The following is a 57,671-nucleotide window of genomic DNA, read 5'->3' as shown; positions in this document are numbered from 1 at the left end:
GCCTTTTGTTTGCAGTATGTTGTCTTGTTGATCGATGACTAGAACCTGCTTGATTCCCATTTTTTTCGCCACCTCTTTCCAGTGCTTCGGGCCGGCGATCAGAATGGCTGTGGCCGCCGAATCCGCGGTGGTCGCATCGGGGTGGATGACCGTTACCGAGGCGAATCCGGAAGCGGGTTTGCCGGTATTCGGGTTGAGGATGTGGCTGAATCGCTGGCCTTTCCATTCGAAAAAGCGTTGATAGGTTCCCGAGGTGACGATGCTTTCGTCACCGGAGAGATGGACGGCTGCGATGGCTTTTGAAGGGTTTTTAGGATCTTGGATGCCGATTGACCAGGCCTGCCCGTTTTTATTGCCGATGACTCGCATGTCACCACCGATGTTGACCACGGCGTTTTCTATCCCGGCTTCCCGAAGTTTGTGAATCGCGATGTCCAGCGCCAAGCCTTTGGCATTGCCGCCAAAATCGAGGCTGACATCCGGATTGCGGCTGAAAAGCCGGTTTTCTTTGAAATAAAGGTCGGCAATGGACGGACGAACCTTGAGCCAATGTTGTATTTTTGCTTCCGTTGGCGGCGGCCCTGCCCAATGTTCGCTATGGAATCCCCATAAGGCAACGAGTTCCCCGATGCCCGGATCGAACAGGTAATCACTCTGTTTTGAGAGTTCTTGGGATTTTAGGATGAAGTCTTTGACCGAGTCGGCGACTTCAATCGATTGTCCGGCGGCAATCGATTGGTTGATTTTGCTGACAATTCCGCCTTTTTCCCATGCGTGCCATTCGTGGTGGAATGTTTGAAAGCGTTGCTCTACGGCTTGAATGGCCTGTTCCGCCTGTTGCTTGTCAGTGGTGTAAGTGGCGATTTGCACGACGGTTCCGAAGACGATCAGTTCTGCTTTGGTCTCGATTTCCTGGGACTTGCAACCGTTTAGAAGAAGAAACGAAGAAATGAGAATCAGATGGAAGATTACTTGTGATTTCGTAAGGAATGCATGGGGGCGGAGAAAAGAGGGCATAGATGGCTTACTTAGTGCTTCAAAAAAATTTAGTATAACTTAAATCAGTTTGGTTATTATAGGCGCCAAACCTTAAATAAACCTGACTTCAGATGTGGATAGTGATTTGACGGCGATAGAAAAATTACCAAGTAACTCAAACGGCACGGGAAAGGAAAGAGACGTTGCTGAAGATGTAATTATTGTTTCTAAAACGGATTTGAACGGAACGATAACCTACGTAAATGACCCTTTTGTGGAAATCAGCGGTTTCAGTCGTGAGGAGTTGATTGGACAGCCGCACAACATTGTCCGTCATTCAGATGTTCCCAAGGCTGTTTTTGCCGACTTATGGGCGACCTTAAAACAAGGAAAAACTTGGGTTCAATTAGTTAAAAACCGTTGTAAGAACGGCGATTATTACTGGGTTGAAGCCAACGTTAGTCCAATCGTGGAGAAGGGAAAGGTCGTTGGGTATATGTCTGTTCGCCGGAAGATTTCCGATGCTCAGAAAAAAGCGGCTCAGGCTTTGTATCAGCAGATCGGGCAGGGCAAGAAGCAAATCAAAAATGGTTATGTTCAGGAATGGGCCAAGCGTTTTAATCTGGTTCGTCGCGTTAATCCTCTATTTATTTTGATGTTCATGATTGTTCAGATGAGCGTGTTCGGAATTCTGGAAGCGTTAGCGGTTATTTCGATTCACTGGGTGGTGCAGTCTGTGGTGTTGACCGTTGTTCTATTGTTGGCATTGTATGTGAACCGGTATGTTAAATCCCAGGTCGGGACTTTCGATCGACTTCTTGCCGCCGCATCCGAAGGGGATTTTACAACTCATGTCGATACCTACGGCAATACTTGGCTGGCTAAACTTGCTGATGATTTGAAGAAAATGCAGATTCAAATGGGAGCCAGTTATGAGCACAATCGAGTTCAGCTGTTACAGAATACCCGTCTTAAAACCGCTTTGGATAATGCATCGACTTCCGTCATGGTGGCGGATAACAGCGGTCATATTATCTACTTGAACAATGCGTTGGTTGACTTGTTTGGCAAGCATCAGGCTGCTATCCGACAGGAAGTTGGCGATTTTGATGTGAATCACTTGATTGACCAACCGCTGGATGTTTTCTATCAGGATCCTCAGCGCCAGTCTAAGATTCCTACCGATTTGACATCGATTTGGGAAGCGGATATCCAGTTGGGTGACTTATTGTTCCATCTTGTGGCACAGCCTGTACTGGATACGAAAGGGATGCGAATCGGATCAGTGGTCGAATGGCAGGATATGACCCAGCAGCGTAGTATCGAGGCGCGTTTGGATACGGTATTGAGATTGGCGGCCAAAGGGCATACCGATCTGATGCTAGACAATAAAGGTCTGGACGGTTTTTACCTGTATACAGCCAATAATATCAACGACTTGCTGAAGAGTTTGAACGGTGCCGTAGAAGATGTGGTTAAGGTGATGACCGGGCTGGCACAGGGAGATATCCAGAACCGGGTTGAGAAAGAATTGAGTGGTTCTTTGGCGGCCATGAAAGGGGCAGCGAATGTTTCCTTGGATAATTTGAGCGCAATCATTCAGCATATTCGTCAGGTGGCTGCTTCGGTCTCGTTGACGGCGGAAGAATCTGCAAAAGCGTCTAACGATCTATCCGAGCGCTCACAGCAGGCGGCGTCGACCTTGGGTGAAGTGAATGAGGCGATGCAGAATATCGATGCGCTCCAGACCCAGAATACCGAATCCTTGACGGGGATTGCCAATCTGGCTCAGGCGGCGATTGATCTTAACCGTGAAGCGCGGGAGTCGATGGATGCTTCGATGGATGCGATGGAGGGTATCAAGCAGACTTCAGAGAAAATCGGGGACATTATCGGTCTGATCGACGGCATCGCTTTCCAGACAAACTTGTTGGCGCTCAATGCGGCGGTGGAAGCGGCCCGAGCAGGTGAGCATGGTCGAGGGTTTGCCGTGGTGGCCGGAGAGGTTAGAAATCTGGCGCAGAAATCGGCTGAAGCGGCCCGTGACATTAAGGGATTGATCGAAGAGTCGACCAGTAATGTTAATCAAGGTTCCGAAAAGGTACAGGCGACGCATAAAGTTTTTGGTGAAGTGGATACGGGTGTTTCCAAAATCAGTGAAACCATGGAAGAAGTTATGCGTTCGATTCAGCAACAGCAAGAGAGCGTGCACGAAATAAGCGGTGCGATCGGCCACTTGGATCAGAACATTCAGCAGAACGCCAGTCTGGTTGAAGAGACATCCTCTTCGGCTCGTAATCTGAGCGATCAGGCCCGTTTACTGGATGAAGAGGTGAGCAAGTTCAAATTGGATGAGTCAGCCGCCAACAGACACAAGGCTTCGCCGGTGATTAATGGTATTAAGTTATCCGAGGTTCGTCAGAACATGAATGTCTGGCGGATTACCGCACAGTCCTATATTAATGGAATCGGCGTTGAGTTGGATGAGTCGGCCGCCGTGGATGCCACAGCCTGTGCGGTGGGCCATGCTCTGAGTGCGATTGCTCAGGCGCACCCTCAAGTGCGCAACTCTTCTCTATGGGAGCGTATCGATGTCGATCACCAGCGTCAGCATGATTTATTGAAACAGGCTTTGGTCATCCGTGAGCAGATGGATGGTATGACCGACATTCCGCAGCGTGAGAAGTTGGGTAGTTTGTTGGATGAGTTTGTCGTGGTGACGGAAAGACTGGATCAAAGTCTGTTCGAATTGGAAAACCAGGTCGTAACCTTGGTGTGAATCACCGTTTCGAACAGGATTTGAAAACGATGGAAAAACGGACAGGCCTGTCCGTTTTTTTGTTTCTGGTTCACGATTTTGAAATAAAGCTAACAGCTTTCTGGGGGCTTTTTAAGGATCCAGCTGCGCTTCCAGACAGTCGAACAACGTGCCCGCAATGTTCAGTTTAAACTGGGCGTCCAGTTCGCGGATGCAGGTCGGGCTGGTGACGTTGATTTCGGTGATGTAGTCGCCAATCACATCCAGTCCGACGAAGTATAGGCCCTTTGCTTTCAAAGTAGGAGCGATCTGCTCGCACAACCACTGCTCGCGTTCGGTAATCGGCATGCCGACACCGGTTCCGCCGGCTGCAATGTTGCCGCGGGTTTCGCCTTCGGCAGGAATGCGTGCCAGTGTATATGGAATCGGTTCGCCATTGATGAGCAGGATGCGTTTGTCGCCCGCTTTGATTTCGGGTAGATAGACCTGCGCCATGATGTGATGTTTTCCGAAACCGGTCATGGTTTCCAGAATCACGTTGATGTTCGGATCGTCGTGACGGACTCTGAAAATCGAACTTCCGCCCATGGCATCCAGTGGTTTCAAGATGGTGTCTTTATGTTCTTTTACAAACGCTTTGAGTTGGTCCATTCTCGCCGAGACCAGTGTGTTTGGAATGCACTGCGGGAACCAGCTCGCAAACAGCTTTTCATTGGCGTCACGCAGGCTTTGCGGTTTGTTGACGACCAACACGCCTTCCGCTTCCGCTTGTTCAAGGATGTGGGTGCTGTAGAGGTAATCGTTGTTGAATGGCGGATCCTGACGAATCAGGATGATATCGAGCGTATTCAGGGCGATTTCCACGGTTTTACCGAATCCGTAATATTGTTCTTCGGCTTTTCGATCCCAGACTTTCAATTCGCTGCTGATGGCCCAGGCCTGCCCGTTTTTCAGGTAAAGATCTTCCGGTTGCATGTAGACCAGATTGTGCCCGCGGCGCTGCGCCTCCAGCAACATGGCAAACGAACTGTCCTTATAGGGTTTGATCCGGTCGATGGGGTCCATCACAATGCCGACATTTAAGGCCATAACGTTATCCTTGTCTCTATTTGTCTTTTTTTGCTTCGGCCATCTCGCGAGCCGCCGCCAATAAAGCTAAACGCGCGATAACGCCGTACGCATAGAATCGGTTCGGAGACGCATCCGGTGACTGGTGGGCGTCGGGCACGACACACGAACCTTCAAACGACAGAGGTTCAAAGTGCATGCCGGGAGAATTGAGGTTGTCTGTCGCAGTCTTGCCAGTATGTACGCGGTAGAAGCCGCCGATGACATGACTGCCGATCATATAAACCACCGGTTCTGCCACGGCGTTGTTGATGGTTTCAAAGGTGTAAACCCCTTCTTGAACCAACATGTGCTCGACCTGTAATCCCTCTTTGACCGAAGCCATTTTATTGCGTTGCTTGCGGTTTAGATTCAGGATGTCTTCCGGTGTGTTAACCGACATTATGGCCATACCGTAGGTGCCGCTGTCTGATTTGACTATGACGAACGGTTTGCAGTCGATGTTATGGGTGTCGTAGTACTTCTGTGTACTTTCCAGAACCTGATTGACCGAGCAGGCCAGGTTTTCCAATCCGGTACGTTCCTTGAAGTTGACTGGTCCGCACTGTAAGGAGGTCGGAGCAACCAGCCAAGGATCAATGCCGATTAGTTCGGCAAAGCTATTGGCGACATCGGAATAGTGTTTAAAGTGTTCGGTTTTGTATCGATTGGCCCATCCTAAATCCAAGGGCGGCAACAACGTCTGATCCAAGTTTTCCAAAATCTCCGGACGTCCGCCGGAAAGGTCGTTGTTCAGCAACACGGCACAAGGGAAGAAGTCGTCTACACCGACTTTGTCCTCCTGGCGGCGGATCGGTTTTAGAGTCAGGGCATTACCGGACGGTAGTTCAATTTCCATTGGCTCTTCAAGATCGGGAAGAAGGGAGCCGATCTGGACTTCGTAACCGGCGTTTTCCAAAATGGTTTTTAATGAGAAAACGTTTTCCAAATAAAAGAAGTTACGGGTATGGTTTTCCGGAATGATCAGGATGCCGTCCGCAATCGGACAAATCTGAGTGACTGCCGTTTGGGCGGCGTGAACCGCTAAAGAACGCAAGTCCGGGTGCAAATTGTTGAACCCAGCCGGGAAGAGGTTGGTGTCGACTGGAGCCAGTTTGTATCCTGCATTTCTCAAATCGACCGAAGCGTAAAACGGAGCCGGGGTCACCATGAACTGCTTACGGAACCAGGATTCGATTTCCGTTCGGTGGTCGAGAAGGTGCTTTTCCAATTGTAAAAGCGGACCGGTTAGCGCGGTTTGTAGGTGAGGAACTTGATTCGTCGACAGCATTGAATTTCTCTTCAGTGAGTGTGAATTTCTTTTTGGCTCGGTATGGCCAATATTTCGGCCTGTCTGTATGGCCGAATGGTAGTTGGATATTATACCTTGCTGTTATCGGCAGGGGGAAAACTTATTATTGAAGAGTTATGTCTGCTAGCCCTGTTTACAAGCTATTCCGGTAATAGTTGAAGACAGCTTACCACTTGGTTTTTACCTTGGTGTTTTGCTTTGTACAGAGCTTCATCCGTACGGCTGATCCATTTATTGATCGGCTCATAGGATTTGTATTGTGAAACTCCGATGCTGAGGGTTTGCTTGATGTTTTCCGTAAACAGTTGTTCGGCGATCCCTTGTCGGATTTTTTCTGCAAGGACGGTGGCTTGGTCAAGCGTGGTATCCGGGCAGATGATCAGGAACTCTTCACCGCCCCATCGACCGAACGTATCGGTTTCTCGGATGGATGACTGAATCCATTCGGAACTCTGAATCAAAATGTCGTCCCCGGTTAGGTGGCCGTAGGTGTCATTGATTTTCTTGAAGTCATCCAAGTCGATCAGAATCATGCTTAGCGGGTATCTATGACGGTTTGAACGCTGTGATTCATTGGTCAGTACCTGATCAAGATGGCTACGGTTGAAAATACCGGTCAAGTGGTCGGTTGTCGAGAGCGTTTCCAGTTTTTGGTTGGATTCGGTCAAGTCATGCTGTGTGCACACTAAGTCTCTGTTCAGTTGGCTCAGCCGGCGCGTGTATAGGCTGATGATGATAAGTATTAATATGATTGGACCAAGAATGGAAGCGAAGGCTTTCCATTCAATCTCCTTTTTATAGGCAACTTGTAGCCAAGGATCGGTAAGGTGGTTGCGTGTTTCTTCATCCATAGAATTGAGCGTTTTTTGGAGAATGCTTTGGAGTTCCGGCCAATCTTTACGTACCGCCATCGCTAAGTCGGCGCGAAACGGGGTTTCACCTGAAATCTGGATGTTGGTGAAGTGCTGCGTTTTTATAATGTGACTGATGGCGGCGACATTATCCACGTAGGCGTAAGCCTTACCTTTGGAAACGGCTTCTATGCCATCCTGAGCCGTGTCGACAAGAAGCAGTGGAATTTCCGGATACAGGCGGTTCAGCTTTTCGTGAGAGGCGTAATCTTTAACAGCCGCGACGGTTTTGCCTTTGAGTTTTGCCATGTCGGCAATGAAAGGCTCTCCCCTTTGGGTTGCGATGACCATCGGGAATTTCAGGTAGGGCTCTGTGTAGTTGGTGTATTGGGTGCGGTCGGCGGTTTTGACGACGGCGGAGTACATGTCCAGTTCCCCTGTTTTCATCTTATGTACAGCCTCCGACCAACTCAAGTTCTTGGCTGGCTGAAAGGTGATACCGGTCGACTGGCTCAGGTAATTCAGGTAACCGGCAGAAATGCCGCTGAAATGTCCCTTTTTGTCCACGAATTCAATCGGTTCCCAGGCGGAATCGATGGCGACTTTCACGACAGGGTGGTGCAGAATCCATTCCATCTCTTTGCGGCTGAAAGTCGTGCTGGTTTTTTGTGGGCGGTAGACCCCTTCGCTCAAAGGGAACGTTTTATCGATCAGACCGTGTTTTTTAAAAAGGTTCTGAATGAACTGCAAACGCCCTTCGTCCATAGTTCCGATTGGAATTGATTTGAAGACCATCATCTCTTCGATGACATCGGCTTCATACAATAAGTGATCGAGCGTTTTATTGCTGTTGAGTTCTTTTTGAATGTATTTGGCGATCTCTTTTTTGTGGGTCATGGCGTATTGCCAACCACGGATAGTAGCTCGTCTGAATCGTTCAACTCTGTCTGGGTGTTCGGTCACTTCACGTTGGCTGGTGAAAAGCATGTCGCCGTAGAGGTCGATGCCGTAATTCATCGGTCTTATGAGGTTGATTTCATACCCATGCCGTTTCAGGTAGTAGGGTTCATTTGAAAGATAGCCCGGGTAGGCGACAACCTCTCCACGAGAAAGCATTTCCGGATCCGCGGTGATCATGACGCGTTTGTATTTTGGTTTGACTCCGATTTCTGCCAACATGGATTCGAGCGCGAACCCGTCAGCATCATTCTTGTAAAATGCCACGTTCTTGCCGTCCAGTTTGTACGGACTGTCGATCCCGCTCGACTTAAGGCTGATGAAAACCTGCGGAGAGTGTTGAAAAATCGGGGCGACAATGACCACAGGCTGCTTTCTTGCCTGATAAAGCAGCAGTATGCTGTCGGCAATGCTGTAATCGGCCTCGCCGCTTATAACTTGTTCGATGTTGTTGCGATGGATGTCACGTTGTCGAATTTCGACGTCCAGCCCTTCATCTGCGTAAAAACCTTTGATTTTCGCGGCATAGTAACCTGCAAATTGGAATTGATGAAGCCACTTTAGCTGTAGGCTAACCTTTTCTAGATTAGAAGATTTTTCTGGAGTAGGGTTTTTCGCATCGGTCTGTACGGCAAAACTGACAGACCAGTTAAGACACAATAGAGACAGAACCAGAAACTTTGAAAAATTGGAAAGTGGACGCAACGTAATACACTTATTTTAAGGATGAAGAGGTATTTCTTTATTATAGCGGTTTTGAACCGTGTTTTCGACCTAAGTGATTGATTATAAGGGATTGGTTATGGGTCGTGATAAGGAGGGTTATAGGTCGCCCCACAACATTTGTAGGCCGGCTAGAATGGTTGGTCCTGCGGTTTCAGTACGTAGGATTCTAGGACCGAGTCGGATAGGTGTCAGGCCTTTTTGAGTGGCTTGTTCAACTTCTTGCTCGGTCAGGCCGCCTTCAGGACCGATCAATAGGTGAATCGGCATGGATGCTTCAGGCTGACTGACGGTGTTTAGATTGTGCTGGGCGTAAGGATCGAGCGTGAGGCCGAAAACCGCTTCGTTCCCTAAGGATTCTAGCCAGGCCTGATAGGTCAGGATCGGCAGTATTTCCGGTACCAGGCAACGACCGCTCTGTTCGCAGGCGCTGATAACGATCGATTGCCATTGATCGCGACGCTTCTCGAGTTTATCGCTGCTGAGTTTGACTTCACAGCGATCGGAAAAGATCGGCTGGATTCGGGTAACACCCAATTCCACGGCCTTTTGCAGTGTGTAGTCCATGCGGTCTCCACGGGAGATGCTTTGTACCAGAACGGTATTGAGCGGGGACTCCACTTGCGGTTCCGACAGGCTTTCGATGCACAGGTCGGCACTGCGTCGTCCTGTGACAATCAGTGTTCCCATGGCTTGCAGTCCGTTGCCGTTGAACACCTCGACAGGATGTTGGTTTTTCAAACGCAATACCGTCAATACATAGTGAGTCTGCTCTTTGGTTAGAGCAATGACCTGTTTTGGAGCGTACTCGCCCGGTAGGTAGAGTCGAGGTATGCGCATGGTCCGAGAGCCTCTTACTGGCCTTTAAAACTCAACGCCTTGGCGATGTCCAAGGTCGGCTCAAGCTGGTTCATGCTGTAGAAATGAATCCCCGGAGCACCGGCATCTAGTAGGCGTTGCGACAGTTCGGTGACCACGTCTTGACCAAAGGCCATCAGGCTTTCCTTGTCGTCTTCGAAGCTTTCAAGGCGGCATTTCAACCAGCGAGGCACTTCCGCACCGCAGCCTTCCGAGAAACGGATCAGGTTTTCATAGTTGGTGATTGGCATGACGCCAGGTACGATTGGCAGATCAATGCCATGTTTTTCACAGTTGTCGATGAAGTATAAATAGCTGTCGACATTGTAGAAATATTGGGTGATGGCGGAATCGGCACCTTGATCAACTTTATGCTTAAACCACTTAATACCGATTTCGCAGTTACGCGCTTGTGGGTGGGTTTCCGGATAAGCAGCCACTTCCAAGTGGAAGGTGTCGCCTTTTTCGGCTTTGATGAACGCGATCAGATCACTGGCGTATTTGAATTCGCCCGGATCCATCATGCCTGAAGGTAGGTCTCCGCGCAGGGCGACAATGCGTTTAACGCCCATGGCTTCATAGGTGTTTAGCAGTTCCATCACGCTTTCTTCGGTTGCGCCGATGCAGGTGAGGTGCGGCGCCGCATCATAAGAAGTTTGTTCTTGAATGTAGCGCACCGTTTCCACGGTTTTCTCTTGAGTCGTTCCGCCTGCACCGTATGTCACAGACATGTATTCCGGATTTAATTGGCCATAGCCTTCAATCACGGCTTTCAGCTTTTCCGTACCTTGCTCTGTGCGCGGTGGGAAGAACTCTAAACTCAATTTTTGTGCATATTTTTGCTGAGACTTCATGCTCTAAACCTTGGTTTGGTGAAGTTGGAAAGCCACCAGGCCTGGTGGCTTTAATTTTAGCGATTTTATCAACCTCGAACAGGGGACTGTTCAGTGGTCTTTATTACAGACCGGCTGCTGCTCTTAGTGCATCCGCTTTGTCGGTTTTTTCCCAAGTGAATTCAGGAAGTTCGCGTCCAAAGTGGCCGTAAGAGGCGGTTTTCTGATAAATCGGACGATATAAGTCTAACATGCTAATCAGCCCTTTTGGTCGAAGATCGAAATGCTCTTGAACCAATTGGGTGATTAGTTCGATGGCGACTTTTTCCGTGCCGAAGGTTTCGATGCTGATCGACGTCGGTTCAGCAACACCGATTGCATAGGAAACCTGGATTTCACACTTGTCCGCCAAGCCGGCTGCAACGATGTTTTTTGCCACATAACGTCCAGCGTAAGCCGCAGAACGGTCAACCTTGGATGGATCTTTTCCGGAGAAAGCTCCGCCGCCGTGGCGGGCCATGCCGCCGTAGGTGTCGACGATAATCTTACGACCAGTCAAGCCGGCATCGCCCACCGGTCCGCCGATAACAAAACGTCCTGTTGGGTTGATGTGGTAAAGGGTGTCTTTGTGCAACCACTCTTCAGGCAGTACCGGTTTGATGATTTCGTCCATGACCGCTTCACGCAGAGTGTCGGTGTCGATTTCAGGGTTGTGCTGGGTAGACAATACCACTGCGTCGATAGCGACCGGCTTACCGTCTTCGTAGCGCAGAGTAACCTGGCTCTTCGCATCAGGGCGTAACCATGAAAGCAGACCGGATTTTCTGACGTGTGCTTGGCGCTCCATCAAGCGGTGTGCGTAGTGGATTGGAGCCGGCATCAGCTCTTCGGTTTCGTTTGATGCGTAACCGAACATCAAACCTTGGTCGCCGGCGCCTTGTTCGTGGTTGTCGTATTCGTCGACACCCATGGCGATTTCAGGCGACTGTTTCCCGATAGAGGAAAGTACTGCACAGGTTTCACCGTCGAATCCAAGGTCGCCGTGGTCGTAACCGATGTCTTTAACGACTTTTCGGACAAGCTCTTCCTGGTCTACCCAAGCTTCGGTGGTGATTTCGCCGCCGATTAGAACCATCCCGGTTTTGACGAAGGTTTCGCAAGCTACGCGCGCTCTAGGATCCTGTTCCAGAATGGCGTCAAGCATTGCGTCGGAAATCTGGTCGGCGATTTTGTCTGGGTGACCTTCTGAAACGGATTCAGAGGTAAATACGGTAGTTTTTGTCATGATTGTTCCTCGAAAGAAGTATTAAATTATTACGAGGTACGGAAAAATCGGCGGGAATAACGGTTTCCTCGCTTTAGCCGTACTTTTAATGCGCCCGCAAGCTGAAAGTCAAATCGGCGCTAACCTATTATTATCTCACTTGATTATATTTAGTCAATAATGGCCGTGAATTTTTTGGTGGCCCAGACGTATTTTCATGAAAATGTCATCTGGATGTCAGCCATTTGAAACATCAGGTGGATAAAATCTCTATTTCTTAGAATAAGTCGAATTTATCAAGGTGTTGAATTATGGTGGAGTGTAGTCAGTTTGAGGTGTTGCCTGTCAATGAGCAGCTAAAACACAGGCTATCGGATTCTTCGTTAGGTCGGGAGTTGTTGTCGATTTTTACGTTGAAGAATTTGACTCCCGTGTATCAACCGATCGTAGATATTCAAAATCGAAAAGTATTCGGTTTTGAAGCTCTGTCTCGAGGGCCTGAAAATTCGCCTTTGTATTGGCCTCTTCACTTGTTTCATGTGGCTGAAGAGCATGGCTGTTTGTTTGAAATGGATCTTCTGGCCCGTCAGATTGCCATTGAAAGTTATCATCAGTTCGACAAGAATGAATACCTGTTTGTTAATGTGACGGTTAATGCGTTGATGCAGAGTTCACATCGCCGCAGTCAAACGTTGGATTGTCTGCAAAGTCTCGGTATTGATGTTTCTCAGGTCGTAATCGAAATCACTGAGCTTCAGCCGGTTGAGGATTTTGATCTGTTCATCCAATCGATCAATCATTATCGTCATATGGGATTCAAGGTGGCGATCGATGATTTGGGTGGCGGTTACAACGGTCTGCGCATTTGGTCTGAAGTGAAGCCGGATTTCGTTAAGATCGACAAGCATTTCATTTTTGATCTGGCTGAAAATAAGGATAAACAGCGTTTCATCGAAACGATTTGTGCCTTGGCCAAAGGGCTGCATACCAAAGTCATTGCTGAAGGGGTGGAAGATGAAAAAACCTTAAAGGCTTTGGAAAAAATCGGCGTGGATTATGTTCAGGGGTATCTGTTTAAAAAGCCGCAACCTGAACCGACACTGAATTTGGATTATGTCTGGTCAAATGTTGTTGAGACAGACTTGCGTGAAAATGAAACGGCGGCCTGCCTGGTGCGGGAGACGCCAAGCATTCTTCCTGAGCTTCCGGTGAGTGAGATCACTGAGCTGTTTTTACAAAAGAGCGAACTGGATTATGTTCCGGTGGTTGAAGACGGTTTGGTGCTGGGAATGGTATGGCGTCGTGAGGTGATGGATCTGTTCGCCAGTCGTTTCGGTCGTGATCTTCATCAGCGTAAACCGGTAAAGAAAATCATGGATAAATCGCCCGTAACGATTGATGTGCAGATGCCTTTGGTTGAGCTCAGTCGTATCGTTACCGAATATGAAGGTAGCCACCGAGGGGATGTGTTTATTATCACCAAGAACAAACAATATCAGGGATGCGGTTGTTTCATTGATTTGCTGCGAGCCATGACCGATTTAAAAGTACAGAGCGCGCAGTACGCTAACCCATTATCCGGTTTGCCCGGCAATGTTCCGATTCAGAATACGATTCGCTCTTTCTTGAGCCGTCAAATCGATTTTATGGTGATCTATATCGATATGGATCATTTCAAACCATTTAACGACTTCTATAGTTTTGAGAGAGGTGATGACATCATTCGAAGTATGACCAAGATACTGCATCATCACACGAAAGAGAGTACCGACTTTATAGGGCATATCGGTGGTGACGACTTCATCATTATCTCTCCGAGAGTGAAGAAGTATCAGTCGATCTGCGAAGGAGTCTTGCATGAGTTCAGACAAGTGGTTCCAAGTTATTATGACGACGAGGACCGCAAGCGGGGAGCGATTAAGGCGGTGGATCGTGATGGCAAGGAGCGTCATTTTCCGATGATCAGCCTGTCACTTGGCGTGTTGCTTGTGGCCCCGGGTATGTTTAGTCACCAGCAGATGTTGACTTCTTATGCCACCCAGGCCAAAAAGAAAGCCAAATCCGAAGGCGGCAACACTTACTCGGTCATCGATTCAAAGAAATTGAATCTGGTACAGGGTTAAGTTACTAACTAGAAGATCTCTTCGATAGGAGTCGGTTTGTGGAAGTGGTAACCTTGCGCGTAGCCGATTCCGATTTCCTTTAACCAATCTGCAACTTGCGCTGTTTCAACAAACTCCGCTATCGACTGGATATGCATCTCTTGGCTGATCTGGTGGATCGCTTTCACCATCGCCGCATCCACTTTATCGTTCAGGACATCCAAAACAAAGCTACCGTCGATTTTGACATAGTCGACCGGAAGGGTTTTAAGCCAGCCGAATGAAGAGAAGCCGGATCCGAAATCATCCAAAGCGAGTCGGCAGCCGAAGTTCTTGATGCTATTCAAGAACGTAATACTCGCCGACATGTGAGTGATTGCCGTTGTTTCGGTGATTTCAAAGCAGATCTTCGAGTTAAAGTCGGGATTGGCGCTCAATAGTTCAAGAAGCTTATCGTTGAATTGGGTATTATCCAGTGACTGCCCTGAAATGTTAATGTTCAGATAGTTAATGTGTTCGGCATTGTCTTTAAGCCATTGCATGGCGTGTTCTACGATGTAAGTATCCAGTGTCGCCATCAGATTGAAACGCTCAGCGGCAGGCAAGAACTGGTCTGGAGTGATCAGACTGCCATCGTTAGACTTCAGGCGCACCAGGATTTCATAAGCCTTCTTGTCGGGAAGGCTCTGTAGAGGAATGATCTCCTGAGCGAACAGTACAAACTGTTCTTTCTCGACCGCTTGTTTGATTTTGTTGACCCAGTCAAGCTGAGAAAATTCCTTGGCTAACGTCTGGTCGTCTTCACGGAAGACGTGGATGCGGTTACGCCCATGGTCTTTGGCCAGGTAGCAGGCCATGTCCGCTTGACTCATCACCGTCGCCTTGCTGATAGAGCCTTGGATGTTTGCAATACCGATACTGGTGCCGATATCGAAAATTCGGTCTTCCCAGGTGAAGCGGTATTGTTCGACGCTGCTACGGACTTTTTCGGCAATTACTTCGGCGTTATCGGTCGGACATTTTTCAAGCAGGATCGCGAACTCGTCGCCGCCAAGGCGGGCGAGCAAATCGGTGTCACGAATCTGTTCGCTCAGGATTCTGGCAACCTGCTTAAGCAGTTCGTCACCGGCGGAGTGGCCGGCCGTATCGTTGACGATTTTGAACTGATCCAGGTCGATATAGATCAGGCTGTGCTGAACTTCCGGAGCTTGAAGTCCGGATTCAATCAATTCATCCAGTTTGTTTTCAAATGCTTGACGGTTGTACAGGCCGGTTAGGCTGTCGTGTAGGGCTTGCCAGGTCAGACGGTCTTTTAGTTTGCGTGCCTCTGTGGCATCGTGGAAAACCAGTACGGAACCGATGATGTCGCCGTTCTTGTCGATGATTGGAGCACCGGAATCTTCGATGGAAATTTTTTCGCCACCTCGGTTGATGAGAACCGTGTGGTTGGCTAAACCGATGATCTTACGCGTTTCCATACTTTTCAATGCCGGGTTAACCGCCGGTTCCATGGTGTACTCGTTGTAGATTCTGAATACGTTTTCCATAGGCTGGCCTTTGGCCGCGAAGTTGCCCCAACCAGTCAAGTGTTCCGATACCGGATTAAGGTAGGTGATCTTGCCTTCGCAGTCGGTGGTGATGACGCCGTCACCGATGGATTTAAGTGTGATTTCGGCGCGTTCTTTTTCAGCGTGTAGATCTCGCTCTTTCTCTTCCAGATTGGTCAGCATAGCTTGGAAATTTTCAGACAGGTTTTGCAACTCATCTCTTCGATTTAGTGAAATGCGGATGTTGCGTTCTCCGGCACGAACCCGTTGCGTGGCGTTAACAAGTTGATAAATGCCTTTGGTCAGACTGTTTCCCAGCAACCAAGCCATCAAGGTGCCGACAAGAATTGCAAATAGGGTGTAGAACAACCCTTCTTCCGTAATGTATCCGATGCTGTTTGCGATGTTTTGGCGGCTGATTTGTACACGGGCCCATCCGATAAGGGTAGAGTCGACAAAGATTGGTGCAGCTAAGTCTATTACCAGGTCGTCGTCAAAGAACGTGACCAGGTCAGTTGGATTGGGGTTTTTGATGAAGTCTGCATCAGAGATGTATTCCCCGGCTCTTTTCTCTTTGGGTTTTTCGTGGTTGTAATAACTGAGGATTTTGCCTTTCTCGTCGGTGATCATCGCGAACTTGAAATTGGCCTGCTGGGATTGCGAGGTAATAATTTCATCTAAGCCTGCCAAGTCGTTGGATAGAACCCAGGGGATACTGTTCGTGGCAAGGGTGCGGGCCATACCCGCTGTCGCCGCTTTAGATTCCGTGACCAGAAAGGCGTGTTGACGGCTGACCAGGTCGACAATGAATATGCTCATCAGAACCGCATGCACGGCAGCAATAGCATAAATTAATTTATGTTTGATTGAGCGGCTGTATAGATACTTTAACATGTGGTGTGAGAGGTCCTAATCATACATTGGTTTTAAAATTCAATCTCTTGGCCATCCGGGGTTTATAGGGGCCTTACCGTACGAGAGAAGTCGTTGATGAAATCCCTAACACTCTGGTACGTTCGATCGTTCGCTTTTTCGAAACAGGATAGATGCATTCTTTTCAAGGCAATGATTCCTTCCGGAGTTTTATGGAAGTCAGTCAGCGCGTTTTGCACTTTGCGGGCTAATTCTTCCGGAATGTCTTTGCGCACGACGATGCTGTTATTAGGGAGGGATTGGGTTTCCCAGATCACCTTGAGTTTATCTTTTATTTCAGGCCGTTCGTGTGTCAGGGCTTCCCATGGCGGCGGCCAGGTTGATCCGGCAGCGGTGTCGCCTCGATAGACATTCATGATTGAAGATTCTTGAGACCCTACGTAGTGGTTTTCAATGTCTTTACTGATGTTTAAGCCATGTTTTTGCAGGTAGTATTGTGGCAGCATGGTAGCCGCTAGGGCCGTTGGTGCAGGATAGCTGATGGATTTGCCTTTGAGATCGATCGGGGTTTTGATACCACTGTTTTTTTGTACCAGAATGATGCCTTTAAAATTCTGGTCGTCTCCCATTTTGGCGATGACTTTATAGTCGTGGTCGATTGCAATTAATGTCTGGTAAGGATTGGGTAGGGCAAAAGCAACTTTTTCTTGTTTGAGTTTGTTGTCGAAAGCTTTGTAGTTGCGAGAGGCTTCGAGTTTGAAATGCGCTTCCGGGATTCGTGCATTGAGGTATTCCATTAATGGTTGAAATACTTCGAAGAGTCGAGTGGGGTTATGTAATGGGTGAACGGCAAAAGTGTAATCGGGAATAGCGTTTTCAGGTGGTGGAACGAAAACCGGTGTATGATTGGCTTGAGATTCTTCAGAACACCCTGACAGTTGCGAAAGTAAACTTATAAAAAACACAATGATCAGGTGTTTCATATTTCAGGTTTCCGATTGATTTAAGTATATGCTAGATGCCGACTGTATTTGGTTTACGCTATATTTGCTTAACGGAATACCATTCTAGCAGACTGGTTTTATCATGTGCTAAAGTTTTTGTTAAAAGAAAGAATTTTGACTTCTATGAAAATAGTGTGGTTAAGTTATTGAAACATATAAAAAATGCGTGTATAGTTTACCGCTTTTCTAAAATTTAGAGTGCAAATATGACGCAAGCAATTCAGCCTCTAGTGGGCGTAATTATGGGTTCCAAGTCCGATTGGCCGACTATGAAGAATGCGGTCGACATGTTGGAACAGTTCAACGTGCCTTACGAAGTTAAGGTGGTCTCGGCACACCGTACGCCGGATCTGATGTTCGAGTATGCCGAGCAGGCCGAAGAGCGCGGATTGCAGGTGATCATTGCCGGTGCTGGTGGCGCGGCGCATCTTCCTGGCATGGTTGCGGCCAAAACCGTCGTGCCGGTTTTGGGTGTTCCAGTCCAGTCGCGTGCTTTGAGCGGTCAGGACTCTTTGTTGTCGATCGTTCAGATGCCGGGCGGCATTCCGGTTGGTACTTTGGCAATCGGTGATGCCGGAGCCAAAAACGCCGGAATCCTGGCGGCGCAGATGGTTGGTAACCAGGATGCGGCGATTCGTGAAGCGGTGAAAGCGTTCCGTGCGGAGCAGACACAGACCGTCCTGGAAAATCCGGATCCGCGCGTCGAATAAACCGTCGTACATAAAGTCGAATTCAAAACCGTAGTGTGCTATTTTTGCTAAAATAAGCCGCTACGGTTTTTTTGTTTGGAGAAAGTGGGATATGACCCCGTTTACAAAACGAATTGGTGTTTTAGGTGCCGGCCAGCTTGGCCGTATGTTGGCGATTGCGGGTTACCCGCTAGGCCAGAAATTCGGTTTCTATGGTATGAGCGACGACGAACCTTCCGCGTTGCTTGGCCACATGTATAAACAGGCTGACGATGTCGACAGTTTGCAGAAGCTGGTGGCGTTTGCCGATGTCATTACCTATGAAAGCGAAAACACCAGTGTGGAGCAGGTTCGTGAAATCGCCAAGACGACACCTGTCTATCCGGCTGAAAAATCGTTGTTTGTCTCTCAGCATCGTGGCCGTGAAAAGGGCATGTTCGATCAGTTGGAGATTCCGTGCGCGCCGTATCAAATCGTCGACTCCTTAGACAGTTTGAGAGTGGCGGTTGAAGAGATCGGTTTACCGGCGGTGCTTAAGACCACGACCGAAGGCTACGACGGCAAAGGTCAGTTCGTTCTGAAGGACAAGGATCAAATTGAACAGGCCTGGTCGGAAATCGGCGGTCGTGAATTGATTCTGGAAGGCTTTGTCGATTTCATCCGTGAGCTGTCGATCGTGGCGGTGCGCAATGCCGATAACGAGCATGTGTATTATCCGTTGGTGCAGAATGTGCACCATGAGGGGATTTTGCGTTATACCATCGCGCCAGCCCGAGATATTACGGAAGAAGTTCAGCAGCAGGCGGAAGCATACATGCAGCGCCTGTTGGATGAGTTGGATCATGTTGGCGTGTTGACGCTGGAGTTGTTTGAAACAACCGACGGCCTGGTGGCGAACGAGATGGCGCCGCGTGTGCATAACTCAGGGCACTGGACGATTGAAGGCGCTTTGACCAGCCAGTTTGAAAACCATGTGCGAGCAATCACCGGATTGCCGTTGGGGTCGACGGAGCCACGCCAGACGATTGCGGCGATGATCAATATCATCGGTGAAACCGGGCCTGTGGATAAGGTGTTGACAATGTCGAATGCATTCCTGCATCTGTATGACAAAGCGGAACGTAAAGGACGTAAACTTGGGCATATTAACTTGATTGCCGAAGACGAAGACAAGTTGTTCGAGATGTTCAATCAGCTAACGGATTTTCTGCCGAAATAAAAACTGAATCGCGGTTGTGAAAAAATCAACCGCTTTGCTTATCCGCATAAGTTAAAAGTTGACTGATGGTAGAGGCCAGTTCGGTGGGTAACAAACCGAGCTGGCCTTTTTGTTGGGCGAGTATGTCGCCCGCATGGGCGTGCAGGTTTACGCCTAGACAAGCGGCTTCGAACAGAGGTAGGCCTTGTGCGATCAGTCCGCCGATTGCCCCGGTTAAAACATCGCCCATGCCGCCGACCGCCATTCCTGGGTTGCCGGCCAGGCACATTTCCATGTTCTCTCCATCAAAGATCAGGCTGCCGTTACCCTTCAATACGACGACACCGCCATACTTTTTCTGAATGGCTTTGACTGCTTCAATCCGGTCTTGCTGAATCTCATCCGTTGTACAGCCAAGCATTTCCCCCGCTTCTCCCGGATGAGGTGTCAGTACCCAATTGTCCTGATGCTTGGGGTTTGCGGCTAGCAGCTTCAAGGCATCGGCATCGATGATCTTGAGTTGTGGTAATCGTGTCGCTTTCTCGAATAGGTTTTTGCCCCAGTCATTCAGTCCCAAGCCGGGACCGACCGCAATGGCCTTGGCATTTTGGGTTTGTTCTTCAAAAGCGGGTTCCGCATAGCACATCAATTCAGGAAGCGCCTGTGTCAGGGCAATGCCGTGTTCTTCATGGGAAATGACTTTGACCAGGCCTGCTCCGACTTTTAAACTCGCCAGGCCTGCCATTTGGATGGCGCCCATCATATGATGATCACCGCCAATCAGGCAGACGCTGCCAGCCGATCCTTTGTGACTGGTTTTGGGGCGATTCGGTAATTGGTTTAACCAATATTTGAGTGGATGGTTTGCTGCAACCGGAGTTTGAGTTTCCAGAATACTTTGTTCCAGAAAGAGCGGGCTGTAATGGACTTTGCCCGAATAGTCCGCGCCATTGAATTGGTAGAGGCCGAGTTTTCGGGTGATGAAGGTGCAGGTATGATTGGCTTTTACCGCGCAGCCGAGTACGGTTCCTTTGTCGGCCGAAAGACCGCTGGGGATGTCGAGCGCGATGACCGGTTTTCCGCTGGCGTTGATGTATTCGATCCATTCGGCCGCTTGGTTTTGAATCGGGCGGTCGAGTCCAGTGCCGAACAGGGCGTCGATGATGACATCACACGTTTTGAAAGCGTCCGTTTGGAAAGAGGCGGGCTTGACGCCCAAGGATTCAAGTTCCCGGTAGGCCTGTAGGGCATCGTTTTTGAGCGCATCGGCCTGACCGTTCAAAAGTAGCTCGACTTTCAGTCCCGCCATGACGGCGAGCTGCGCCACCACAAAGCCGTCACCGCCGTTATTACCTGTGCCGCAGACAATTAACAGACGTTGGGCGTTTGGGTATTGATTTTGCAGGGTTTGAAAAGCGAACAGGCCTGCTCGCTTCATCAGTAACAGGCCGGGAATGCCTTTCTGTTCAATGGCAAGGCGGTCAATTGCCCGGCTCTGGGCTGCGTCGTGAAAGTAGAGGGTCATGCTCGTTTCCCCCGTATCGGTTTAGACGAATAGTGTCAGTAACAGGACACCGAATAGGATTCTATAAATCCCGAAGGCATTGAAGGTGAACCGTTGCAGGAACGCCAAAAACAACTTCATGGTTGCGTAAGCGACTACGAACGACACCACAAAACCAACGGCCAGAGGAGTGAAGCTACTGTTGGCAAATTCCTGATAGTGTTTAAGGAAGTCGTAACCGGAAGCCGCAGCCAGTACCGGCAGTGCTAAAAGGAATGAAAATTCGGCACTGGTCTTTCGGTTCAGTCCGGTCAGCATGCCGCCGACAATGCTGGCGCCGGCACGGCTGGTTCCCGGAACAAGAGCGAATACCTGGGCGATACCGATCCATGCGGCCTGTTTGTAGCTGATTTTGTTTAGATCGTCGGTTTTGTGCTCGTCTTCCTTGTAGACGCGCTCCAGTAGCAGAAAGATCAAACCGCCGACGATGAAGCCCCAGGCGACGATCTCTACACTGAACAGTGCTTTGATGACGTCACTGAACAAGAAACCGACTGCACCGATCGGAATGAAGGCTATTGCAACTTTAGTCCAAAGTGGCCATTGGCTGAGGCGGAAGTGTTCGCGGTAATTGAAGATAACCGCGAAAATCGCCGCGAGCTGAATAATGACTTCAAAAGCTGTGTTTTGATCGGTCTGCTGCAACCCAAGCCAGTCGCTGACAACAATTAAGTGGCCCGTTGAGGAGATCGGTAAGAACTCGGTCAGCCCTTCGATGATCCCTAAAATAATCGCTTGATAGATTTCCATTCTGTTTCCTCTGTTACGGTCGACTTAAGCGTTTACAGTTGATGGCGCAGGTCGCGCATTTCAAATCCCATCAGTTTAACATCAAGTTGCTTGCTGAGCGCGATGACCTTGAAGGTTTCCCCCATTTCGTTCGGCAGGGTCAAGGTCTTGATCTGTTGGGCGATGCGGATTTGTTCGGTGATTGGCATGTTTGGATCGGAAGACATTTCCAGCAGGCCTGTTCCCATTAAAAAGTGCGCTTGAGTCGTGAAGCCGGCTACTTTCAGGTTGCTGTCGTAAGCCGCTTCGGCCACGGCCGTGAAGTCGACGTGAGCTGTGATGTCTTGCAGTCCTGGGTAGAAGAACGGATTGCTGTGTGCTCTATGCTGGAAGTGACAGCGTAAGGTTCCCATGACTCGGGCCGGTTGGTAGTATTCCTGGCGCGTGTAGCCGTAGTCGATCAAAAGGATGACCCCTTGCGACAGACTATCACTCAACGACTTTAGCCAAGGGTGAATGTTGAGATTGATTTCGGTTTCGTAGCCGAGTTCGGACACTTCGCCAATGTGATTGATTAACTGGTTGGCGAACTGTTGTAATTTTTTCTCAGTGATTTTTCGATAATCCCAACCAAATTGTTGAGTGTCTTCATTGTATTGAACGAAGCCTTGCAGAGCCTGTTGCGGTTCGATACGGATGCGTTCGAACGGCATCGCATCCAACACCTCATTCGCCAGAACGACTGCCGGAATTGGCGTTTTTGGTAAGCTGTCCAGCCAGATCACTTTTTCATACAAGTCGTCCGGCAGGTTTTCCCTGAGTGTAAACCGCTGACGTTCGCGCAAGTCGGCGCTGAGCTCGATGATGTAGTAGTTTTCCAGAGGTTGTTCCTGAGCTTCGAGTTCCAGCAGGATGTCTTTCGCCATAGTGCCTTGTCCGGCACCGAATTCGACAATGTTGGGGGTGTCGAGTTTGTTCAGCACTTGTATGGCTTGTCGGGCGATGCATCGTGAAAAGATTGGCGACACTTCCGGGGCGGTGATGAAATCGCCCTGCTCTCCGATTTTTGGCAGGCCGCTGGCGTAATAACCCAGTCCCGGCGTGTAGAGGGCCATCTCCATGAACTGGGAAAAACGCATATCCGGATGACGGCGAAGACTACGTTGGATTTTTTCGCTGAGTTGGGAGCTATGTTCTTTAGCTTCGTTTGAGGGTTCTGGTAAGGTGTTGTTGGCTTTCATACGGGTTAGGAGGATGTTCTCAAAGTAGAGTGTGGTATTATGCTATAAAGTGGTTGAAACCACTAGGGAATATGTAGATAAAGCGGTGAGGATCATGAAGGTTGGCATTCAAAAGTTGCATGAAAATGAGTGGCAGGTGAATATGGGATGTGCGTCCGTGAAAATGGACCGATTTTCCGTTGCGCTTCTTCACATTACTTTGGAGCACCTTCTGGCATTGGAGCACGGCCAGAGCCATTCAACCTTGAAAAGTTACGTGAAGCTGGGTTTGAAACTGGATGATTTGGATGATTTGGGTCTGCAGAAGGTTTTAAGTGAAGTGGATAGTAAGGCGGTTCTGGATTTGGTGATGCTGGCCGAGCAGCCTGAATTTACCGATCGGGTTTTGAAAAATCTGGGGGGCATTCTCGCCAAACAGTTGAAGGCCGATCTGGATTCGAACAATATGCCGGAAGAGCAGCAGGCGAAAGAGTCGATCCAGCATATCATTGAGAAAATGTTTGATTTGGAAGCCAGCGGTAAGATCGAATTCATCAAAGAAGATACGCAATATATTTAGCCAGGTGGGCGTTAAGATTATGGAAATTTCAGCTAAGCGCGACGAAAGCGGTGAATATCAGTTGGAAATGGGGCCGGTGACTCTAGCCTTGCCGCCGCAGGTTATCGAAGCTTTGCACTCTGTGATTGATAAGCGGCTCAATCAGTTCAGTGAAGAGGAAGCACTGTTGTTGGATAAGAAGCTCCAAGCGTATAAAGCTTTAGCAACAAAAATGTGTGCTGTCGACGATCGTATTTTCCAGACTTTTGCCCCACAAATTACTTCCGAACAGCTGGTGACACTGGTTCGGTTGGGAGAGGGGGATTCTTTGCGCGAGAAAGTGTTACGGAACCTGTCTCGGCAGAACCAGCGTTTGTTCGAAGAGGAATTCGAGCTACATGACAAGATTACGGTTCAGCACGCGTGTCTTTATATGGAACAATTGGTGCCGTTAATCAAAAAAGCGGTGCAGCGTCAGAAAGAAATTCAGCAAGAGATGGAGTAAGCCGTCTTCTCAACAGCCTGAACTGCTTCTTAAGCAGACGGCCTTTCCCTGTTAATAATCAATCCGACCGTTTCAGTCTCTTCGACCGCTTGTGGTTTGCTGACTTTTAAACGAATCTTTCTTACTGCCGAGTGATGGCTAAAGATATGCTCGCAGATGGCTTCAACCAGACTTTCCAGTAGTTCATAACGGCTTTCTTCCACTAACTCCAGGACTTCATCCGATACCTGTTTGTAATCGACGGTGTCTTCAATGGCGTCGCTTTTCGCTGCTTTACCAATGGGCAGTTGCATTTCGATATCGAAAATCAGCGGTTGACGGTTTTGGCGTTCCCATTCGTAGATGCCGATGATGGCTTGGGTTTTAAGTCCCTGGATAAAGATCGTGTCCATGCGTTTTCTGTCCATTCGGCAAGTTGAAGGCCGTGTTTAAAGGATTTATCTGAACGCTTATTATCTACTTCTAGTAAAATCATTCAATCTCAAAGTTCAGGCTTGCTAGTACCAAGGCGGGTAATAAGAAGGTTATACACAAATGGAATTAACGGCGATTTTATTTTTGGTCGGAGCGTATTTGTTAGGCTCTTTGTCATCGGCAATCATTGTATGTAAGCTGATGGGATATGACGATCCGCGTCAAGGCGGTTCAGGGAATCCGGGGGCGACCAACGTTAAACGACTTTACGGCAATAAGCCGGCGGCGATCACTTTGATCGGCGATATGTTAAAAGGGGTCTTGCCGGTTGCGGTTGCGCATTGGGCGGCATTGTCCCCCGAAGCGATCGTGCTGGTCGGCTTTGCGGCGTTCATCGGGCATCTTTATCCGGTGTTTTTCGGCTTTCACGGCGGAAAAGGTGTCGCTACCATGCTGGGTGTCATGTTCGGTTTGTCGTTGCCGATTGGTTTGGCCGTTGCTGGAACCTGGCTGTTTGTCGCTAAGGTGTTGAAAATTTCTTCTCTATCGGCTTTGATTGCGACCGCATTGGCGCCGGTGTATGTCTATTTTCTGTCCGGCGAAGTGAGTTGGACAGCAGTGACTTTAGTGATGACTATGATTCTGTTCTGGCGCCATAAAGGAAATATCCAGCGTTTGTTGAGTGGCGAAGAAAGCCGCATCAAAAATACGCCGGAAAAAGAGTGATTTAATCTGGGCAGGTCTGTCTTTTTAGATTGCAGGCAGGTCTTCCAGCGACCATCTAGGCGTGGTGGCAAAATTCAAATCGTTGTGCTGGCCCGCTTGTAAACGCTGTGCTCCGGCGTAGGCGATCATGGCACCGTTGTCGGTGCAGAACTCCAAACGTGGGTAGAACACTTCTCCTCTACGTTTTTTCATCAAACTGTCTAGTTTGGCTCGGATCTCGCGGTTAGCGCTGACTCCGCCCGAGACGACCAGTCGATTCAAGCCTTCCTGTTCCAAAGCACGCTTGCATTTGATGCTCAATGTATCGGCCACCGCCAGTTCAAAAGCACGGCAGATGTCGGCTTTGGTTTGGTCGGTTGCATCGCCCTTTTCAACGGCATCTTGCCAGGTATTTAATGTGTAGGTCTTGAGGCCGCTGAAGCTCATGTCCAAACCGGGACGGTCGACCATCGGACGAGGAAATTTATAACGGGTCGCGTCACCCTTTAATGCCAGGTTGGATACGTTCGGGCCGCCGGGATATCCCAGGTCCAGCATTTTAGCTGTTTTGTCGAAGGCTTCGCCGGCCGCATCGTCAAGCGTGTCGCCTAGGACTTTGTAGCGGCCGATACCATCGACCCGGATGATCATGCTATGTCCGCCGGAGACCAAAAGACAGATAAACGGGAATTCGGGTTGGGTTTCTTCCAGCATAGGTGCGAGTAAGTGGCCTTCCATATGATGGATTCCAACCGCGGGAACTTGCCAGGCATAGGCTAAACTGCGTGCAACCGACGCACCGGCGAGAAGTGCGCCCATCAATCCCGGACCGGCCGTGTAGGCGACGCCTTGGATTTCGGCAGGTTTTACCTTCGCATCTTCTAATGTCTGCAGGATGAGCGGGGCGAGTTTTTGGATATGATCGCGTGAGGCCAGTTCGGGTACAACTCCACCGTATTGGGCATGCAGTTCCATCTGGGTATATAATGTATGGGCTATAAGGCCTTTTTCGGTATGGTAAAGTGCGACACCTGTCTCATCGCAGGAGCTTTCTATACCTAGAACTAAAAGAGAATCTGTCATGTTTGTTACCCAACGCCATCAAAGTGGCTGAATTTTAACAAAATAATCGTCTTTTATTGGAAAAAGGTTTGCAAAAAAGTAATTGGAAATTTATAATTCCACGTTTTCCGCTGTCTCCTTTAATCTTGAGAGGGATGACATGAACCGAATTCAAAAAATTTAATAGGTAATAGTATGCCAAGCGTAAAAATCAGAGATACAGAACCATTTGACGTAGCACTACGTCGTTTTAAGCGTGCTTGCGAAAAAGCAGGTGTGTTAACTGAAGCGCGTAAGCGCGAGTTTTATGAAAAGCCAACTTGGGCTCGTAAGCGCATGAAAGCGGCCGCTGTTAAGCGTCTAGCTAAGCGTTTGTCGCGTGAGAACCGTCGTACAACTCGTATGTACTAAGAGCGGAGTGATTCGTGTCTAGTGAGTTGAAAGCACAACTGACGGCATCCATGAAGGATGCCATGAAGGCAAAAGAGAAAGAACGCTTGGTCGTTATTCGCTCTATGCTTGCTGCGGTTAAACAGGTTGAAATCGACAATCAAGTAGAATTGGACGATGCAGGAGTGTTGGCTGTTCTGGATAAAGCCATGAAACAGCGTCGCGACGCTCAGCAACAGTATATGGATGCCGATCGTCCGGATCTTGCTGAGCAAGAAGCCTATGAGATGACGGTGATTCAAGACTTTATGCCGCAAGCATTGACGGAAGACGAGATCAGTCAGCTTATCGACGAGGCCGTGGCGGAGACGGGTGCGAGTTCCATGCAGGACATGGGCAAGGTCATGGCCCAGCTGAAACCTCAGATGCAAGGCCGTGCAGATATGGGCGCGGTCAGCAAGTTGATCAAAGCCAAGTTGGGCTAACAGCTTTTTACTGGACTCGTAAGAGTCATTTCTATAAAAACCTGTCAATTGAAAAGTTGGCGGGTTTTTTGCGTTTTAAGGGGTGTGTATTTTTCTGTGGATAAGGTGTGAGTAATGGCGAATCAAACGGGTTCCATTCCGCGTTCCTTTATCGAGAACTTGTTGGCTCGAGCCGATGTCGTGCAAGTTATCAATCAGCGAGTTCCGCTGAAAAAAGCAGGTGCCACCTATAAGGCCTGTTGTCCTTTTCATGACGAGAAAACCCCGTCCTTCAATGTTAATCCGACTAAACAGTTCTACCACTGCTTCGGTTGCGGCGCGAGCGGCGATGCCCTGAAATTTATGATGGAGTATGACGGTCTTTCGTTTGTAGAGGCGGTTGAGGCACTTGCGGCCCAGTACGGTATGGAAGTTCCGAGGGAGAAATTATCCCCTCAGCAGCAGGCGGTCCAGCAGGTCAAGCAGCAAAAGCAGCGGGATTTGTATGACGTCATGCATTTGGCTGCCAAATTTTACCGCCATCAGCTAAGGGATCATCCCGCTTCAGCAGAGGCCAAAAGCTACCTGAAAGCAAGGGGCTTGAGTGCTGAAATCGCCAAGGAGTATGTGATCGGCTTTGCACCTCCGGGATGGGATAGTCTGGTTTCCGGGCTGCATGCAGATGCGAAACTTAAGCAGCAGTTGGTGGAAGTCGGCATGTTGGTGGAAAAGGATGACGGCAAAATTTATGATCGTTTCCGTCACCGTATTATGTTTCCGATCCGTGACGGGCGTGGACGCGTGGTGGCCTTCGGCGGGCGTGTGCTGGGCGACGATCAGCCTAAATACCTTAACTCGCCTGAAACGCCAATTTTCCATAAGAGTTATGCACTCTATGGTCTTTATGAGATGCGCCAGACACGTGAAAAGTTTGATCATATCTTGGTAGTGGAAGGCTACATGGATGTGGTTGCTCTGGCGCAGTTCGGGTTGCGCAACGCTGTAGCAACTTTGGGGACGGCTACGACTGCAGATCATTTAGCGATGCTGTTTCGTCAGGTCAATGAAGTTGTGTTTTGTTTCGATGGAGACCAGGCTGGTTTGAAAGCGGCATGGAAGGCTATGGAGCTTTCTCTTCCGTTGATGGAAGGTGAGCGTTCGGTGAAGTTCCTGTTCTTGCCGGAAGGTGAAGATCCGGATTCGATGGTTCGAAAAGAGGGCTTGGAAGCATTTCGCACCCGAGTTGGGAATGCGCTTTCATTGTCCGACTTCCTGTTGCAGGGATTGCAGGGCAAGTTGTCGTTTCCGGTGAATTCCATCGAAGGGCGTCAGCAAATGGTTTCGTTGGCAACGCCGTTCGTGCAGTTGGCAAAAGGTTTGTACCAGTATTTGCTGGTAGAAGGTTTGTCGGAGTTGGTTGGTTTGCCGGCATGGCGTCTGGAGAAGCAGTTGAATGTGTATTCCGGTTTCGCCGGAGGCAAAAAGGACAACTTTAAACCGGCAAAAGTGTCTTCGGCGCCTGTTAGTAGAGTAGTGACTCTGCCGTTGAAATTGGTTCGAATTCTATTGCGTAGGCCTGGGTGGGCAGAATTTTTTCCGGAAAATTTTTCGAAAGACCTTTTAAAAACGAACAATCGTGACTATCAAGTACTGGGCGGAGCGATTAAAAGTATTGTAGAGCACTCTTTTATAGCCGAATCTGCACTACATTGGTTAGCGCAAAACGGTTTTCAATCAGAGTTGGAATTGATTCAGCAATCGGAGTTACCCGATGACGATCAATTTCTGAGGGCGGAGTTTGATGTGGCCATTGTCGCATTGGCGGTCGCTTTGGATGAAGAGAAGCTTGGTCGATCCGGTTGGGATTTAACCGAGATGATAAAATTGCAGAGCTTGGCCGGTGAGAAGTAGTCGAAATTGGTTTACGAGTTGCTTGCAATTTAACTAAGGTAATCTTTTTTAAAGAATTTACAGGTAAAATCAAAGAAATTTGAGTATAATAACGGGTTCCGTTTTTTCTGAGCACTAAAAGTCGACAGTGTGAAGAGTTTGAGTCCAAAAGTATCGAGGCAGACATGACAAAAGTTGAAAGAAAACAGCAGTTAATTGATTTGATCGAGCGTGCTAAAGAGTTAGGTTTCCTGACTTATGCCGATGTAAATGATGTTTTGCCGGATGATATCGAAGAAGATCAGTTAGGCCAGGTTCTAACGATTCTGAAAGATTTTGGAATTCAGCTTTTTGACACGGCTCCTGATGAAGACGAGTTATTGACCAAAGATGGCGAGCTGTTTGACGATGCGGCAGCGGAAGCGGCTATTTCGGCATTGGCTGAAGTGGATTCCGAATTTGGTCGTACAACGGATCCGGTTCGCATGTACATGCGCGAGATGGGTTCGGTAGAGCTTTTGACTCGTCATGGTGAAATTGAGATCGCCAAGCGTATCGAATCGGGTATTCGTGAAATGTTGGATGCCTTGGCGACCTACCCAGCTTTTGCCGACAATATTTTGAATACTTTCACCAAAATGGAAGACGGTGAAGGTAAGGTTGCCGACGTGATTCAAGGTTTTGTTCGTCCGGGTGATTTGATCGACGTACCTGTCGAAGAGCTTTCTCCGGATAGCGATAATCAGGAACCGAAAGAAGACGGTGTTGATCCGGAAGAGTTGGCTGAATTCCTTAAAGTGTTGACCAAGTTGAACGCAGCAGCGCTTGAAGCGGAAGAGAAGTACGGTTTTTCAGATGCAAAAGCCGTTAAGAAAAGAACCGCTGTTGTTGAACATTTGCAGTCGGTTAAGATCACACCTGCATTCTCGAATCGCATGATCAAGCAGATCAAAATGAAGATTGCCGGAATTCGTGAACAGGAACGTATTATCGTTGATATGGTGATGCGTAACATCAAAGTACCACGTCCTATTTTTCTGGAAACGTTTGTTGGTTCTGAAACTGATTACGAGATGATCGATCGTCTGATCGAGAAAGCGCCTGAATTGGCTCCGCAGTTGGAAGAGGTTCGTGCCGATGTTAAGCGTGCCCAGAAACGTTTGGCGATGATTTCAAAAGCCGAGAAAATGCCGGTTTCGATTTATAAATCGACCTACAAGGATTTGAGTAAAGCTGAAAACAAAGCGCGAGTTGCCAAGCGTGAAATGATCGAGGCGAACTTGCGTTTGGTTATCTCTATCGCTAAGAAGTACACCAACCGTGGTTTGCAGTTCCTGGATTTGATTCAGGAAGGGAATATCGGTTTGATGAAGGCGGTTGATAAGTTCGAATATCGTCGTGGTTATAAGTTCTCGACTTATGCTACGTGGTGGATTCGTCAGGCGATCACGCGTTCGATTGCCGACCAGGCGCGTACCATTCGTATTCCGGTGCACATGATTGAAACCATCAACAAACTGAACCGTATTCAGCGTCAGTTGCTTCAGAAAATGGGGCGTGAACCGACTCCTGAAGAGTTGGCGGAAGAGATGGAAATGCCGGAAGACAAGATTCGCAAGGTGATGAAAATCGCCAAAGAACCTATCTCTATGGAAACTCCGATTGGGGATGACGAAGATTCTTCATTGGGTGACTTCATCGAAGATTCGAATATCCTGTCACCTCAGGATGCGGCCGATGCAGAAGGCATGAGTGAGACTGTGCGTGAGATGTTGAGTACATTGACGCCAAGAGAAGCGAAGGTTCTGCGTATGCGTTTTGGTTTGAGCATGAATACCGACCATACGTTGGAAGAAGTTGGTAAGCAGTTTGACGTGACTCGTGAACGTATCCGTCAGATTGAAGCCAAGGCATTGCGTAAACTGCGCCATCCTAGCCGTGCAGAACGCCTGAAGAGCTTCTTGGATTAATCCTGTCTGTCCAATCCCATCAATCTAAGGGATTGGGCTACAAAATCATTTCATAAAGGGGTGCTTGTCGCTATAATAGGCACCTCAAAATGAACAGGCCTGTTCATTTTCGTTTCCCATTCGGGGCCCTTAGCTCAGTTGGTTAGAGCACTCGACTCATAATCGATAGGTCCACGGTTCAAGTCCGTGAGGGCCCACCATTCATTTCGCATTGATTCAGGTTTTTATCCTTTTACTCGTCAGAAAAATAAATGCGGGGCCTTGGCCGTTTAATTAGCCGTTTTAGAGTGACAGGTAGCTGGCCGCTTCCTCGTCATTTGTAGGTTGGTAGGTTCTGTCCGGAGCCGGGAATCCGCAGCTTGTGCCGTCTGTGACGCGCACGGAATCTTCCCATGGCAATTTGTATTTGCCTTCGGCCAGATCGGTCATGTAGGTGTAAGGGCAGTCCATTGCACCACCTTTGACAGCGACATATCCTCGGTGACCGAATTGATAGATGTTGTTTTCAACACCCCAGTTGATTCTGGCTTCGTCCACCAAATCAGGGCGAACTTCCGCGGTGATGATTTCATCTGGAATTCCATTACCTTCAACAATCGGTGTGCCGTCGAAATCGACAATCATACCTTCACCCATCGAATTGAAAGTGCCGTCGGTGCCTGCAAGACAGACGTTGGCGGTAACCATCAGGTTGCAAAACGAGTTGGCCTGGTTGGTGACTTTCCAACTGTGTCGGATTGGAGCGGTGTAACCGGCGGTACGCAGCATGATATTGGCACCTTTGTAAGCACATTCTCTGGCCATTTCCGGGAACATTCCGTCATGGCAGATGATCAGAGCCAGTTTCGAACCGTTAGGGCCGTCACAGACCGGAATTCCTAGATTGCCGGGTTCCCAAGGTTCAACCGGTACCCAAGGGTGCAGTTTGCGGTAAAACAGTTTGATGTCACCGTTGTCGTCGATGATGATTCCGGTGTTATATGGATAACCGTTCGGGTTGTATTCCATGATCGAGAAGCATCCCCAGATATGGTTTTCTCGACATGCATTTTGGAATGCCTGAACTTCCGGGCCGTCGCGATGGCACATGATTTCATCACTGGTATCCATTGAAAGTCCGTGCAGACAGTATTCTGGAAACACGACCAAGTCCATGGTAGGCATCTGGTTTCTGGCTTTTTTGACGAGATTACAGACGTTCTGAGTTTCTTGTGCAAGATCTTCGGGTGTTTTGACGTTTGGCAGTTGTTTTTGAACCAGTCCGATAACAACACCTTTGTCAGATTTATTAAGGCCTCCGAGTCCACTCATTGTTTACTCTCCTTATCGAAATTGTAAATTGTATTTTTAAGGCGGGGAGGGCGGTCGAACGACCACCCTTTATAGGCGAGATTAGCTAGCTAAAAGTTCTTTTAGCGCATCGTCTATGAATGTGACATCAACAGGGTTCAGCCCAGGGCCGCCTGCGAAATGTCCCCAGATGGAAGGAATCGGACGGAATTCAGCGTTTGGCATTTTGCTGACTTCGTACTCGTTGTCTTCCGGTGGGAAGTAAAGGTCGGTTGCACCAGGCATGACAATCGCCTTAGCAGTGATCGACCCAAGCGCTTTTTCAAAATCGCCGTTGTAGATCGGGTTGGCACTGATGTCTCCGTATTGCCAGGTCCATAGCATTGCAAGCAGGTTGTTTGCATCACGATCTAGGAAGAAACCTTCCCAGAAAGCGACTAGGAAGTCTTCAAGTGAAGAGTAGCCTAGCTCTTTAAACAACTCCTCTCGGTAGAAGGGCTGTGAGAAGCCCCAGCCCGCGTAAACGCGAGCCATGGCTCTTAGGCCTTTTGTAGGAGGCGTTTTGTACCAGCCGTGCTCAAACGCGGCATCAGCAGTCAAAGCAGCCTTGACCCCTTCCAGGAACACGAAGTTGTGGACGGAAGTTTTAGCGGAACCACAGAAAGGTGCGATACGCTCTACCATGTCAGGGAATTGTGCTCCCCACTGGTAAGTCTGCTGTGCACCCATCGACCAACCTGCAACTAGTGCGATCTTTTCGATGCCGAACATTTCCGTTACCAGTTTGTGCTGGGCGGTGACGTTATCGTAAAGTGTTGTGCCAGGGAAGCGCGCTTGGTCATAAGGTGCCGGTGTGTTGCTAGGCGATGAAGAAAGCCCGTTACCTAACATGTTTGGAATGATGATGAAGTACTTTTCAGGATCCATCGCCATGCCTGGGCCTACAAGCCATTCATTGTCATAATGCTGCCCGGAGTACCAGGTAGGGTAAACAATGACATTGTCTTTCGCTGCGTTCAATGTACCGAACGTTTTATATGCCAGTTTGGCGTCGCGTAGCGTTGCGCCCCCTTGGGTGACAAAATCACCCAGTTCGAAAATTTTATAGTCACTCATTATGTCTATATCTCCGTTGATTACTATTAAGCGGTTATTTAGCTACTGGTGCAGCTACTTTTTCAGCGCTGGTGGACATGATTACCCAGTAAGCCGCACCACCGATGATGAATGAAGAGACTGCTGTTGATAGTCCTGGGAAGGATTTTTCAACGATGAAAGCGGCAACAGAACCGATTGCCCAAGCGATAAACGCTTTCGGACGCCAGTCAGTATCGATTTCAGAGTCTTTTCTCATTAGGTATTGGTCGATCAAAATGATGGCACCGATAGGTGGCACAATAATTCCAAGAAGGCTTAACCATTCGATGAAGAACGCCCAAACGTTGGTAGCGGCGATAACGATACCGATTGCACCAAGAATGACGGCAAGAAGACGCATGTGGCTTCCTAGGATACGTGACCAACCGGTTGCTGCGTTATACAGGCAGTGTGAACAAACCGAACCAAGGTTAAGCAATAGGAATACGAAAGCGACGACAGCCAACCAACCGATGTTTTGAGAGACCATGTAACCGAACATGTTGTCTCCACCGAATGGGTTTGCATCAGGAACGGCCAATGCGGCAGTCATGATTCCACCAACCAGCATAGCGATCATGTTTGCGAATGGGAATGCACTGAACGTTGCTACAAGAGAGCTCTTAGAGTCTTTTGCCCAACGGTTGAAGTCACCAGTAACCGTACCCGCATCGATGAACAGTGCGATAACCATAGTCAGACCGATACCGAACGCCATTGGAACTTCTGGGTTGTTACCAGGGTAAGCTGCGATTTCCGCCCAGGTTGTTGTGCTGGCTGCATCGAATGCTACCCATAGACCTAGGATGACGAAAAGCGGCGCTGAAATCATACCAATCCAGTGTAGTCCGCGAACCCCTAGGAACGTGATACCGATGTATAGGACACCAGCGATGATTGCCATCATCGTATAGTTGATCTGGAAGGCACTATTGATTAATGCGCCGGTGATACCCGTTTGAACAGCGAACCAGCCGAGTAACAGCGTGGCTAAAAGTCCCGAGGCTAAAACGTATCCTTTACGTCCGAAAACGATACTGGCGATAAGTGCAAAGTTGTAACCTTTTTTGGTTCCAAGTAGCCCCAGGCCTCCGACATAAGCGAACATCAATAGGTTACCGATAATCATCGCCCATAGAGCATCGATGAATCCCATTCCCATAACAAGTAGAGAACCAGTCATGGCACCAGTGATGATCATCGGGAAACCGATCCATACCATGCTGACCGAGAACATGCTGCGTCGTGCCTTTGCAGGTACGGCGCAATGTTCATATTCTTCACCAAGGACGTGATCCACTTCCTCTTCTAGATGCTCTATTGCATCTTCATATTCTTCAAGTTTCTTTTTCTCCAAGCCAGACATGGTTGGATCCTCCCTAATAAGTTGGATTTGTTAAATCAGATAAAAAGTAAGTTTTGTTTTGTGGATGAACAAGCTGCGGTTTTTGTGGATGAGTAAACCGAAGTTGTTGTGATGAGGGGGTGTAAACGGCTTTGTAGAACGGCCCTAATCTTTTTTCTAGAAAGCATTATTCGTTCCAAGAATAAAAAGTTACTTTTATTCAATATATACAGGGTTTGTCTCTAAAAATTAAGAACTTAATTGTTTTTAATTAGTGCTGAATTTGAATTTGTTGGTGCAGTTTTGATCTAGGTCTAGTTTGTTATGTTTGGTCTTGATTTTGTAGGTTTTTTAACCCTTCTTTGTTCTTCTTTGTAATATTTTGTAGATAAATGTATGTAATTGTTGGTGCGAATGCACGGTGTTGGATTGAATATAAAGAGCGTTTTGTATAGATAAATCTTTAACTCATTGAAAAATAAGGGTAAATGTCATGTGGTCATTTTGGTGCTAAAGGGTAGTTGAAGAATATATCAGGAGTGATTATGACCTCGTCAAGCATCTGGATTTCAGATCTAACCCATTACTATAACAAGAAGCAGTCTAAGCCTACGTTAGACAATATCAATCTAAAGATTCCTAAAGGGCAGTTGACGGCTTTGATCGGGCGAAGCGGTTGCGGTAAGTCGACATTGTTGCAAATGATTGCAGGTCTGTTGATGCCGTCTGAAGGCGCGGTTCGAATCAATACACACACTGTTATCAAACCAAGCGCGAAGTGGAACATGATGTTTCAGAAGCCGTCTCTATATCCTTGGATGACGGTGCGTGAAAATGCCGCTTTAGGATTGGTTTTTGCAGGTACCTATAAAGAAAAGCAGGATCGTGTTGAAGAGTTGTTGGATATGGTTGGCTTGGCCGAACATAAAGATAAGAACGTTCAGCAATTGTCCGGTGGGCAGCAACAAAGGGTCGCGTTGGCGCGCTCTCTGGCAACGGAGCCTGAAGTGTTGCTGTTAGACGAACCTTTCTCGGCACTCGATGCGTTTACTCGTGTTGCGTTGCAGACAGAGGTCTCGCAGATTTGTCATGATCAGGGAATCACGATGGTGTTGGTTACCCATGACATCGAAGAGTCCATAGCGATGGCCGACAATGTTGTGATCATGAGTCACAATCCTGGTCAGATCGTCGGAGATATGGACGTTCCGCTTGATTATCCCCGCGACAGAAATGCGCCGGAATTCACGCAGTTAAAAGATCAGTTGTTCAGCGAGTTCGAGAAGATCGATCAAGCGAAGCAGAAAGAGCTAGAGCAACAGGCTTCCTAAGATTTCACTAATTAATTTCCCGACAAGGAGAGAGCTACCATGTGTCAGTATTGTAATGATAATGAAATGTCTAAACATGACTATAAATTTAACCCTGAAAAAGGCCGTCGAGAATTCCTTCTTGACAGTATGGCTGCGGCTGGAGGTTTGGCCGCGGCGATGAGTTTGCCGATGGATGCCCTCGCCAGCATGGAGATGCCGGATGATGAGGTGGTTCGTATCGGTTATTTACCTATTACGGATGCGAGTGCTCTATTGGTTGCTCATGCAATGGGCTATTTTGAAGATGAAGGGTTAAAGGTTGAAAAGCCAACATTGATTCGTGGATGGTCTCCTCTTATTGAAGGTTTCGCTGCTAAAAAATTCAACTTGGTTCATTTCCTGAAGCCGATTCCTGTCTGGATGCGATACAACAATAAGTTTCCTGTAAAAATCACTGGATGGGCACATACCAACGGTTCAGGTCTGGTAGTAGGTAAGCATACTGGTGTTGAAAAGTTTGAAGACCTGGGTGGTAAACAGATTGCTGTTCCATATTGGTACTCGATGCATAACATTGTTTTGCAGATGGCGCTTAAAAATGCAGGTTTGGAGCCGGTTATCCAGGATCAGACCGAAGCGCTTAAACCAAATCAGGTTAACTTGCAGATCATGCCTCCACCGGATATGCCTCCTGCATTGGCAGCGAAGAAGATCGATGCCTTTATCGTTGCTGAACCTTTCAATGCTGCGGGCGAAGTCTTGGCGGGCGCGAAGATGTTGCGTTTCACCGGTGATGTTTGGAAGAACCACCCTTGCTGCGTTATCTGTATGCATGACGAGCACGTAGAGAAGAAGAAAGTCTGGTCTCAGAAGGTTATGAATGCGGTTGTTCGTGGTGCGCTATATGCGCAAGAGAACAAGGAAGAAGTCGCCAAGATGCTTTCGCGTGAAGGTAAACGTTATCTACCTATGAAAGCGAAAGTCGTTCTGAAGGCGATGACGGATTATGATCCAGCTCATTATGCGGAACCGGATGCGATCAAACATGAAGATTGGGGAACTGGACGCATCGACTTTAACCCATATCCATATCCATCAGCAACGAAGTTTATTGTTGATGAGCTGAAGAGCACTTTGGTAGCTGGAGATAAGACATTCCTAAACGAATTGGATACGGATTTTGTTGTTAAGGATCTGGTTAATTACGATTATGTCAAAAACGCCATGGATAAATTCGGTGTTTGGGATAAGGTTCCTGGCGTCAACCCTGCGAACCCGACAGAGCGTGAAGAGGTATTTGTTATATGAGCGTAGCGCTAGATTCGTTAAGCCAGCTTTCGGCTGGCTTTAAGAAATTACCTGCATGGTTGCAGGGAGTCGTCAATGCCTTTATCGGTATGGGGATCTTACTGTTCCTATGGTGGATCGGTGGTATTTTGATCGAATCTAATCCGGATACGGAAGCCTTTGCGGCTTTCGCACCGGGGCCGGCTCTGTCAGCCTTGTGGGGTCTTATTGGTTCAAGTTATCTATGGGATACCATTTATTCCAGCCTGTACCGTATTCTGATCGGTCTGTTCTGGGGGATTGTAATCGGTGTACCGGTTGGTATCTTGGTTGGTTATTTCCTACCTGTTCGTCAGGTTGCGAATATGCCGTTCCAGTTTTTGCGAATGATCAGCCCGTTAGCTTGGATGCCGATCGCTGTATTGGCATTTGAAACTTGGGATGCGGCGATTATCTTCCTGCTTGTGATGGCGACGGTTTGGCCGATTGTTTTCGGTACAGCACATGGTGTGCAGCGAATCGATCCTAACTGGTTCCGAGTCGCTCGAAACCTGGGTGCCGACGGTTACCAAATGTTGAGACGCGTGATCTTGCCGGCAATTGCACAAGATGTGTTTGCAGGGATTCGTTTGGCTGTAGGTGTTGCTTGGGTGGTATTGGTTCCGGCCGAATACCTGGGTGTGACATCCGGGCTGGGTTATGCCATCAATGATGCGAGGGATACGTTGGATTACGACACGCTTGCGGCGATGGTTGTAGTGATTGGGGCGATTGGTTTTCTGCTTGACTTCATTGCAGTGAAATTGATTAAGCGCTATTCATGGCACGTCGAATAATCGAAGTCAGAACAAAACGGCTACAGGAAACTCCTGTAGCCGTTTTTTAATTTATGACCTCAATAAAAGTTAGCCCTTCCAGAGGCAGAATCTGGTTGTCGGGCGTTTTTAAGAATTCTTCGCCGTTCTGGCAAAAAAGATCAATGATCAGACCTTCATAAATCGATTTTTCACCGTTTGAAGGTTTAAAGGTTAAACGAACTTTTTGGCCTCTCATGGCCGCAATTTCGAGTTGATCATAATAAGAGCAAGAGATGGTCATAAGCCGCTCCTAGCTTTAGGTTTGATGAACAAAATGATACGATGAGACTTAATAAAGTCCCTTAAAATTAGGTGATTCTGTGAAACAAATAGAGCAGCTGGATATTGCCAATCATTCTGAATATGTTGTCATAAAAGAGGCAGCTGAGCAAATTGAGAATGCCTACGATCCCCAGAAAGCAATTCATACGATTTTAAGTCTGATTTCCCGTCAAATGGGCCTGAACAGAGGACGTGTCTTGTTGCAAGAAACGACTTCGGGTTATTTGTATACGGCTTATGCTTATGGCTTGACCAAAGAAGAAGTCGCTCGTGGTCGTTTTGCGATGCGAGAGGGTATTTCAGGTAAGGTGATGTACACGGGGACACCGGTTATCGTTTCGGATATCGATAAGGAGGATGATTACCTCTGCAGAACAGTCGATCGTGCCACTCTGCCACAGGAAACCGTTGCATTCATTGCTACGCCTATTGTGCGTAACGGTGTTGTCATCGGTGTTTTAGCTGTCAACCGTCTAAGTAATCGTAATCGTTCTCTGGATAAGGATTTGGGGATTCTGAAACTAATCTCCCTGTTTATTAGTGAGATCCTGGCCGTCAATGCCATGCTTGAAACCCAGACACAGATCCTTAAGGAGGAGAACGAACAATTAAGGGCTATGGCACTTGGGCAGGGAAGTCAGTATGGCATTATCGGTGAAAGCACATCGTTGATGTCTGCCTTGAACAAAGTGGGCAGGGCTGCTAATGCGTCGGTCACTGTTTTGCTGAAAGGAGAATCAGGAACAGGGAAAGAGAAGTTCTCACGTATGTTGCACCTCTCTTCACACCGTCAGGACGGCCCTTTTATCGCAATTAACTGTGCGGCGATCCCTCAGGATTTGTTGGAATCCGAATTGTTCGGTCATGAGAAGGGCGCCTTTACCGGTGCGACCCAAACTAAACAGGGTAAGATCGAACTCGCAAACCACGGCACCTTGTTTCTGGATGAGATCGGGGATTTGGATTTGGGGCTCCAGGCCAAACTGCTTCGCGTGCTAGAGGAGCGTTCGATTACACGGGTTGGGGCGACCAAGCCGATTGCGGTCGACGCACGAATTATCGTTGCGTCGCATAAAGATCTTCATGAAGCCGTCAACAGCGGTAAATTCCGACTGGATCTTTTTTATCGCCTCAACGTTTTTCCAATCGAGCTGCCTCCTTTGCGTGAAAGGGAAGGAGATATTCGCTTGTTGGCCAGACATTTCCTTAACCAGGCAAACCAGGAATATAGTGCCAGTGCGATTTTCGATCACGGTGCTATGGAATTTTTGGAGTTGTATGAGTGGCCGGGTAATATCCGTCAGTTGGAAAATGTGGTGAAAAGGGCGGTGTTGCTGGCTGATGAAAGTCGGTTTATCTCATCGGCTCTGATTGAACGTATCATCGCGGAAGAAAGTGCGATTAATCATGCAGCTCAGGTTACTGTTACAGAGCCTGAAGGACCTAAAGTCATTGATCTTCCGCCTCAAGAAGCTCCTATCTTGCCGAATGCTCCGTCGATGGATTTTGCTATGGCGGCGCAGCATCAGGCTGCAAGAGTCGGCTTTGGCTGGCCGTCACAGGTTGCTACTGTGGACGAACAGAGTGAGAAAAGAGCTTATTGGAGAGTCTCGGAAGATGAATCGGCCAGATTACAACAAGCCCTTGAAATGGCACACGGTAATAAAACCCGTGCCGCGTTGTTGTTGAATATGACACCAAGGCAGTTCAGTTATCGTTTGAAGAAGCTGGGGCTTGCATAAAACAGCAGTCTGTTCAGACGGTATGGTTTCATAAAAGGCGTACATAAAAAAACACCTCGTTTCTTATAAAGGAACGAGGTGTTTTTTTATGGGAGGAGAAATGTTGTTAAGCGGAGAACAACTGCTTGTATAGTTGGTTGGCAGAGGATGCCAGTTCGCCACTAAGCGCAAAGCCTGAAACTTTATCTTCATTCTTGTAGAGAATTTTCTGATCGTTACCGGCTTGCAGTGTAACTTCCCATTGCCCTTGCGAGCTATCAAGAGGCGGACTCATCATGATAGATAGGCTTGGCGTCTTGGTTTTAACCAAAGGAGGCACGATCTGGAATTCCTGCGACAGGTCTCCATTGATGTGTGCGGCAATGGTTTGAGCTTGGCGTCTAATCGGCTCCAGATAAGCCTGAATGATACCGTTACTTTCAGAGCAGTCACCAAGTGCGTAGACGTCAGGATCCGATGTCTGGCAATATTGGTTGATGCAAACGCCAACGTGAGTGTCCAGTTTCGCTTTCTTGGCGATGTCGATGTTTGGCTGAAGTCCAATAGCGCTCAATACCATTTCCGTTTGAATGTCTTCGTTCTGGTTGGTTGACAATCGATAGCCTGAATCGGATAGGTTCATTTGCTCGACTTGTGTGTTGAAGTGCAGTTTGACGCCTTTCTCTGCCAGTTTGCTTTCCAGTGTGTCGGCAATCGTTCCCGGAAGCATCTGGCGCATTAGGTGGTCGCCGCGTACGATCAGGTCGACCTTGATGTCTTGTGAGGCTAAGTCTTCGGCCATTTCCGTTGCGATCAAGCCGCCGCCGATAATGGTAACCGAATGTTTTCCTTCCAAAGCATTTCGGAATTTACGGTATGCGTTCAGATCATTAACCGCCGATACTTCGTGACCCGCATCGCCTTCGATTTTAGGAATCATGGCTTTGGCACCGGTCGCAATGATTAGTTTGTCATAACCGAAGCTTCCTGTTGTGGTCATTACTTTCTTGCGTTTAGTGTTGATCGACATGACCTTGGTACGTGTCTTAACGCCGATATCAAGTTGCGCTGCTTTTTCATCGGCACTCGCTTCCTTCAAGTCTTCTGGCGTGCGTCCCTGGCTCAGGGCCATGGAAATGGCCGGCTTTGGATAGACGGTGCCGTCGCAAGCAGTCAAGAGAGTGATTTCACTGTCTGGTTGTTGTTGGCGGATGGCTTCTGCAACCTGCCAACCCGCATAGCCCGCACCGATAATCAGTACGTCTGCCTGATTACTGGCTTTACGTTTCGGGGCGCTGCTGGCCGCCTTGGATTTGGTTTCGTCGATGAGTACAAAGTCACTCTTACTTACCAGGCACAGAGGGCAATACCAGTCGTCCGGGATGTCTTCAAAGCGTGTTCCCGGTGCTAGCCCTGAATCCGGATCTCCAAATTCTTCGTCGTAAATCAGGCCGCAGGTTTTGCAGATATATTTTTTATATTCTGTACTCATCATGATCTCCTATGCCGCTTCTTCGATGCGTGCAATTTCTTTTCGTAGATGTTTGATTGAAGGGGTGACGATGATTACAAAATAAGCTTCACGTAATTTACGCTGAGCAACAGCATCAGTAATGTAGCCTTTAGCTCCGGCATGCTGCATGACGGAATCGGCTGCGCGTTTGCAATATTCTGAACCTAGTAATCTTGCTTCAAGTACTGACTTGAAAAATTCCTCACCCGGTGTGAAAGGTTCTTCGCAGAGTGATTCGATTAAATCCAGAGCGTCTTCGAGTTCTTCCTGAAGTTCTTCCGGTGAATCATCAAGATATGCGTTGATTTCGGAAAGGGTCAGGTTTGCTCTGTGCATTTCATTGATGGAACCTTGGATGACACCTGCCGCCATACCAGTTTGTAGCAAGACGAAACCGGCTTTGATTTTCTGTAGGTAACTTTTTACAGGATCAGCCAGCAAATACTTTTTAGGTAGGAATGCGTTATCGAAAATCAACGAATAAGTTCCCGTTCCTTCCATCCCTGTGAAGCTAACCATCTGTTTCATTGTCAGGCCGTTCAGGTCGCATGGGATTAATGCCATGACATCGCGGTAGTCGCTTTTGTCGTGATCGTGAACAGTGAAGATCGAACCGAAAAAGTGTTTGCTGGAGTTGTCGTCCAGATTGGAAACCCACGGCAAGGTACCGTTGATGATATAACCGTCTTCAGTCTCTTCCGCAGTCAATTTTAGGTCTTCGATACCCGCAAAGTATTTCATTGGATTCGAAAGAGCGGTTGCGCCAAAATATTCACCGTCTACCAGTTTTGGAAGGATTTCAGACTTGAGCCAATCGTTTTCCGAGTTTTCAATGTACCAGCAACATACCGTATGAGCCCACATCATGAATCCGGTACTCATACATTCTTCCGATACGGTTGCCATATCTTTGATGGTGCCGAACAAGTCTAGAGTTCCGTTGTTGTGAGATGGAATGTGATGACGGAATGCACCGGCTTTACCCAACTGCTCAAGAACTTCAGTCGTGTATTTTCCGTGGTCGATGGCCACAGTAAGTGGTTTAAGGGTTTTTTCTACAATTTGACTAATCATGGAAGTTATCCTTGTTAGTAGAGTCGGCCCGGCACTCGGTAATATGGCCGGGCCGGACTGTTTAATCGACTAATTTACCGCTAAGGTCAACTGCATTCATATAAGTGTTGGCAACTGGAGACCATTTGATTGCGTGTGCAACCAAACCTTCAAGTTCTTCTTTTGAAGTGCCTGGTGCTTCGATTGTGAAGAATGCACGGACTTCGGTTACACCCAATTTTTTGTTAGGGTCGATATCACCGGTACCCCATACCGCAGTGATGTTGATGTCACCTTCAAGTTCGATTTCTAGCTTGGTTAAGTTGATTCCGCGTGCGGTCGCATTGGCCTGAACACCAACTGACAAACAAGAACCCAAAGAAAGAAGAGCCATTTCAGAAGGGTTTGGAGCCGTGTCTTCCCCAAGAAGAACAGGTGGTTCGTCAACCACAACAGGATCAAGGTCACGTACATAGTTAAGGTTCTTGAACTGACCTTCCAAAACGGTTTTGGATTTAAGTGTTTTAATTGTGTTTGGATTTGCTTTACCAGCTTCCGCAAGTTTGTTCAAACCGTCGTTATCGATTGGACGAATACATGAAGGGATATAAACTTCAGCCATGATGATCTCCTGCTGTTTTAAATAAAATAATTTGAAAAATCATTTCGTGATACGAAAGATGAATAGCCTATAGCTTTAAGGGTGCCATAAAATCGTATTTTCTTTTAAAACAATACCTTATAAATATATTTTTATATTTTACTTTAATAAAAGGTGCTTTTTTGTCTACAATTTTTTACCAAATGTCTACAATTGTAGACACAGTATTACAATTAATAACAAAAGTCAGGCGGGTAAAATTAAAAGTATAATGAAATCAATTGGTTATAAAATTGGCATGTGACTTGCATAGAGTTGAGTGTTTTTTAATAACACTACTGGAGTACAGTGACTATGATGTCTAAAATTGAAATGACTGAAGCGATTATTGTTGCTAAAGCGGAAAAAAACGTTGGATGGTGTGATATCGCGGCTGCAGCCGGATTGAGCGAGGTGTATACAACTTCGGCTTGTTTGGGAATGAATCACTTGGATGCAGGGGTGGCGGACAAGTTGTGTGAGTTCTTGGGATTGGGTGCAGAAGTCAGCACGGCATTGCAGGCGTTTCCTCATAAGTCATGGGATAAATTGGTGCCAACGGATCCATTGATTTACAGATTGTATGAAATTGTCGGGGTGTATGGTCCAACAATGAAAGAGTTGATTCACGAGAAATTTGGCGACGGTATCATGAGTGCAATCGATTTTACGATGGACATCGACAAAGAAGAGAATCCGGCCGGTGATCGAGTGGTCGTGACAATGAACGGTAAGTTCCTAGCTTATAAAGAGTGGTAAGTCTCGATCGGTTTTAATTGGAAGTAACTTTTACCCGCTATCGGCGGGTTTTTTTATGCTTGAATTTTGAGTTTAGATTGTGAGCAGGCCTGTCCGGTCGCTCTACAACGGGAATTACTCTCGGCCAAGTGCTGGACGGTTAAGTGCTTCTTTAATTTTTGCGATGATAGCGACCCTGACTTCCGGAGGGACGGTAAATTTGTCGTTAAATGTTGACGAATTTTTCATCCGTTCATAGTTCTGTTTTGCACTTTCCGGAACCTTAAAGACCGTATCACTGTACTGCCAGTCGGATTCAATGACTGGAGGGAGCTCTTTTTCTGCGAACATTCGTTCAATGTCCTTGATGAAAGAGTCGGTGTTGTGAAGAACACGGCTTTTTGTAGAAACAGTCACCGAAATATACTCCTTCGGTGAGAAGTCGACATGATTTGAAATCCTATGCGCGACTTCCTTCTGGTCGTCGGGCACAAAGGGCTCCAAGTATTTCATGAACTCCTTCTTTTCCAGTTTCATCATCTGGTGAAGCGCTTCCGATTTTGCCGTTTTCTTGAGCTGTTGAATCGTCAGAAAATAAAGTATTCCCAGTAGGGCTGATAGTGCTGCTGTGGCAATCAGAATGATAAGCGGTCGGATGTCAGTAAAGACAATAAGAACCGGGATGACAACGGTCATCAGCATCAGCCAGATAGCAGAAAGCGTTTTGACGGTTCCTGTTTGGATATACCAAGGATAGTAGAGCTCTTCCTTAAAAATAGTGGTATCTAATTCCAATAGGTGTTCCAGAGCAGTTAGGTGGTTAAAACGGCGCATTCAATGTCCTCCAGGTGCAATACCCATAGAATTCCCCCATTTCATTACGGCTGCACGCGCTGCAGTAATGGCGTTTTCCGGAAGGCTTAGAATCGCGCCACCTACTTCTCTGTATTGTTTCATTTCTTGAGTAATATAGTGCTCGCCTTGAGCGCTTTCAACCACAAAGTTCGCGACCATGATTAGACTGACCATATGTCTGACCTTTTGGTCCTGGCTGAAATTTTGAATAAAATTCAGATCATGGTGCAAGAGGATGGATTTATAGATTTCAGAACTCAGGTTCCACTTTTTTGCAAGAAGAGCGCCAAGGAAAGTGTGGTTGGTCAGGAAAAGACGTTCTTCTTGTTTGATCGCATTTTCAGGGTTTGCCAGATGAATTTGGAATAAGCTGGCATACTCTTTCGGCTTTGAACGCAAAAGATAGATGGCACCGATATTCTGCATCAATCCAGCCATGTAGGCTTCAGTTCTGGAAACATCATAGACCCAAAAGGAAAGTTCTGCTGCGGCCAACCCGGCTTGGGCACCATGTTTGAGTATCTCTTTTTCTTGAGGCGATTGGGCGATTTTATGGCTCAAGGTGCTTGCAAGAAAAAGGTCGCTGATGTCATTGAGCCCTAACAGGTTAACGGCGGCTTTTGCATCTGTGATGTTCGACTTTTCGGCGGTTACATTGCTGTTGACCAATTTTAGAAAGTCGCCGAGCAATTCTGAGTTGTGGGCGATCAGATTGGCTATTGTGACCGTGTTGGGATGTGTTTTTTCCAGTTCTTCACGAATGCGGATAACTTCTTCGGGAATGCATTGCAGTCCAATCTGTTCAATGATGAGTGCCGCCCGAGTCAGTTGTTGTTGCATGGGAATTTAACCTGTTTTGATTAAATGTTTTACAAAAGACGTGAAAAACCTTTGCAACTCCGATTCTATCAGCTTGTTAGAGAATCAACTAATAAAAAAAACAGGCATTTTATAGACTGTGCCGGTTGGATGGTGATAGTAAAAATGAAAAAAGTTAAAAACCATAGTGGATTGATTACACGAGGTTTTTTGTCGTCGATAATTTTATTTGATAAAATTATGTCTACATCATTTTTATGTAAGTAAAGCATTATAGATATGATCTCTTCAGCGACAGGCGGTTACACCTATCCTAATTATGCTCCCATAACGAATCGGGAGCAGGGTATCGTGCCTGCCGAATCTTTGAAGAGCCAGCCTTCGATTCAAATTGTGGATCGTAGTCAAACGTCTGCCCCGGCGAGTCAAAATTCAAATAAGCCTCAGTCTGAACAGAAGGACCAAAATGGTTCATCTTTATCGCAGAATAAAGCAACCGCTCAAACTTCAAGCAGTAATGAGAACGAACAGGCTGTACAGCAGGTCGTAAATCAATTAAAGGCAAGAGATTCTGAAGTGCGTGCTCATGAAATGGCGCATTTAGGGGCTGCGGGCGGTTATGCGACCAGCGGGGCTTCTTATGCCTATCAGGTAGGACCGGACGGAAAACGTTATGCAATCGGCGGTGAAGTTGGAATTGATATTTCACCGGTCGCAGGTGATCCTCAAGCGACTCTGCAAAAAGCGGCGGTGGTTCAACGTGCTGCTTTGGCGCCGGCGCAACCTTCTTCTCAGGATTACAGGGTGGCGAGTGCGGCGGCTCAGATGGCGGCTCAGGCTAGAATGGAATTGACTCAAAAAGAGGATGTTCAGGAAGCCGGTGCGGAGAACGACGGTGATTCCGACGATTCGGGTTCGGGAAATGAATCTTCTGGTGATTCGAGCAGAGTAGAAACTTCAAGTCGTATTAATGAGTCTCAATCCCAAATGAACAGTGCGGATCTTCAGGCGAGTCGAAACGAGTTTGATTTGAGACTTTCGTTTCAGAGAATGGCCTAGACGAAACGCCTAAGCATTTATATCTTGGATTGCAAAAATGGGAAGTCGATTAGTTGACCGGGCAGAACGTATCCTGCATCGCACCCATTAATTTCAAAATGTTTGGATCTCTAACTTTGCAAAGAATTTTGCTGCCTTCACGGCGTGATGTGATGATCTCTTTTTCACGCAAGATATCGATGTGTTGGGAAATGTTACTTTGAGTCGTGCCGACTTTTGCAACGATATCCATGACTGGTAATTCATTTTCACCGATGACGCATAGAATTTTCAGTCTAAGAGGGTGACCCATGGCTTTAAGTGCCTTAGAAGCTTTGTTGATATTTTCTTCTTTCATCTCAAACAATTCAGATTCTTGCATATCGGGTTTCACCATTTAACTTTATAAAGATATTATTAATTGATTTTAATGAAAACCAAACTCTATGTCACGAAAACTTCATTTATAATGGCAGAAATATAATTTTATACAGACGCTCGAATTGATTTATATTTTTTTAATGGATTAATCAGTGTCTTAAAACAGCTGGAGACTCAAGTGAGTATAACGGTATACAAGAAAGCAACATGGATGGGAGTTGGTGCCTTGATCGGTGCCTTGATCGTAGTTACGTCTAGTGTGATGGCTGACAAGCCTCAGAACGAAGTCGCTCCGGACTCAGCGGTTCAGCAAGAGAAAGTGACGTTGCCGTTGCAGGAGCTCCGAGCGTTTGCGGAAGTCTTTGAACGAGTTTCCAACGACTACGTAGAAGAAGTTGATGAAAAGAAACTGCTTGAGGGCGCAATCAGCGGCATGTTGTCGAGTCTGGATCCGCATTCCGCATATCTGCCACCGAAAAGTTTCGAGGAAATGGAAGAACACACCAAAGGTGAATTCGGCGGTTTGGGTATGGAAGTCGGCATGGAAGACGGTTTCGTCAAAGTCATTTCACCGATTGACGATACGCCTGCACAAAAGGCCGGAGTCAAGGCCGGAGATTTGATCGTAAAACTGGGTGACGAACCGGTTAAGGGTAAGACCTTGAGTGAGGCCGTGAAAATCATGCGCGGTAAGCCGGGCACGAAGCTTAAGCTAACCATCGTTAGAAAAGGCAATGATGCTCCGATCGTTCTTGAAATCACCCGAGCGGTTATCAAGGTGAAAAGTGTTAAGCAGAGATTGTTGAAAGACGGTGTTGGTTATGTGCGTATCAGTCAGTTCCAGATCCGTACCGGGCAAGATCTGGTTAATGCGATTGAAAAGCTGGATGAAGAGAACAAAGGGCCTATTAATGGGCTGGTTCTGGATTTGCGTAACAACCCGGGCGGCGTTTTGACTGCGGCTGTTCAGGTGTCGGATGCATTTCTGAATGAAGGATTGATCGTTTACACTGAGGGTAGAATCAAGAATTCGAAGATGCGTTTTGAAGCCCAGCAAGGCGATATCATGAAAGGGCGTCCGGTTGTGGTTCTGATCAATGAAGGTTCTGCGTCTGCGTCGGAAATCGTTGCGGGGGCTTTGCAGGACCAGAAGCGCGCTATCGTAGTGGGTCGTACCAGTTTCGGTAAAGGGTCGGTTCAAACGCTTTTACCTTTGAATAATGGCGCGGCGATTAAAGTAACTACAGCACGTTATTTCACGCCGCTAGGTCGTTCAATTCAGGCGGAAGGCATCAAGCCGGACATCAAGGTCGACCTGGTCAAGGTTGAGAAAGTAGATACTTCCGAGTTGGTGAGCGTCAAGGAAAAGGATCTTTCCGGTCACTTGGAAAACGGCAACGGTTCTGATAAGTCCAAAAAGACTAAGAGTGAAAAGGATGCCAAGAAGTTGGAAGAGATCAATGAGTTGCTTGAAAAGGATTATGAGTTGAACGAAGCATTGAGAGTACTCAAAACCATGTCCTTGGCGCAAAAAATGAAATAGCGTTTAAGATCAACAAAGCCACTTTCGAGTGGCTTTTTTGTTTGTATGAGGTGAGTGATGTCAAAAGTATTAGTGCCCTTAGCGCAAGGTTGTGAAGAATTAGAAGCGGTGACCATCATAGACCTGTTGGTTCGAGCAGGTGTGGATGTGACCTCTGCAAGTCTGGATGATGAGCGTGTCATCACGGCAAGTCGAGGCGTTCAGCTGATTGCTCAAACCACACTTGATGCTGTGATTGAGGAATCCTTCGATCTGATTGCACTTCCTGGTGGTTTACCCGGTGCAGATTATCTGATGCAGGATTCCAGGTTGATTAAGATGCTACAAAATACGGCTGACCGTGGCGGTTACGTCGCGGCGATCTGTGCTGCGCCGCAAGTATTGGTAGAGGCAGGCCTATTGGAAAACCGGCAGGCTACCAGTTTCCCAGGTGTGATTGATCGCAAGCCTGCTGATGGAATGCGGTATCTGGACGAACCGGTGGTTGAGGACGGTAAGATCATCACTTCGAAAGGTCCGGGAACGGCAATGGATTTCGCATTGACCCTGATTGAAAGACTTGAGGGAGGCGAAAAACGCCGTCAGGTCGAGCAAGGTTTGCAACGGCCTTAAGTTTTTTCAAATCTTTTTTAGACCCTCTTTGGTCTCTTCTGAAAGCCGGTTTTAACAACCGGCTTTTTTCTTGTTTTTACTAAATCCACATTATTTTTTGAAACAAAGTTTTATTCCCGAGGTCTCTTAATTGGAAGGGGGTGATTTCAAACAGGCGTTTTTTGTTTGGAACAACCGGAGTATGAACATGATGAAGAATACACGCAGGGGCTTTATGACGTTCATATGCATCTCAATCGCGACCGTCGCAGGAGCGGCGTCCGCAGCGGGAAACCCCTTTGGGTTGGTGAATGTGCAGTCAAGTTATCAAAATATAACGGATATTCCTTGTCCAAAACCAGTTGAAGGTCGTTGCGGTGAAATTCCTGCGCCAAGACCCGTGGAAGGTGGATGTGGCGTCAAAAGATAAATCAATCACAATAAGGAACGTGCGGAGAACGGTTCTGTAAGACTTTAAAAGCCATCAATCACGGTGGCTTTTAACTCTTATCCATAAATGGAAAGATGAAATAAACCTTTGGATTTAAGGTCTTCTTAAGTTGGAAGGGGAAATTATTTGTATAGATAACATTGGAGAGAGGTCATGAATAAACAAACACGTAGAGATTTTTTGAAGCTTGCCGGTGCCTCTCTGGTATCAGCAAGTGGGATGGCTTCAGCGGCGGAGAATCCTTTTGGTTTCACTGAAATGAAAAATGGATATTCTCAAGTGGCTGAGGCATCGCCTGAAGGGACTTGCGGAAATAAGCCGGCTCCGAAACCTAAACCTACTGAAGGAACGTGCGGAAGTAAACCGGCTCCGGAGCCTGATCCGATTGAATAAATAGGAAACATGCGATTGGATAGTTCGGTACGAGTGGCAAATGGCTTATTCGTCGAGGCAGGTTAGAAACTATAAAATTAAAAGCCACCGTTTTATGAGGTGGCTTTTTCATTTATATTGTTAGGGTAAATGAACAGGCCTGCTCAGTTTTAAAATCGAGAAGATTATGCAAATTAGACAATATCCGGTACAAGGCGTTGGTTTGGGGTTGAGACGCAGCTTCTTTGATGAAGTGGTTGAGACGCCCGATCTGGCGATCGACTTCATGGAAATCGCCCCTGAAAATTGGTTGCATTTTGGCGGACGCCAGGGGCGGCAGCTTAGGGTTTTGACCGAACGTTGGCCTTTCCTGTGTCACGGATTGTCTTTGGATTTGGGTGGACCGCATCCATTGGATGAAGATTATGTGCGCGAGTTGAAAGGCTTTTTCGACCAGCATGACATCCGTGCCTATACCGAACATTTGAGCTATTGCGGTGACAGCGGTCACCTGTACGATTTGATGCCGATTCCGTTCACCGAAGAGGCGGTCAAATATGTGGCGGAACGCATCAAGCGTGTGCAGGATATTCTTGAACGTCGCATCGGAATCGAGAACGTCTCCTTTTACGCCATGCCTTCGCATGAAATGACCGAACAGGAGTTTATTCGAGCCGTATTGGACGAAGCAGACTGCGACCTTTTGTTCGACGTTAACAACACTTACGTGAATGCCATCAATCATGGCTATTCGGCCGAAGAATACATGAAGTCGATGCCGACTGAGCGCATTGTGTACTTGCATATGGCGGGGCATTTCGACGAAGCGGATGATCTTAAGATCGATACCCACGGTCAGCCGGTAAAAGAGCAGGTGTGGCAGTTGCTGGAACAGACCTATGAACAACACGGATTGATTCCGACCTTGTTGGAACGTGATTTCAACATTCCTCCGATGGCCGAATTGATGCAGGAGGTCGAACAGATTCGCGATTATCAAAACCAGTGGAGAGCACGATATGGCGAATGATTCAATCGCTCAACCCCATTTCCAGAAGTTGCAACAGCAATTCGCAGAGCATATCCGCAATCCTGAAAAACCGTATGCACCCAAAGGCGAACAACAGATTGAACCACGGCGTCTGGAAGTGTATGAATCTCTTTTTTTCAACAACGTCGAAGGCTTTTTTAATTCGCTCTTTCCGGTGACTTCGGCTGTACTCGGTGAGGACCGATGGCAGCAATTGATGCGCGAATACATGATCAAACACCGGGCGCGCACGCCGCTTTTCCACCGACTGGGAGAAGAGTTTTTAGCGTTTTTAAATGACAGTTACGAACCCCAGCAACAAGATCCAACTTTCTTGTTGGAGTTGGCGCATTACGAATGGGTGGAGTTGGCGCTCGGAATTTCACCTGAAGAGGCGGACTCTAATCCAACGGGATTGAAAGCGGATCTTCAGCAGGCCTATCAGCTTTCTCCTGTGGCCTGGCCTTTGGTCTACGATTGGCCGGTTCAGCAGATTTCGGTTGATTACCAGCCGGAAACGGCACCGGAACAGGTCACGACATTACTGGTTTTCCGTAATGCCGACGATCGGGTCGAATTCATGGAGATTGCTCCTTTGCTTTATCAGTGGCTGACGGCTTTGAATGAGGCGGACAGTGCACGTGCCGCATTGATGCCGTTGACGGCAGAACTTGAACTCGATGAAGCGGCCCTTGAACAGTTTGCGGTTCAGACCTTACAGCAGTTGATCGATCTGAATATCATCCATCCAAGAAATGTTTAATTCTCGCCGTAACCGCCGCCGCCCGGCGTGTGGATAGCGAAGATTTCTCCGGCATCCAACTCCACAGTCAGGGTGCTATTCAATCCTTCTTTCGGTTCTGCATTCTCAACAGTCCTGTCCGAATCAGCTTTGATGACGTAGTGCTTTCCAACTTGTCCGGGAAGGCCGCCATCCATTCCGTAAGGCGGAATCAAGCGGTGGTTACTGAGCATGGACACCGTCATCGGTTTGAGGAATTCGAAATGTCGTTCGCAACCGTTTCCACCACGGTATTTACCTTGCCCGCCACTGCCGAGACGAATCGCAAACCGTCGCAGACGCACCGGGTAACGCAGTTCTAGAATTTCCGGATCGGTCAGTCGTGAGTTGGTCATGTGGCTATGGATGGCATCGTGACCTTCGTATCCGGGGCCTGCGCCCGTGCCGCCGCACAGGGTTTCATAATATTGCCAGGTATCGTCGCCGAAGGTCAGGTTGTTCATGGTTCCCTGAGAAGCCGCTTGAATCTGCAGGGCGCCGTATAAAGTATCCGTGACCACCTGTGAGGTCTCGACATTTCCGGCCACCACCGCGGCCGGATAGCTCGGGTTGAGCATCGAACCTTTTGGAACGATCAGTTCAACCGGACGCAGGAAACCGTCGTTCAACGGAATCGGCTGGTCGATCAGGGTGCGCAGTACATACAGGGTTGCGGCACGGGTGATGGCGTGCGGTGCATTGAAGTTGTTGTTCTGTTGGTCACTGCTGCCGCTGAAGTCGATAATCAATTTTTGGCCGGCCGGGGCTTTTTGGATGTTCACACAGACTTTGGAACCTTGGTCTGTCGGATAACAAAATTCGCCGGACTTGAGTTCAGGCAGCAGTTTGATGACGGCTTGTTCTGCATGGTTCAAAACATGCGTCATATAGTCGGTTACTGTTTCGACGCCGACGTTTCCACATAGTTCGACAAGTCCCTGAATCCCTCGTTGGTTAGCGGCAATTTGGGCGTGCAGGTCGTTGAGGTTCTGGTTGAGATTACGCACCGGATATTTGGCTTCGGTGAACAGTCGGCTGATCAAGTCGGTCTGGAAAACACCCTGTTTAACCAACGGCACACAATCCAAAAGTACGCCTTCCTGCTCGATGTGTTGGCTGGCGGCCGGCATCGAACCGGGCGTGAGTCCGCCGACATCGGCGTGGTGGCCGCGCGAGGCCACGAAAAACTGAAGTTCTCCGTCGACGAATACCGGTGAGATCAAGGTGATGTCCGGCAGGTGAGTTCCGCCTGCGTAAGGGTTGTTGAGGGCATAGGCATCACCGTCGCGAAGTGAATCACCGACCTTGTGGATGACGGCTTTGACCGATTCGCCCATCGAACCAAGATGCACCGGCACGTGCGGGGCATTGGCGATCAGTTGGCCTTGGGCGTCGAACAGGGCGCAGGAAAAATCCAGACGTTCTTTGATGTTGACCGAGTGCGCGGTTTTCGCCAAGGTGGCGCCCATCTGTTCGGCGATGGCCATGAAGCGGTTGTTGAATAATGCCAGTTGGATCGGATCGGGCTGTTTTGAATCAGTCGTATCGGAAGAATGTTCTTTGACTGCGGCCGTTGTTTGTTGCAACAACAGTTGTCCGTCACTTTGCAGTTGGGCGCACCAGTCGGGTTCGATCACCAGGGTACCGGTGTCTTCCAGAATCAGGGCGGGGCCGTGAATCTTCTGTTCCAAACTTATTGCAGGACGTTGGTAAACCGGGGCCGAATGCCATTGTCCGCCAGCGTAGAGGCGAACGGTTTCAATCGGCTGTGCCGGTTGGTCGCTTTCGATGGGGCAGTTCTCGGGTGAGTGTGCCTGCGAAGCGGCTTCGATGCTGATGCTGTTGATGACGACCGGAACGTCGGTCTGGACGAATCCGAATTGTCTGCGGTGCTGTTTGGCAAATTGCGCTTCGTAGTCGTTTGGCGATAGTGCAGAGTCGAAATTCAGATCGAGCAACGTATCGCTGCCACGGTAGTGAAGATGCAGCGTGATTTTGGTTTCCGCAGGCGTTTCGTTCTGTTCGCGCAGTTTTGAACAGGCCTGTTCGGTTTGTTCGAGAATCTGTGAATCGATTTCGTCGAGCTTTTGCAATTCCAATCCGTAGGAACGGGTTTCGATATGACTCTTTTTCGCCAAGCCCATGCCGTAGGCCGAGAGTACGCCCGAGTACGGGTGGAGCAGAACCTTGCTCATTCCCAGTTTGTCGGCCACCGCGCAGGCGTGCTGTCCTCCGGCACCGCCGAAGCTCACCAGCGTATAGTCTTTGACATCGTAACCGCGTTGGGTGGAGATTTTTTCAATGGCGCTGGCCATATGCTCGACCGCGATTTTCAATGCGCCTTCTGCCACGGTTTCGGGGGTGAGCTCGAGTTCTTCAGCGAGTTTGGAAAACGTTTGTCTAACCGCATCCAAATCCAAAGGCTGATCGGCATCGGGTCCGAAGACCGCAGGGAAATGCTGTGGTTGGATACGGCCGAGTAGTACGTTGCAGTCGGTGACGGTCAAAGGGCCGCCGCGTCGGTAAGCAGCAGGGCCGGGATTGGCTCCGGCGGATTCAGGACCGACCTGAAGTTCGCCTTGCAGAGCCTTGACGATGGAACCGCCGCCAGCGGCGACCGTGTGGATATCGAGCATCGGAACGCGCATCTGAACGCCGGCGACTTCGGTTTCGAAACTGCGTTCATAGACGCCTGCGTAGTGGGAGACGTCTGTGGAGGTGCCGCCCATATCGAAACCGATGATCTTGTCGTGTCCGGCCTGTTGCGCCGTGGTCACGGCACCGACGATTCCTCCAGCCGGTCCGGACAGAATCGCGTCTTTGCCTTGGAAGTTCGATGCGGCGGTGAGTCCACCATGGGATTGCATGAACTGCAAATCGACGCCCGGTAGTTCGTCGGCCACTTGTTGAACGTAGCGTCGCAGGATAGGGCTCAGATAAGCGTCGACCACGGCGGTGCGCCCGCGGGCGATGTATTTGATCAGGGCGCTACTTTGATGGGAGGTCGAAATCTGTCCGAAACCGGTTTCTTCAGCGAGTTTGGAGACGGTCTGTTCATGTTCAGGATTGAGGTAGGCGTGCAACAGGACGATGGCGACGGCATCGAACCCTTTCTGCTTTAATGTCTGTAGTTGACCTTTCACCTGTTCGAGATCGAGCGGTTCAATCTCTTTGCCATTGGCGTCAAGGCGGCCGTCGATTTCCATCGACGTCTCGTACAGCGGCTTCGGGGCATCGACCTTCAGGGCGAAGATGTCCGGCCGGTTCTGGTAGCCGATCTCCAAAGCGTCGGCGAATCCTCGGTTGGTGATTAGGGCGACCGGTTCGCCTTTGCGTTCCAACAGGGCGTTGGTGGCGACGGTGGTGCCCATCTTGACGCAGGCGATGCGTTCGACCGGAATCGAGACAGGCTCGGGGGCGTCAAGGAATAGTCGGATGCCCGCAATCGCCGCATCCCGATACTGTTCGGGGTTTTCCGACAGCAGTTTATGAGTGTGCAGTTTACCTTGAGGGTCCAGGGCGACGATGTCGGTGAAAGTGCCGCCGCGGTCGATCCAGAATTGCCATTGTGCTTGAGTCATCGCCGTGTCAGATTTGTTGTTCGGGAAATGCACACATTATCGTGACTCCTTCTGTAAAGTAAAGCCGGTGATGGGGTATCATAAGGATTATTTCATATTCGGACGCCGCCGTCCGTCCCGAGAATGAAGTCTTGCGGCTTCACTCGGAAACTCGGCGGTTTAGACAATTTATCAATCACCTCTGAATCATTATGGCTATGGCGAAAAATCGGAAAAACATGGAAACCGCAGTTTGGCACTGGATGTTCTGGAAACGGGTCATCATCTATTTTCTACAGCGCAAGGGTTCCGATGCGGTGGGTATCCTCGCCTATACCTCGCTACTGGGAATCGTGCCGATGTTGGCTGTGATGCTGAGTTTGTTTTCGGTCTCTTCCTATTTCGCCGATTTCGAATCTCTTGTGATGGATCAGGTTGTGCATAATTTGATTCCGTCATCCCAGCCGGTGATCGAGTCCTACCTAATGACTTTCTCGCAGCAGGCGGTCAATCTGAAAGGGCCAGGGATTATCGTGATGTTGGTCACCACCATCATGTTGTTGTGGAAGGTAGACGATAAACTGAACGGACTGTGGCCGGAAGGACGCCGGAGACGCTGGTGGGTGAGCTTGTTGCACTATTTGGGCGTGAGTCTGCTCGGACCGATTCTTTTGGGACTTAGTCTCCTGACCAGTTCTTACCTGTTGGCACTGCCGTTGTTAAGCGACGCCTATCCGTTTTTGGAGAAACTGACTTTCGGTATCAGCCTGTTGCCGTTCTTGTTTTCGTTCTTGGGATTCTCGGCGTTGTATAAATTCGTGCCGCGTCATCAGGTTAGTGGCAAGGCAGCGATGATCGGCGGCCTGTTCGCGACTTTGCAGTTGGAAGTGTTGAAGAGCGGGTTCGGCTTGTATGTGCAGTGGTTCCCATCCTATAACGTGATTTACGGCGCATTCGCGGCCGTGCCTCTGTTCCTGTTATGGCTGTATATCATGTGGTTCATCGTCATCTGGAACGGTGTGGTGGTTGCAGTGTTGAACGGCCGTTATGTTTCCGGTGACGAAGACGAACTTCAAGTTGATGAACGAAAAACAGTCCGGGATGAGATTGTGAAAGCCAAGGAAGAAGATGAGTCTTCGGATGTTCCGGAAAAACGCGAGTTGAAGTCGGCGGAGCAGGCCGGATGAGGATTCCGTTTTCCGTGTGGATGCTTTCGGCGGCCTTGCTGCTGGTCATGGGATTAAGTTTGCAGTCCGGCAGTATCGAATTGAGCTGGTGGGAAATCTGGACAGGCCTGTCCGAACAACAAAGCCTGGTGGTTTGGGAGATTCGTCTGCCCCGTATCCTGATGGCTGCTTTGGTCGGGGCTGGTTTGGCCGTGGCAGGTGTGAGTCTGCAGGCGCTGTTCCGTAATCCATTGGCCGAACCGGGTCTGATCGGCGTTTCCAGCAGCGCGGCTTTGGGTGCGGTGCTGGTGATTGTGCTTGGTGCTGCCCTATGGGGTGAGGTTCAGAGCTGGCAGATGAGTTTGTCTGCGTTTGCGGCAGCCGCGGCGGCGACGCTTCTTCTCTATTCAATCGCCACGCGAAACGGCCATACCGACGTGGCTTTGATGTTGCTGGCCGGCGTGGCCCTGAATGCAATCGCCGGGGCTCTGACCGGCTTGCTGATTACGGTTTCCAGTGATGTGCAGTTGCGTTCGGTGATGTTCTGGATGATGGGGTCCTTTTCCAGTATCTCGTGGCAGAGCGTCGGTCTGATGACGTTTGTGGGGTTGATTGTTTTGGTTCGTCTGATGAGTTTGAGCCGTGCTTTGAATGCGTTGCTTCTGGGCGAGCAGAGTTGTCTGCACATGGGGTATGCACTGCAATCTCTTAAATTTCAGATCATGGGATTGAGTGCCCTTCTGGTCGGTGTTTCGGTCTCTTTGGTAGGTGTGATCGGTTTTGTCGGTCTGATGGTGCCGCACATGGTTCGCCTTTGGGTCGGTCCCGACCACCGGTATTTAATTCCGTTGAGTGCTTTGGGTGGTGCCGTGCTGTTGGTACTGGCTGACTGGTTGGCCAGATTGGCGATGCAGCCGGCGGAGTTGCCGATTGGTTTGCTGATGGCGCTTTTGGGGGGGCCGTTCTTTTTGATGATGCTGTTGAAGCGGCGCGGGGTGCGGTTATGAATCCAACCAACTCTGCTTTTGATTCCAAGCACGACATTGTTTTTGAGGGTTTGCATTACGAGACCGATGGCAATACTTTGCTAATGGGGATGTCGGGTCGTTTCGAGAGTGGCCGGGTGCATGCGATTCTGGGATGCAACGGTGCAGGTAAAACGAGCTTGCTCCGATGCCTGACCAAAGAATGGACCCCGAACCGCGGGCAGGTTCTGTTCAAGGAGCGTGACTTAGAGCAATGGACTTACCGTGAGTTGGCGTTGCAAAGATCGGTATTGCCTCAGAGTCAGGATTTGGCGTTTTCGTTTCTGGTGGAGCAGTTGGTCATGCTTGGCTTTGACGCACAAGGTATCTCGCCTGAGGAGTGCGAGACGCAGATGC

At 48.4% G+C, this 57,671-nt stretch carries 49 protein-coding genes, 1 tRNA gene and 1 pseudogene (2 of these 51 running past the window's edge); 26 read left to right on the top strand and 25 right to left on the bottom strand.

The genetic code is table 11. The features are described 5' to 3' along the window. Window positions 1–1,017 carry the 5' portion of an FAD:protein FMN transferase gene (locus tag QCB45_RS05480; RefSeq protein ID WP_279419838.1) on the bottom strand. 27 nt of this gene lie to the left of the window's left edge, so the window shows 1,017 of its 1,044 coding nt (coding positions 1–1,017); it begins with the start codon at window positions 1,015–1,017; its stop codon lies off the left edge, out of view. A gap of 106 nt (window positions 1,018–1,123) precedes the next feature. Between QCB45_RS05480 and QCB45_RS05475 the strand changes: the two genes are divergently transcribed. Beyond that, window positions 1,124–3,757, top strand: a complete 2,634-nt coding sequence (locus QCB45_RS05475; protein ID WP_279419837.1) for a methyl-accepting chemotaxis protein — start codon at window positions 1,124–1,126, stop codon at window positions 3,755–3,757. A 111-nt stretch (window positions 3,758–3,868) separates the two neighbouring features. Here the strand turns inward: QCB45_RS05475 and gshB are convergent, their stop codons facing one another. From gshB to metK, 6 genes are all read right to left on the bottom strand, one after another. Then, entirely contained in the window at window positions 3,869–4,825 is a 957-nt protein-coding gene (gene gshB, locus QCB45_RS05470) for a glutathione synthase (protein ID WP_279419836.1), read from the bottom strand. Between the two features lie 16 nt (window positions 4,826–4,841). After that, a complete protein-coding gene (gene gshA / locus QCB45_RS05465; RefSeq protein ID WP_279419835.1) occupies window positions 4,842–6,134 on the bottom strand; it encodes a glutamate--cysteine ligase in 1,293 nt (430 codons plus the stop codon). 161 nt (window positions 6,135–6,295) lie between these two features. Continuing rightward, entirely contained in the window at window positions 6,296–8,668 is a 2,373-nt protein-coding gene (locus QCB45_RS05460) for a diguanylate cyclase (protein ID WP_279419834.1), read from the bottom strand. Between the two features lie 117 nt (window positions 8,669–8,785). Then, a complete protein-coding gene (locus tag QCB45_RS05455) occupies window positions 8,786–9,526 on the bottom strand; it encodes a 16S rRNA (uracil(1498)-N(3))-methyltransferase (RefSeq protein WP_279419833.1) in 741 nt (246 codons plus the stop codon). Window positions 9,527–9,540: 14 nt separating this feature from the next. Beyond that, window positions 9,541–10,398, bottom strand: a complete 858-nt coding sequence (gene metF, locus QCB45_RS05450) for a methylenetetrahydrofolate reductase [NAD(P)H] (RefSeq protein ID WP_279419832.1) — start codon at window positions 10,396–10,398, stop codon at window positions 9,541–9,543. 103 nt (window positions 10,399–10,501) lie between these two features. Beyond that, the gene (gene metK / locus QCB45_RS05445; RefSeq protein WP_279419831.1) at window positions 10,502–11,662 is read right to left on the bottom strand and encodes a methionine adenosyltransferase; all 1,161 of its coding nucleotides are present in this window, start codon (window positions 11,660–11,662) and stop codon (window positions 10,502–10,504) included. 290 nt (window positions 11,663–11,952) lie between these two features. Here metK and QCB45_RS05440 point away from each other — a divergent pair, with 290 nt between their 5' ends. Beyond that, window positions 11,953–13,764, top strand: coding sequence for an EAL and GGDEF domain-containing protein (locus QCB45_RS05440; protein ID WP_279419830.1), 1,812 nt, complete (start codon window positions 11,953–11,955; stop codon window positions 13,762–13,764). Between the two features lie 8 nt (window positions 13,765–13,772). On the opposite strand, the gene QCB45_RS05435 is transcribed toward QCB45_RS05440, so the two are convergent. Together QCB45_RS05435 and QCB45_RS05430 are read right to left on the bottom strand one after the other, a co-directional pair. Further along, on the bottom strand, window positions 13,773–16,184 hold the full coding sequence (locus QCB45_RS05435; protein WP_279419829.1) for an EAL domain-containing protein: 2,412 nt from the start codon (window positions 16,182–16,184) through the stop codon (window positions 13,773–13,775). A gap of 62 nt (window positions 16,185–16,246) precedes the next feature. Further along, window positions 16,247–17,146, bottom strand: a complete 900-nt coding sequence (locus QCB45_RS05430; RefSeq protein WP_279419828.1) for a phosphate/phosphite/phosphonate ABC transporter substrate-binding protein — start codon at window positions 17,144–17,146, stop codon at window positions 16,247–16,249. 239 nt (window positions 17,147–17,385) lie between these two features. Here QCB45_RS05430 and purE point away from each other — a divergent pair, with 239 nt between their 5' ends. Further along, a complete protein-coding gene (gene purE / locus QCB45_RS05425) occupies window positions 17,386–17,877 on the top strand; it encodes a 5-(carboxyamino)imidazole ribonucleotide mutase (RefSeq protein ID WP_279420016.1) in 492 nt (163 codons plus the stop codon). Window positions 17,878–17,968: 91 nt separating this feature from the next. Beyond that, window positions 17,969–19,075, top strand: a complete 1,107-nt coding sequence (locus QCB45_RS05420; protein WP_279419827.1) for a 5-(carboxyamino)imidazole ribonucleotide synthase — start codon at window positions 17,969–17,971, stop codon at window positions 19,073–19,075. A gap of 25 nt (window positions 19,076–19,100) precedes the next feature. Here QCB45_RS05420 and QCB45_RS05415 read toward each other — a convergent pair whose 3' ends face one another. From QCB45_RS05415 to QCB45_RS05405, 3 genes are read right to left on the bottom strand one after another with little or no spacing between them, the layout of a single operon-like run. After that, the gene (locus QCB45_RS05415) at window positions 19,101–20,579 is read right to left on the bottom strand and encodes an NAD(P)H-hydrate dehydratase (protein WP_279419826.1); all 1,479 of its coding nucleotides are present in this window, start codon (window positions 20,577–20,579) and stop codon (window positions 19,101–19,103) included. A 21-nt stretch (window positions 20,580–20,600) separates the two neighbouring features. After that, window positions 20,601–21,368: an undecaprenyl-diphosphate phosphatase gene (locus QCB45_RS05410; protein ID WP_279419825.1), complete on the bottom strand. Its 768-nt coding sequence runs from the start codon at window positions 21,366–21,368 to the stop codon at window positions 20,601–20,603. A gap of 32 nt (window positions 21,369–21,400) precedes the next feature. Then, the gene (locus tag QCB45_RS05405) at window positions 21,401–22,588 is read right to left on the bottom strand and encodes an SAM-dependent methyltransferase (RefSeq protein ID WP_279419824.1); all 1,188 of its coding nucleotides are present in this window, start codon (window positions 22,586–22,588) and stop codon (window positions 21,401–21,403) included. Window positions 22,589–22,682: 94 nt separating this feature from the next. Here QCB45_RS05405 and QCB45_RS05400 point away from each other — a divergent pair, with 94 nt between their 5' ends. Further along, the gene (locus QCB45_RS05400) at window positions 22,683–23,147 is read left to right on the top strand and encodes a FliG C-terminal domain-containing protein (protein ID WP_279419823.1); all 465 of its coding nucleotides are present in this window, start codon (window positions 22,683–22,685) and stop codon (window positions 23,145–23,147) included. Window positions 23,148–23,166: 19 nt separating this feature from the next. Further along, on the top strand, window positions 23,167–23,631 hold the full coding sequence (locus tag QCB45_RS05395) for a FliG C-terminal domain-containing protein (protein ID WP_279419822.1): 465 nt from the start codon (window positions 23,167–23,169) through the stop codon (window positions 23,629–23,631). A 29-nt stretch (window positions 23,632–23,660) separates the two neighbouring features. Here QCB45_RS05395 and folB read toward each other — a convergent pair whose 3' ends face one another. Continuing rightward, on the bottom strand, window positions 23,661–24,023 hold the full coding sequence (gene folB, locus QCB45_RS05390) for a dihydroneopterin aldolase (protein WP_279419821.1): 363 nt from the start codon (window positions 24,021–24,023) through the stop codon (window positions 23,661–23,663). Window positions 24,024–24,165: 142 nt separating this feature from the next. On the opposite strand from folB, the gene plsY reads away from it, so the two are divergent. After that, window positions 24,166–24,771, top strand: coding sequence for a glycerol-3-phosphate 1-O-acyltransferase PlsY (gene plsY / locus QCB45_RS05385; RefSeq protein ID WP_279419820.1), 606 nt, complete (start codon window positions 24,166–24,168; stop codon window positions 24,769–24,771). A gap of 24 nt (window positions 24,772–24,795) precedes the next feature. On the opposite strand, the gene tsaD is transcribed toward plsY, so the two are convergent. After that, window positions 24,796–25,833 (bottom strand): tRNA (adenosine(37)-N6)-threonylcarbamoyltransferase complex transferase subunit TsaD, encoded by a 1,038-nt coding sequence (tsaD, locus tag QCB45_RS05380; protein WP_279419819.1) that lies wholly within the window; start codon window positions 25,831–25,833, stop codon window positions 24,796–24,798. Between the two features lie 174 nt (window positions 25,834–26,007). Here tsaD and rpsU point away from each other — a divergent pair, with 174 nt between their 5' ends. From rpsU to QCB45_RS05355, 5 genes are all read left to right on the top strand, one after another. Beyond that, window positions 26,008–26,223: a 30S ribosomal protein S21 gene (gene rpsU, locus QCB45_RS05375; protein WP_279419818.1), complete on the top strand. Its 216-nt coding sequence runs from the start codon at window positions 26,008–26,010 to the stop codon at window positions 26,221–26,223. Between the two features lie 14 nt (window positions 26,224–26,237). Continuing rightward, window positions 26,238–26,687, top strand: a complete 450-nt coding sequence (locus tag QCB45_RS05370; protein WP_279419817.1) for a GatB/YqeY domain-containing protein — start codon at window positions 26,238–26,240, stop codon at window positions 26,685–26,687. Between the two features lie 114 nt (window positions 26,688–26,801). Further along, window positions 26,802–28,577 carry a DNA primase gene (gene dnaG / locus QCB45_RS05365; RefSeq protein WP_279419816.1) on the top strand — a complete coding sequence of 592 codons (1,776 nt, stop codon included), beginning with the start codon at window positions 26,802–26,804 and terminating at the stop codon, window positions 28,575–28,577. 107 nt (window positions 28,578–28,684) lie between these two features. Then, window positions 28,685–30,526 carry an RNA polymerase sigma factor RpoD gene (rpoD, locus tag QCB45_RS05360; RefSeq protein WP_279420015.1) on the top strand — a complete coding sequence of 614 codons (1,842 nt, stop codon included), beginning with the start codon at window positions 28,685–28,687 and terminating at the stop codon, window positions 30,524–30,526. A 123-nt stretch (window positions 30,527–30,649) separates the two neighbouring features. Beyond that, a tRNA-Ile gene (locus QCB45_RS05355) sits at window positions 30,650–30,726 on the top strand. 82 nt (window positions 30,727–30,808) lie between these two features. Here the strand turns inward: QCB45_RS05355 and QCB45_RS05350 are convergent. The 3 genes from QCB45_RS05350 to QCB45_RS05340 form a co-directional block, all read right to left on the bottom strand. Next, a complete protein-coding gene (locus tag QCB45_RS05350; RefSeq protein WP_279419815.1) occupies window positions 30,809–31,837 on the bottom strand; it encodes a formamidase in 1,029 nt (342 codons plus the stop codon). An 81-nt stretch (window positions 31,838–31,918) separates the two neighbouring features. After that, window positions 31,919–32,932 carry an alpha/beta fold hydrolase gene (locus QCB45_RS05345; protein ID WP_279419814.1) on the bottom strand — a complete coding sequence of 338 codons (1,014 nt, stop codon included), beginning with the start codon at window positions 32,930–32,932 and terminating at the stop codon, window positions 31,919–31,921. A 34-nt stretch (window positions 32,933–32,966) separates the two neighbouring features. Continuing rightward, the gene (locus QCB45_RS05340; RefSeq protein ID WP_279419813.1) at window positions 32,967–34,319 is read right to left on the bottom strand and encodes a cytosine permease; all 1,353 of its coding nucleotides are present in this window, start codon (window positions 34,317–34,319) and stop codon (window positions 32,967–32,969) included. 524 nt (window positions 34,320–34,843) lie between these two features. Between QCB45_RS05340 and QCB45_RS05335 the strand changes: the two genes are divergently transcribed. From QCB45_RS05335 to QCB45_RS05320, 4 genes are all read left to right on the top strand, one after another. After that, window positions 34,844–35,629 carry an ABC transporter ATP-binding protein gene (locus tag QCB45_RS05335; protein WP_279419812.1) on the top strand — a complete coding sequence of 262 codons (786 nt, stop codon included), beginning with the start codon at window positions 34,844–34,846 and terminating at the stop codon, window positions 35,627–35,629. Between the two features lie 39 nt (window positions 35,630–35,668). Then, window positions 35,669–36,919, top strand: a complete 1,251-nt coding sequence (locus QCB45_RS05330; RefSeq protein WP_279419811.1) for an ABC transporter substrate-binding protein — start codon at window positions 35,669–35,671, stop codon at window positions 36,917–36,919. Beyond that, window positions 36,916–37,734 (top strand): ABC transporter permease, encoded by an 819-nt coding sequence (locus QCB45_RS05325; protein ID WP_279419810.1) that lies wholly within the window; start codon window positions 36,916–36,918, stop codon window positions 37,732–37,734. Before QCB45_RS05330 ends, QCB45_RS05325 begins: the two co-directional genes overlap by 4 nt. Before the next feature lie 341 nt (window positions 37,735–38,075). After that, window positions 38,076–39,779, top strand: coding sequence for a sigma 54-interacting transcriptional regulator (locus tag QCB45_RS05320; protein ID WP_279419809.1), 1,704 nt, complete (start codon window positions 38,076–38,078; stop codon window positions 39,777–39,779). Window positions 39,780–39,885: 106 nt separating this feature from the next. Here the strand turns inward: QCB45_RS05320 and QCB45_RS05315 are convergent, their stop codons facing one another. From QCB45_RS05315 to QCB45_RS05300, 4 genes and pseudogenes are all read right to left on the bottom strand, one after another. Beyond that, window positions 39,886–41,010 (bottom strand): FAD-dependent oxidoreductase, encoded by a 1,125-nt coding sequence (locus QCB45_RS05315; protein ID WP_279420014.1) that lies wholly within the window; start codon window positions 41,008–41,010, stop codon window positions 39,886–39,888. A gap of 66 nt (window positions 41,011–41,076) precedes the next feature. Next, window positions 41,077–41,250 (bottom strand): annotated as a pseudogene (locus QCB45_RS05310) (rubredoxin); the annotation flags it as partial. A 9-nt stretch (window positions 41,251–41,259) separates the two neighbouring features. Beyond that, the gene (locus QCB45_RS05305) at window positions 41,260–42,345 is read right to left on the bottom strand and encodes an acyl-CoA/acyl-ACP dehydrogenase (RefSeq protein ID WP_279419808.1); all 1,086 of its coding nucleotides are present in this window, start codon (window positions 42,343–42,345) and stop codon (window positions 41,260–41,262) included. Between the two features lie 61 nt (window positions 42,346–42,406). After that, on the bottom strand, window positions 42,407–42,946 hold the full coding sequence (locus QCB45_RS05300; RefSeq protein WP_279419807.1) for an OsmC family protein: 540 nt from the start codon (window positions 42,944–42,946) through the stop codon (window positions 42,407–42,409). A 333-nt stretch (window positions 42,947–43,279) separates the two neighbouring features. On the opposite strand from QCB45_RS05300, the gene cynS reads away from it, so the two are divergent. After that, window positions 43,280–43,723 (top strand): cyanase, encoded by a 444-nt coding sequence (cynS, locus tag QCB45_RS05295; RefSeq protein ID WP_279419806.1) that lies wholly within the window; start codon window positions 43,280–43,282, stop codon window positions 43,721–43,723. 114 nt (window positions 43,724–43,837) lie between these two features. Here the strand turns inward: cynS and QCB45_RS05290 are convergent, their stop codons facing one another. After that, entirely contained in the window at window positions 43,838–44,536 is a 699-nt protein-coding gene (locus QCB45_RS05290) for a hypothetical protein (protein WP_279419805.1), read from the bottom strand. Further along, on the bottom strand, window positions 44,537–45,397 hold the full coding sequence (locus QCB45_RS05285; protein WP_279419804.1) for an HDOD domain-containing protein: 861 nt from the start codon (window positions 45,395–45,397) through the stop codon (window positions 44,537–44,539). It abuts the gene before it with no gap. A 258-nt stretch (window positions 45,398–45,655) separates the two neighbouring features. On the opposite strand from QCB45_RS05285, the gene QCB45_RS05280 reads away from it, so the two are divergent. After that, window positions 45,656–46,435: a putative metalloprotease CJM1_0395 family protein gene (locus QCB45_RS05280; protein ID WP_279419803.1), complete on the top strand. Its 780-nt coding sequence runs from the start codon at window positions 45,656–45,658 to the stop codon at window positions 46,433–46,435. 49 nt (window positions 46,436–46,484) lie between these two features. Here the strand turns inward: QCB45_RS05280 and QCB45_RS05275 are convergent, their stop codons facing one another. Continuing rightward, a complete protein-coding gene (locus QCB45_RS05275; protein WP_279419802.1) occupies window positions 46,485–46,796 on the bottom strand; it encodes a metalloregulator ArsR/SmtB family transcription factor in 312 nt (103 codons plus the stop codon). A gap of 210 nt (window positions 46,797–47,006) precedes the next feature. On the opposite strand from QCB45_RS05275, the gene QCB45_RS05270 reads away from it, so the two are divergent. The 5 genes from QCB45_RS05270 (at window position 47,007) to QCB45_RS05250 (ending at window position 51,545) form a co-directional block, all read left to right on the top strand. Continuing rightward, window positions 47,007–48,338: a S41 family peptidase gene (locus QCB45_RS05270; RefSeq protein ID WP_279420013.1), complete on the top strand. Its 1,332-nt coding sequence runs from the start codon at window positions 47,007–47,009 to the stop codon at window positions 48,336–48,338. Window positions 48,339–48,395: 57 nt separating this feature from the next. Further along, window positions 48,396–48,950, top strand: a complete 555-nt coding sequence (locus tag QCB45_RS05265) for a DJ-1 family glyoxalase III (protein WP_279419801.1) — start codon at window positions 48,396–48,398, stop codon at window positions 48,948–48,950. A 583-nt stretch (window positions 48,951–49,533) separates the two neighbouring features. Beyond that, window positions 49,534–49,773 (top strand): twin-arginine translocation signal domain-containing protein, encoded by a 240-nt coding sequence (locus tag QCB45_RS05260; RefSeq protein WP_279419800.1) that lies wholly within the window; start codon window positions 49,534–49,536, stop codon window positions 49,771–49,773. A gap of 166 nt (window positions 49,774–49,939) precedes the next feature. Further along, window positions 49,940–50,782 (top strand): DUF692 domain-containing protein, encoded by an 843-nt coding sequence (locus tag QCB45_RS05255; RefSeq protein ID WP_279419799.1) that lies wholly within the window; start codon window positions 49,940–49,942, stop codon window positions 50,780–50,782. Beyond that, complete coding sequence (locus tag QCB45_RS05250; RefSeq protein ID WP_279419798.1) at window positions 50,772–51,545, top strand: putative DNA-binding domain-containing protein; 774 nt, start codon at window positions 50,772–50,774, stop codon at window positions 51,543–51,545. Before QCB45_RS05255 ends, QCB45_RS05250 begins: the two co-directional genes overlap by 11 nt. On the opposite strand, the gene QCB45_RS05245 is transcribed toward QCB45_RS05250, so the two are convergent. Next, entirely contained in the window at window positions 51,542–55,177 is a 3,636-nt protein-coding gene (locus QCB45_RS05245) for a hydantoinase B/oxoprolinase family protein (RefSeq protein WP_279419797.1), read from the bottom strand. The two genes, QCB45_RS05250 and QCB45_RS05245, sit on opposite strands and share 4 nt — an antisense overlap. A 185-nt stretch (window positions 55,178–55,362) precedes the next feature. Here QCB45_RS05245 and QCB45_RS05240 point away from each other — a divergent pair, with 185 nt between their 5' ends. The 3 genes in view from QCB45_RS05240 to QCB45_RS05230 are tightly spaced (each overlapping or abutting the next) and all read left to right on the top strand, a layout consistent with a single transcriptional unit that may run on beyond the window. Next, window positions 55,363–56,310: a YihY family inner membrane protein gene (locus tag QCB45_RS05240; RefSeq protein WP_279419796.1), complete on the top strand. Its 948-nt coding sequence runs from the start codon at window positions 55,363–55,365 to the stop codon at window positions 56,308–56,310. Further along, window positions 56,307–57,296: an iron ABC transporter permease gene (locus QCB45_RS05235; protein ID WP_279419795.1), complete on the top strand. Its 990-nt coding sequence runs from the start codon at window positions 56,307–56,309 to the stop codon at window positions 57,294–57,296. Before QCB45_RS05240 ends, QCB45_RS05235 begins: the two co-directional genes overlap by 4 nt. After that, window positions 57,293–57,671, top strand: partial view of an ATP-binding cassette domain-containing protein gene (locus tag QCB45_RS05230; RefSeq protein WP_279419794.1) — the 5' portion only. Its footprint extends 458 nt past the window's final position; only the first 379 of its 837 coding nucleotides appear in the window; the start codon lies at window positions 57,293–57,295; its stop codon lies beyond the right edge, outside the window. The genes QCB45_RS05235 and QCB45_RS05230 overlap by 4 nt, the downstream gene beginning before the upstream one ends.

Source organism: Thiomicrorhabdus sp. ZW0627 (assembly GCF_029767005.1).
In the GTDB taxonomy this organism is placed as follows: Bacteria; Pseudomonadota; Gammaproteobacteria; order Thiomicrospirales; family Thiomicrospiraceae; genus Thiomicrorhabdus.
The sequence above is the reverse complement of the archived record's forward strand: the minus strand, read 5'-3'. Positions and strand labels throughout refer to the sequence as shown.

Bases quoted from the DNA above. Each gene is read 5' to 3' on its own strand.
- QCB45_RS05285 (WP_279419804.1), bottom strand. From the start codon at position 45,397: ATGCAACAACAACTGACTCGGGCGGCACTCATCATTGAACAGATTGGA.
- QCB45_RS05330 (WP_279419811.1), top strand. From the start codon at position 35,669: ATGTGTCAGTATTGTAATGATAATGAAATGTCTAAACATGACTATAAA.
- gshB (WP_279419836.1), bottom strand. From the start codon at position 4,825: ATGGCCTTAAATGTCGGCATTGTGATGGACCCCATCGACCGGATCAAA.
- QCB45_RS05405 (WP_279419824.1), bottom strand. From the start codon at position 22,588: ATGAAAGCCAACAACACCTTACCAGAACCCTCAAACGAAGCTAAAGAA.
- QCB45_RS05345 (WP_279419814.1), bottom strand. From the start codon at position 32,932: ATGAGTGACTATAAAATTTTCGAACTGGGTGATTTTGTCACCCAAGGG.
- QCB45_RS05275 (WP_279419802.1), bottom strand. From the start codon at position 46,796: ATGCAAGAATCTGAATTGTTTGAGATGAAAGAAGAAAATATCAACAAA.
- gshA (WP_279419835.1), bottom strand. From the start codon at position 6,134: ATGCTGTCGACGAATCAAGTTCCTCACCTACAAACCGCGCTAACCGGT.
- QCB45_RS05400 (WP_279419823.1), top strand. From the start codon at position 22,683: ATGAAGGTTGGCATTCAAAAGTTGCATGAAAATGAGTGGCAGGTGAAT.
- QCB45_RS05435 (WP_279419829.1), bottom strand. From the start codon at position 16,184: ATGTTAAAGTATCTATACAGCCGCTCAATCAAACATAAATTAATTTAT.
- QCB45_RS05325 (WP_279419810.1), top strand. From the start codon at position 36,916: ATGAGCGTAGCGCTAGATTCGTTAAGCCAGCTTTCGGCTGGCTTTAAG.
- QCB45_RS05440 (WP_279419830.1), top strand. From the start codon at position 11,953: ATGGTGGAGTGTAGTCAGTTTGAGGTGTTGCCTGTCAATGAGCAGCTA.
- tsaD (WP_279419819.1), bottom strand. From the start codon at position 25,833: ATGACAGATTCTCTTTTAGTTCTAGGTATAGAAAGCTCCTGCGATGAG.
- QCB45_RS05260 (WP_279419800.1), top strand. From the start codon at position 49,534: ATGAATAAACAAACACGTAGAGATTTTTTGAAGCTTGCCGGTGCCTCT.
- QCB45_RS05280 (WP_279419803.1), top strand. From the start codon at position 45,656: ATGATCTCTTCAGCGACAGGCGGTTACACCTATCCTAATTATGCTCCC.
- QCB45_RS05250 (WP_279419798.1), top strand. From the start codon at position 50,772: ATGGCGAATGATTCAATCGCTCAACCCCATTTCCAGAAGTTGCAACAG.
- metK (WP_279419831.1), bottom strand. From the start codon at position 11,662: ATGACAAAAACTACCGTATTTACCTCTGAATCCGTTTCAGAAGGTCAC.
- QCB45_RS05240 (WP_279419796.1), top strand. From the start codon at position 55,363: ATGGAAACCGCAGTTTGGCACTGGATGTTCTGGAAACGGGTCATCATC.
- QCB45_RS05395 (WP_279419822.1), top strand. From the start codon at position 23,167: ATGGAAATTTCAGCTAAGCGCGACGAAAGCGGTGAATATCAGTTGGAA.
- plsY (WP_279419820.1), top strand. From the start codon at position 24,166: ATGGAATTAACGGCGATTTTATTTTTGGTCGGAGCGTATTTGTTAGGC.
- QCB45_RS05455 (WP_279419833.1), bottom strand. From the start codon at position 9,526: ATGCGCATACCTCGACTCTACCTACCGGGCGAGTACGCTCCAAAACAG.
- rpsU (WP_279419818.1), top strand. From the start codon at position 26,008: ATGCCAAGCGTAAAAATCAGAGATACAGAACCATTTGACGTAGCACTA.
- QCB45_RS05335 (WP_279419812.1), top strand. From the start codon at position 34,844: ATGACCTCGTCAAGCATCTGGATTTCAGATCTAACCCATTACTATAAC.
- QCB45_RS05300 (WP_279419807.1), bottom strand. From the start codon at position 42,946: ATGGCTGAAGTTTATATCCCTTCATGTATTCGTCCAATCGATAACGAC.
- QCB45_RS05350 (WP_279419815.1), bottom strand. From the start codon at position 31,837: ATGAGTGGACTCGGAGGCCTTAATAAATCTGACAAAGGTGTTGTTATC.
- dnaG (WP_279419816.1), top strand. From the start codon at position 26,802: ATGGCGAATCAAACGGGTTCCATTCCGCGTTCCTTTATCGAGAACTTG.
- QCB45_RS05430 (WP_279419828.1), bottom strand. From the start codon at position 17,146: ATGAAACACCTGATCATTGTGTTTTTTATAAGTTTACTTTCGCAACTG.
- metF (WP_279419832.1), bottom strand. From the start codon at position 10,398: ATGAAGTCTCAGCAAAAATATGCACAAAAATTGAGTTTAGAGTTCTTC.
- QCB45_RS05415 (WP_279419826.1), bottom strand. From the start codon at position 20,579: ATGACCCTCTACTTTCACGACGCAGCCCAGAGCCGGGCAATTGACCGC.
- QCB45_RS05340 (WP_279419813.1), bottom strand. From the start codon at position 34,319: ATGTCTGGCTTGGAGAAAAAGAAACTTGAAGAATATGAAGATGCAATA.
- QCB45_RS05235 (WP_279419795.1), top strand. From the start codon at position 56,307: ATGAGGATTCCGTTTTCCGTGTGGATGCTTTCGGCGGCCTTGCTGCTG.
- cynS (WP_279419806.1), top strand. From the start codon at position 43,280: ATGATGTCTAAAATTGAAATGACTGAAGCGATTATTGTTGCTAAAGCG.
- QCB45_RS05410 (WP_279419825.1), bottom strand. From the start codon at position 21,368: ATGGAAATCTATCAAGCGATTATTTTAGGGATCATCGAAGGGCTGACC.
- QCB45_RS05420 (WP_279419827.1), top strand. From the start codon at position 17,969: ATGACCCCGTTTACAAAACGAATTGGTGTTTTAGGTGCCGGCCAGCTT.
- QCB45_RS05270 (WP_279420013.1), top strand. From the start codon at position 47,007: ATGGGAGTTGGTGCCTTGATCGGTGCCTTGATCGTAGTTACGTCTAGT.
- QCB45_RS05290 (WP_279419805.1), bottom strand. From the start codon at position 44,536: ATGCGCCGTTTTAACCACCTAACTGCTCTGGAACACCTATTGGAATTA.
- QCB45_RS05255 (WP_279419799.1), top strand. From the start codon at position 49,940: ATGCAAATTAGACAATATCCGGTACAAGGCGTTGGTTTGGGGTTGAGA.
- QCB45_RS05265 (WP_279419801.1), top strand. From the start codon at position 48,396: ATGTCAAAAGTATTAGTGCCCTTAGCGCAAGGTTGTGAAGAATTAGAA.
- folB (WP_279419821.1), bottom strand. From the start codon at position 24,023: ATGGACACGATCTTTATCCAGGGACTTAAAACCCAAGCCATCATCGGC.
- QCB45_RS05305 (WP_279419808.1), bottom strand. From the start codon at position 42,345: ATGATTAGTCAAATTGTAGAAAAAACCCTTAAACCACTTACTGTGGCC.